This window comes from Streptomyces caeni (assembly GCF_042678285.1).
Taxonomy (GTDB): domain Bacteria; phylum Actinomycetota; class Actinomycetes; order Streptomycetales; family Streptomycetaceae; genus Streptomyces; species Streptomyces caeni.
Genome location: NZ_JBHUDX010000083.1, coordinates 7,667 through 65,032 on the forward strand (window position 1 = coordinate 7,667; position 57,366 = coordinate 65,032).

Here is a 57,366-nt window from a genome sequence, read left to right on the forward strand (position 1 = left end):
GCGCCGCCGTGCCGGTCGCCCTCCACCTCGACCACGTCCACAGCGACGACCTGCTCCGGCAGGCGCCCGACGCCGGGTTCAGCTCCGTGATGTACGACGCCGCCCGGCTGCCCTACGAGGAGAACCTCGCCGCCACCCGCGCCGCGGCCGACTGGGCCCACGCCCAAGGGCTATGGATCGAGGCCGAGTTGGGGCAGGTCGGCGGCAAGAACGGCGAACCGCCGCCCGACCCGCACGCCCCCGGCGCCCGGACCGAGCCGGGGGAGGCGGCCTCCTTCGTGGCGCATGCGGGGGTCGACGCCCTGGCCGTCGCGGTCGGCAGCACCCATGCCATGACGACTCGCACGGCCGCACTCGACCACGGTCTGCTCAAGCGGCTGAGCGCCGCGCTCGACGTACCGCTCGTGCTGCACGGCTCGTCCGGGCTGCCGGACGGCGAACTGAGGGCGGCGGTCGCCGGCGGCATCGCGAAGGTCAACATCGGGACCGCCCTGAACGTCGCGATGACAGGTGCGGTCCGGGAGTCCCTCGCCGCGCGTCCCGAGGCGGCCGACGCGCGCGGATACCTCGGGGCCGGGCGGGATGCGATGGCCCGCACCGTGGCCCGCCTCATCACCGTGCTCCGGGACCGTGACGCACACCTGGCAGCCCACGTGTCCCCATGAGCCCGTCCCGGTACCGTCCCGCCGCCGCTACGTCCTCACGGCCTTCAGGACCACGAACTTCGCGTCGCTCGCGACCAGTTCGCACCTGCCGAACAGGTGGCGCAGCTTCACGTGGTAGCCCAGGTGGCGGTTGCCGACCACCCACAGCTCGCCGCCCGGGCGCAGGACGCGTCGCGCCCCCGTGAACATGCGCCGGGCCGTGGCGTCCGTCGTCGCCTGGTGGGAGTGGAACGGCGGGTTGTTGAGCACGAGGTCGACGCTCGCATCGGGCACCCCCGTCAGGCCGTCGCCCACGAGGAACTCCGCCGCCCCCCGCGCGTTGTCCCGGTGGGTCGCCGCCGCGGAGGCCACCGCCTGGTACGACTCGTCGACGAAGAGCACCTCGGCCTGCGGATCGGCCAGCGCGGCGGCCAGCCCGACGATCCCGTTGCCGCAGCCCAGGTCGACGACCCGTCCGCCGTCCGTGCCACGCGGCAGGTGCCGCAGGAAGAACCGGGTCCCGACGTCGAGGCGGTCCGCGCAGAAGACGCCCGCGTGGTTGGTGACGGTGCGGCCGGACACCGGTCCGATGCTGTCGGGGAGCCGGTACCGGTACGGCCAGGGGTTCGTGCCCCGTTCGAGGCCCGGGTCCGGGGTGCAGAAGACGAGTCGTGCCTTCTGCTCGGCGAGCGAGGTGCGGGTGGGCCCGAGGATCCGCTCGAAGAGCCTCAGCGTCGAGGTGTGGATCTCCTTGACCATGCCCGTGCCGACGACGACCGTGCCCTCGTGCACCACGGGCGCCAGCCGGTGCAACTGGTCCTCCAGCAGCGCGAGGCTCTTCGGGATCCGCACGAGGAGGACGTCGACCCGGGACGGCGGATCGTCCCGGGTGGTCAGGAGCCGTACGGCACCCGTCTCGACGCCGGCCCGCGCGAGGTTCGCGCGGGTCGCCTCGCGGGCCAGGAACGAGTCGGTGATCTGCGTGGGACGGTGCGCCGCGAGCGCCGTGGTGAGCGCGCCCCACCGGTCGCCGACGACCACGACCTCGCCGCTGAGGGGGATCCCGCCGGCTGCGAGGTGCCGCAGCAGATACGCGTCGGAGGCGTCCCAGGCGCGCAGGCGGTCACGGGGGTCCTCCGGGAAGCGGGTCAGCGTGTACGCGCCCCAGGGCGTGGTCAGAGGGTCGTTCATCGCCGTCCAGGCTAGCCCAGCCGCAGGCCGGCCCCGTCCCCGGCCGGAGGGCGCGGTCCCGCCGGCCCGGATCCGTGATGATGGGGTCGTGGACGCCGAGCTGTTTCCGCGAGCCCGCAGACCGGTCGCACCCGGCGCGGTCCATGGGCGGGCCCGGGCACACCCCTGCCCGGACGCGGAGCCGTACGGCGGGGACCTGTTCGTCGGCGGCCCGGCCCCGGAGCCGATCATGGGAGACTCGCCCTCATGAACGGCAAGGCAGGCCCCCGGGCGGCAGGGGAAGGGAACACACGCACGCGCCTGGACCGGGGGCGCGGCGCGCTCGGTCCCGCGCTGGAACTGGTGCACACCGGCCGCGCGCCGACGCGCGCCGTGCTCACCGCCGAGCTGGGCGTCACCCGCGCGACCGCCGGAGCGGTGGCCGCCGAACTGGAGGCACTGGGCCTGATCCGCGTCGACGCGCACCCGGGGGCCGCCGCCGGTGCGCAGGGACGGCCCTCGCACCGGCTCGCGGTCGCCGAGGACGGGCCCGTCGCACTCGCGGCCCAGGTGCACGCGGACGGTTTCCGGGCCGCACTCGTGGGGCTCGGCGGCCGGATCGTGGCGACCGCGCCCCGCTGCGAGACCGTCGACGCCGACCCGGCGAAGGTGCTCGGCGCGGTGGTCGACGCGGTCGCCGAGTTGCTGCGCGAGACCGGCCGGCGCTGTGTGGGCGCGGGTCTCGCCGTGCCGTCCGCGGTCGCCGAGCCCGAGGGCCTCGCCCTGAACCCCCTCCACCTCGACTGGCCCGCGGGCGCGCCCGTCCGCGAGATATTCGCCGGGCGTGTGCGCGCCGCGGGCATCACCGGGCCCGCCTTCGCCGCCAACGACGTCAACCTGGCCGCACTCGCCGAGCACCGGCACGGCGCCGGCCGCGGGTCCCGGGATCTGCTGTGCGTGGCCACCGGACACCGGGGGGTGGGCGGCGCGCTGGTACTGGACGGGCGGCTGCACACCGGCAGTTCCGGGCTCGCGCTGGAGGTGGGGCACCTCACCGTCAACCCTGAGGGGCGCCCCTGCCACTGCGGCAGCCGCGGCTGCCTCGATGTGGAGGCGGACCCGCTGGCCCTGCTCGCGGCGGCGGGCCGCGAGGCCGGCCCCGAGGTCTCCCAGCTCCAGCAGGCCAACGACCTCATCCGTACGGGACACCGGACGGACCCGGACGTCCGTACCGCCGTCGGGACGCTGATCGACCGGCTGGGCCTCGGCCTCGCCGGGCTCGTCAACATCCTCAACCCGGACCGCATCATCCTCGGCGGACTGCACCGCACCCTGCTCGACGCCGACCCCGAGCGGCTGCGGGCCGTCGTCGCCGACCGCAGCCTGTGGGGCCGCAGCGGCGGCGTTCCGATCCTGGCGTGCACGCTCGACCACAACAGCCTGGTCGGCGCTGCCGAGTTGGCGTGGCAGCCGGTGCTGGACGATCCGCTGGCGGCACTCGCCTGAGCGGCGGGCCGTCAGGGGGGAGGTACTGTGCCATCCCGTTGCCGAGCGACCAGTCCGCCGGCGCGTTCTCCGTGACGGTGACGAACACACTGCGCGGCTCGGGCCCCGCGCAGGTGCGGGCCGGTTCGACGATCCGCCGGTGCAGCGCCTGCTTCTGCGCGGACGTGCGCCCGGAGCGCATCGTGATCGCGATGAACACGATGCCCTCGTCGCGATGCACCCCGAGACGGTCGTCGTAGCGCAGGGTGCCGTGGGTGCCGTCATGGCCGGTCAGGACCTGGAACCGGTCGTCGGGCGGGATGCCGAGCGTCCCGACCGGGGCCTCGTGCACTTCACGGCCGAGCGCGTCGAGCCGGTCGCGGTCGGCCCCAAGGCGTCGATGCGGACGAGGGGCATGCTGGGTTCTCCTTTCGGGGGAGATGCGGAGAGGGGGAGACGCGGAGAGACACGGAGAAGGGGAGACGCGGAGAGACGCGGAGAGACGCGGAGAAGGGGGAGACGCGGAGAGACGCGGAGAAGGGGAGACGCGGAGAGACGCGGAGAAGGGGAGACGCGGAGAGACGCGGAGAGAGAGGGAGACGGGGGAACAACGGGGGAACGGGAGACAGGGACGGGAGACGGCGCGCGGCCCAGGCGGGCCGCGCGCCGTCTCCCGCCGTCGGCGGTCGGGGCCAGTCGACGGCGGGGGCCCGGCCGGGTGCTCGGTGAGGACGAGGCGGACCAGCTCCGTCCCCGGGGCGGCCTTCAGCCGCGGCTGTACCCGGCGCAGCAGATACGGCATCCCAGGACCGCCGTCGACCGACCGCGCCCCGGCGGTGACGGTGTCCCCGCCGAGCAGCAGCCCGTGCCCGAACCCGCCTCCGCCAGCGCCCGCACGGCGTCGGGCCTGCGCCGGTCCGTGGCGTGACGGGCCCGGGACGGCCCGTCGAAGGCCAGATGGGCGCCCGCGTCGGCGGCCTGCCGCTGGATCACCGGGTCGGGGGAGCGGTTGAGGTGCCCGGGGATCACCCGGTGCGGTGCGACCCCCGGCTCGCCGCACAGCAGGTCGAGTACGCCGGGGGCGCCGGTGCCCAGCTCCAGGTGCACGGCGATCGGGGCGCCCGTCGCGTGGTGCGCCTCGGCCGCCGCGGCCATCGTCCAGCGGGCGTGCGCGTCGAGGGAGTGGAAGCCGCCCGCGACCTTGACGAGCCCGGATCGGACCCCCGACGTGCCGATGCCCTCGGCCGGTTCGGAAACGAAGACGTCGGCGAGCCGGCCGCGCAGCTCGTCGAGCACACCCGGGGAACAGTGCGCCGCCCGGTGCGGTCCGGCCGCGCAGACCACGTGGACCCGGTGGTCCGGGAGAGTTCCGGAAGGTCCGCGGTCCGCCGTCCCATGCCGTACGGCGTCCACCGGACGACGCTCGACCCGCCCGCCGCGCGGAACGCGGTCGGCCCGGCCCGGACGGCGCAGGCGTCGCTCAGCTCCTGGCCGGGGAACACGGGACTGCAGAGGAAGAGATGGTCGTCGGCGTCGCAGACGCCCGGTTCCGCGGGGTGCACATCGCCGAGGACGGGGCGGACACGGCTCACCACTGCCGTCCTCGCGGCAGCGCGCCCCGCCCAGGGGCCGACACGTGCAGCACCTGGAAGACCTCCCCTGCGGCCTTCGGGGTGTCGTGGTCCCAGAGCGAGAAGTGCACCAGCTCCCAGCGGCGTGGATCGGCGGCCGCCGCCGCGAGCACCGCGCCGTTCTGCGCGGCGAGCCGCCCGGTCTCGCGCACGGCGTCCTCCATGACGTCGGACAGCCGCGCCCCCTCCGGCACCTGCTGCCGCCGCCGCACGGCGACGACGGCCCTGTCCTCCCGAAGCTGCCGCGAAGTGACAAGTAGCGCTCTGTAGCAAAGCGGGGGTGTGCTTGTCCGGGTTTCTTATCTTCTGGGGTTGTTGAGGGAGCGGTTCCGCGAGGTTGGTCCGGTCACGACGACCGGAGGGAGCGCGGGGTGAGGCAGGACTGGGAGCCGGAGGACCTGATCGAGGTCTGGACGCTGCTGGAGGAGGACCAGGAGTGGCTGCGGAACAAGTCGGGGGCGAACCGGCTGGGGTTCGCGTTGTTGCTGAAGTTCTTCGAGGTGGAGGCCCGGTTCCCGGAGGATGTCGGGGAGATCCCGGTGCCCGCGGTGTCGTACGTGGCCCAGCAGGTGAAGGTGCCGGCCGAGGAGTGGGCCGCGTACGACTGGTCGGGGCGGGCGATCAAGCGGCACCGGGTGGAGATCCGGGGTGCGTTCGGGTTTAGGGAGTGCACGGAGGAGGACCAGGCGCAGCTCGCCGAGTGGCTGGCGTCGGAGCTGTGCGGGGTGGAGCTGAACCGGGACCGGCTGGCGGAGGCAGTGGTGGTGCGCTGCCGGGGGGACCGGATGGAGCCGCCGACGCCGGGACGCATCGCCCGGCTGGTCGGGTCGCCGGTGACCACCTTCGAGAAGCGGTTCTGTACGGCCACGGTGGGCCGGTTGTCGGCGGCAACCCGGTCCCGGCTGGACGACCTGGTCGCCGAGGACGCCGGCGGTGAGGAGTCGGCGGGCGGCGGGGTGTCGTTCTTCTCCGAGCTGAAGGCGGACCCGGGCGCGCTGGGTCTGGACAGTCTGCTGGCGGAGGTGAACAAGCTCCAGCGGGTGCGCGGGCTGGAGCTGGCGCCGGAGCTGTTCGGGGACGTGTCGGAGAAGCTGGTGGCGGCGTGGCGGGCGCGGGCGTCGAAGGAGTACCCCTCGGACCTGCGGGCGGCAGCCGGACCGGTGCGGTACACGCTGCTGGCCGCGCTGTGCCACGTGCGGCAGACGGAGATCACTGACTCGCTGGTGGAGCTGTTCATCCAGCTGGTGCAGCGGATCAACACGCGGGCGGAGAAGAAGGTCGAGGGCGAGTTCACCAAGGACCTCAAGCGGGTGCGCGGCAAGGAGGGCATCCTGCTCAGGCTGGCGGAGGCCGCGGTCGCGGAGCCGGGCGGCACAGTCCGCAAGGTGATCTTCCCGGTGGCCGGGGAGTCCACGCTGAAGGCCCTGGCGGCGGAGGCGGCGGCGAACGAGGCCCGCTACCGGGCCCGGGTGCGCACGGTGCTGCGGTCGTCGTACTCGGGGCACTGGCGGCGGATGCTCTCCCCGCTGCTGGGGGCGCTGGAGCTGAAGTGCAACAACACCGCCTACCGGCCGGTGATGGACGCCATCGACCTGCTGAAGCGGTACCTGGACCAGCCCATCGCCAAGGAGGGCGCGTTCTTCGACGAGTCGGAGAAGATCCCGCTGACCGGGGTGGTGCGCGAGGAGTGGCGCAAGGCCGTGGTGGACGAGCGCGGCCGTGTCGAGCGCATCCCGTACGAGCTGTGCGTGTTGGTGTCGCTGCGGGACGCGCTGCGGCGCCGGGAGATCTGGGTGCCGGGGGCGGGGCGGTGGCAGAACCCGGAGGACGACCTGCCCCCCGACTTCGAGGACAACCGCGACGTTCACTACGACGCGATCCGCCAGCCGCAAGACCCCGGGGCGTTCATCGGGGCGTTGCAGAAGCGGCTGCGGGAGGCCCTGACCCGCTTCGACACCGCGCTGGAGCTGGGCACCACGGGCGGGGTGGACATCGTCCGCAGGCACGGCGAGCCGTGGATCAAGGTCTCGCCGCTGGGCAGGCAGGCGGAGCCGGAGAACCTGGTCGCGCTGAAGGCGGAGATCGAACGGCGCTGGGGCACCATCGACCTGATCGACATCCTCAAGGAGGCCGAGTTCGCCACCGGGTTCACGTCCGAGTTCGCCTCCGTGGCTACGAGGGAGGCGGTCCCGAAGGCGGTGCTGCGGCGCCGGCTGCTGCTCGTGCTGTTCGCGCTGGGCACGAACATGGGCATCAAGCGGGTCGCGGTGACCGGCAAGCACGGCGAGAGCGAGGCCGTCCTGCGCCGGGTGCGGCACCTGTTCGTCAACCGCACCAACCTGCGCGCCGCCCTGGTCCGCCTCGTCAACGCCACCTTCGCCGCCCGCGATGCCGCGTGGTGGGGCGAGGGCACCGCCTGCGCGAGCGATTCGAAGAAGTTCGGGTCCTGGTCCAGCAACTTCATGACCGAGCGGCACCAGCGCTACCGCGGGCCCGGCGTGATGATCTACTGGCACGTCGAGCGGAAGTCGCTGTGCGTGTACTCCCAGCTCAAGTCCTGCTCCGCGAGCGAGGTCGCCGCGATGATCGAGGGCGTGCTGCGGCACTGCACGGACGTGGAGATCGACCGCCAGTACACCGACACCCACGGTGCTTCCATCGTCGGATTCGCCTTCGCCCACATGCTCGGCTTCAACCTGCTCCCCCGGCTGAAGAACGTCGGCTCCGCACGGCTGTGCCGGCCGGCGGCCGGTGAGGACGAGACCTGGCCCCGCCTGGCGCCGGTGCTGTCGACCAAGACGATCGACTGGGACCTGATCGCCCAGCAGTACGACCAGATCGTGAAGTACACCACCGCCCTGCGCCTGGGCACCGCCGAGGCCGAGCAGGTTCTGCGGCGCTTCACCCGCGGCGGCCCCAAGCACCCCACCTACCGGGCGATCGAAGAACTCGGCCGCGCGGTGCGGACGGCGTTCATCTGCGACTACCTCGCCGACGCCGAACTGCGCCGGGAGATCAACGACGGCCTCCAGGTCGTGGAGAACTGGAGCTCCGCCAACCACGACCTGTTCTACGGCAAGGACGGCGACCTGACCGGCTCCGACAAGGAGTCTCAGGAGGTCTCGATGCTCGCCCTGCACCTGCTCCAGTCCGCGCTCGTGCACGTCAACACCCTGCTCCTCCAGGAGATCCTCGCCGAGGAGAGGTGGCAGATGCGGCTCACCGACGCCGACCGGCGGGCCCTGTCCGCACTGTTCTGGACGCACGTGAACCCCTACGGCCGGTTCGAGCTGGACATGAACTCCCACCTCGACCTCGCCGCCGCCATGACGGCTTCGGTGCCCGGCCCGCGCAGCGGCGAGCCGGTCACAGCCCCGGCCTGACCCCGCTACACCGGGCCGGCCGCCGCCAGGGCGCCCCGGGCGGCCTCGGGCAGGTGGGGATGGGCGTGGAAGGGCTGGGCGGTGTTCAGCAGCGTCCGCCACAGCAGCCGGACCGCTTCGTCGTCCGGCTGCCCGCCGGCCAGCTCGCGCTCCAGGCGGTGCGCGGCGAGTTCGGCGGCCCGGGCCCAGGACTGCGGGGATGCGGAGCAGTTCGGCGGCCTCGGCCGTGCCGCGCTGCCCCGTGGGCAGGCGCTCCGCGAGTCGTTGGGCCCCTTCCTCGGTGCGGGCCTTCACGAAGGCGGCGAGGGCGCGGACGGTGTCGAGTGCCGGGGTGGGTACGTCGGTCATGCGCGCGAGCACATCCGGGCCCGCGCGGCCCATGGGCGGACTTGCGCTAAGCCTGGCAGCCGCAGCCCGGCGAGGGCGGATAGTGCTGCACGGATGACGTGGATGAGATGGAGCGGCTGGCCGCGCTTACCAACTTCTTCTCGCGTCTGGCGTTCTGCGGCAACCCGGCGCGATAGAAAGGACTGTTGGGCACGAATAAGGCTTCAGGAGGCTGCTGATGCGCGGCGATGGAGCGTCCGCTGGCGGGGGTGCGCATGTGGTGGGGAGTCCTCTGGTTCGTCGGCTTGCTCCTCTCACCGCAGGTAGGCGAATACGGCGACACCGTGTACTTCTGGGGATCGGCGGCTGTCGGTGGCATGTACCTGTGGAGCAAATACGAGACCAAGCAACAGGAGGCAGCCCAGGACGAGAAGCGCGAAAAGGAGGCGCGTAGGCGCGACGCCGACGCGCTCAAAATGGCCCAACGCGGCCAGAAGGCCCGTGCCTGGCTGGGAGAGCTGGCGAAAGAGCACCCGGAACAGGACGAGAGCCACCGTCCTCCCCCCGCCAGCGTTGTTCCTGCAGACTCGCTCCCCCGACTGCTTTATGTGAGGGACGGACGCGGGCCGTCCTCTGTCCTTCTACCCCGTCTTGACGTCGCTACCTATGCCTGTGCCGCCGCTCTGTCGGGGTTGGTCCGCTTCGTGGCCGCCGAGGCAGTGGAGCATGCTGCCGCACTCTCGCTGCCAGCTCATGGCTGCACGCAGAGCAGGTACCGGGAAGCGGATGAACCTCAGCTTGGGGAATGGAGTGACTTGCGTGAGGGTTCCCGCCCCCTTCCCGAGACCGCTGAGCGTCTGTACACCGTGCTCGCCTGGCTGACCGGACGGACCACCGTCCTGGCCCATCTATACCCGCCCGCCGAGAAGAAGCTGGCACGCCTCAACGCGTATCAACGACAGCTGCGCGAGTGGCGCAAGAGCAGCCGGTACGCCTCCAAGCCGCCGGGTCCTCCCACTCGACCGCCCGGCCAGTGGGAAAAGTACCTCAATGGACTCTGTGACGATCTTCGTGCACTCGCGGCGGAACTGACGACCCTGTCTGTCCCACCGCCTGAACGACGGCCAGCACTCAGCCACGCGATACTCCGGGAGGACTCAGCCTCAGAGGTAGTGGCCGCGGAGATTCAGGCACAGATCCACACCGTTGCCGCCTGCTTCGCCAGGCAGGCCGCTGACCCCGCTCAGACCGCACGTCCCTTTCCCGGCTTCGACCTGCATCTGCTCGACGGCTTCCGAACCGCCGAGGTCCGCAATCGCTACCTGACAGCCCTACAGGCGTGCACCGACGTCGAGGCTGTCGGTGACGCCCTTGTTCCCGAGTTGGGACACCTGCTGCACTACGCCCACGCGGCGCTGGTGCTCGACTACCTGCTGGAGGTGCACACCCGCATGCCCGACTACGCCAGGGCTTCTGGTGAAGGCGGCCCGGAGCCGCGATTCAACATCAGCGACAGCGTCGTACAAATCGCGAACACGCTGACCAACATCAACTCCACCATCGCCAAGGTGATCGAACGGAGGGAGCCCGAACAGGCCGAGGCACTCGAAGCGCTGACCGCCGCCGTGCAAGCGGAGCAGAACCTCTCCCCGGAGCAACGCGGCACCCTACTCGACCATGTCGCCGACATGGCCGAGGGCATGGCCGCACCGGGCCAAGGGCGCAACCGCAGCCGGGGGGCGGCGGCTCTCGCCGCAATCACCCAGGCTGCCGCCGCCTCCGGCCAGATCGCCACCGTGGTCAGGGAATGGGCGGACGTTTTTCACCGGGCGTTCTGACCGGGTGCCAGTACTTCCTCGCTCCCCACCGGCGAATCGGGCCCGCGCGGCCCGTGGGCCCGATTCGCGCGAAGCCCGACAGCCGCAGGCCCGGCGAGGCGTCACTCCTTCCTACGAAGCTCGAACAGGCGACCGCGCCGCCGCCTATCACGCCCCGGCGATCTTCCCCAACGTGAAGCGAGGGTCAGAGCTGAACGCATGGCTACTCTCACAAACGCTCCTTTGCCCGAGTAAGATCGGAAACGAGCCGCCATACCGCCGCCATACCGCCGCCGGACCCGCATTCGCTCTCACAACCCGTTCTCACTCGAAAGCGGCACGGACCCCCTTCTGAGACTTGCATTGTGCGAAAATCCGGGCTCATGACGGACCCTCAGCACTCCCCGCAGACCGGCCGGTCGGACGGCGACGACGTCGAAGCGCACGCCTGTCCGAAGTGCGAAGCCCAGCCCGGATCCCCCTGCCGCTCACGCGGCGGCGCCGTCGCCTCCGCCTACCACACCCGCCGCTTCACCCTGGTGCCCCGGCTGAAGAAGGCACTGCGCGTGCCCACCCCCGCCGACCGCGGGCCCGGCCGGCCCTGGCGGCCGGGCACCCCGCCCCCGGCCCCGGCCGACCCGGACCTGCCGGGAGCGGACATCCGCATCGGCTACGCCCGCTGCTCCACCCTCGGCCAGGAACTCGACTCCCAGCTCGACGCGCTCGCCGGACACGGCATCCCCCGGGACAAGATCTTCAGCGAGAAGATCAGCACCCGCGTACGGGTCCGGCCCCGGTTCGAGGAGGCGCTGCGGACCGCGCGGGAGGTCAAGGCGCACGCCCCGCACTGCCGGGTCATCTTCACCGTCTACGAGATGAAGCGGCTCGGCCGCGACGCCGCCGAACTCACCGCGCTCGCCGACCACCTCACCGCCCACGGCCTCATCCTGGAGATGCTCGCCGGACCCCTGCCCGGCCTCTACGACCCCACCGGGCCGGGCAAGCTGCTGTTCGCGTTCTTCGCCGCGATGGCGGAGACCGAGCGGGAGAACATCCGCGAGTCCACCCTGGAAGGGCTCGACGCCGCCGCCCGCAAGGGCAAGCACGGCGGCCGGCCCCCGGTCATCACCGACGACATGCTCCACACCGTCCTGCGGCGTCGTGCGGGCGGCGAGTCCGTCGAGCAGATCCAGCCCGACCTGTTCATCCCCACCGGCAAGCGCAAAGGCCACAACCCCTCGGTGGCCAGCGTCTACCGGGCGCTGGCCGAGCACGCCAAGCGCGAGGCGTACCCCGAAGCCGTCGAGCAGGCGCACGTCGACTTCGCCGCCCTCCGGGCGGACGACGTCCCCGGACCCCGCCACGCACCCTCTGACCGGGCGCCACTCTGATCACAGAGCGCTACTTGTCACTTCGCGGCAGCTTCGGGAGGACAGGGCCACGACGGCGGGCGAGCCGGGGGCGGCTCCCTCCTCGTACGCCAGCCCCGTCCACTGCTGGACCTCCGGACGCCCGAAGTCGCTCACGAACCCCTGGAAGGCGCCGCCCCACAGGAAGGAGTTCATGCCCTCCACCGTGTTCCACAGGTAGAACGGGGCGTACTGGTTGACCGGCGAGCCGTGCACACCCCGCTCGCGCATCAGGTAGACCTTGACGCCGAGGCCGCCCCAGTCGTCGAGGAGATGCCCGACACGGGAGACGCGGCCGCGGATGACGCCCATGTCGTAGTCGGCGGGCAGGGCCAGCTCGTACTGCATGGCATGCAACGGATGCCTCCTCAGGCGGTGGTGTCGTCGGGGTCGGCGAGCGGGCTCCACCCGGTGCTCGTGCGGTCCCCGGTCGCCTCGCAGACCGCGAGGTGTGTCATGAAGGCGCGGGGGCCGGCTCCGTGCCGGTGCCGTGCGCCGGGCTCGCGCTGTCTCGCGATGCGCACGCGGTACTCCTCAGGAAGCCGGTCGGAGAAGGGAGAGCAGGCCCCGCACCCCGGCGTCGAAGGCCGCCGGCGAACCCGAGGCGCGGGCCAGCACATAGCCGCCCTGGACGGTCGAGAGGACCGTCGCCGCGATCTCCCGGGCATCCAGGGAGGGCGCGAACTGGCCCTGTTCCTTGCCTTCTTCGACGATTTCGGCGAGCCGCTCGCGCAGCCAGTCGATCGTCTCGTCGACGGGGCCGCGCAGATCGTCGCTTCCGACCACGTCCGGGTCCATCGTCAGCCGGCCGATGGGGCAGCCGCGCAGCACGTCACGCTCACGCCGCAGATACGCCTCGATCCGCTCGTACGGCGTTCCGGGCCCGCCGAGCACGCCCCGCGCGGTGGCGCACATCTCCTTGGCGGTGCGGCGGATCGCGGCGAGCGCCAGGTCCGGCTTGCCCTTGAAGTGGTGGTACATGCTGCCCTGGCCGGCGCCCGCGCGCTCAAGGATCGCCTTGGGGCTCGTGCCCACGTAGCCGCGCTCCCACAGCAGCTCGCGGGTGGATTCGATCAGTCGCTCCGGGGTGCTCATGCCGACACTGTACATACTAGTAGTTACAGATTTCAGCCTCGTCAGGTCCCGGAGTCGCGGGTGGACGCCCGCTTGCTCCCGCTACTCCCGGCGGGGTGTCCGCACTGCCGCCGACGGTACGACGACCCGCACCCCCTTTCGCCGCGAGTCTCGAGGTATCACCGCAGAACCGACCGAGGAGATGACCCGCGATGCAGACCCTGGTCCGCTGGGGCGGCGGCCCCGGCCCCTGGATCCTGTTCTTCCCGCTGATCTGGGCGGCCGTCGTACTCGGCGCCGTGGTCGTCCTGCGCCGCACCGTCCGGCGGGGCCGTGGCGCACCGTGGCGCGCGGTGGACGGCCGTCCGGCGGGCGAGGCCGGTCGCCGTCCTCGGCCGCCGCTTCGCCTCCGGCGAGATCGACGAGGACGAGTACTGGCGCCGGCCCTCCGTCCTGGACGAGCAGTTCGGCCGTACGGGCAGGCGCGATGCCGCATGACCTTCCGTCCCTCACCCTCCGCCCCGGGCGCTCGCGTCGGCGATCCCCGAGCGCACCCGCGGATTCGGTCCGTCGGGGGAGCGCCGCCCCGTCGGCCGGAACCCCCGTCCCAGCTGCGGACCGTGCTCCGCCCGGAGCCGGCGCTCCTCGGGCGGCACCGCGAAGGCGCTGCCAAAGCCGTGCCGGACGCCTCCGCCGCCCCCTCGGGGCGGCGGAGCACGGCGGGCCTCACGGCCGGTGCCCTCGCCGGGCTGCCTCCGGCCGGGTGAGGGTCCGTCTCGGTCCGTCTCGGTGTGCGGCCCGCCGATGCCGCGGAACGACCGGGTGGAGCCCGCGCCGGCCGTCTGCCGGCCGAGGGTCACCGCCCGGTCAGCCGGCAACGGCGGACCGGGCGGGAGTGTGTTCCGTCGTGCGGTCGCCGACCGCGAGGGCGCGGGCCGGCGCTTCGAGGGGCTTCTCGTGCGGCGTGAGAGCCGGCACCGGACGGGTGGGCGCCGACGCCGATGCGGGGAGCGTGAACCAGACGACCTTGCCCGAGTCACCGTCCGGGTGTGCCCCCCAGCTGTCGGCCACCGCCGCGACCATCGCCAGACCGCGTCCGCTGGTGGCGGCGCCGTCCGCCTCGCGCAGTTCGGGCAGGCGCGGGTCGTGATCGTGCACCGAGACGGTGAGCCGGTCGAGCAGCAGCTCCATCTCCACGGTGCACGTCTTGTCGGGCCGGGCGTGCAGGTGGACGTTCGTCAACAGTTCCGTCACACCGAGCGCGGCCCGGTCGATCAGGGGATCGAGGTGCCAGTAGCGCAACTGCGCCGATACGATTCTGCGGACCTGGCCGATCCGCGACGGCAGGGCTTGGAGCTCCACCGTGCAGTGCCTGCTTGGCTGGCTGATCACGGCTGCGACTCCCCGAATTGAGTCCGGAAGACGACGGGATCGGATCCAGCAGGAGGGCTGGCCTGCGTGCCGCCTGCTGTGCGGCGGAGTACTCCGGCCGCTGGGTGCGGAACGGCTTCGTACGGGGGCCGCCCGCGGTCGTGACCGGCGGGCTGGTTCTTCAGCGTAATCGCCGGTAAACCGAGAGTGATGTGAGACCAGCGTGACGCACCGGGTGACGTCCTGCAACTCGCGCCACGCTCAGTCGTCGCGCCCGCCCGCCTTGCGGATCGCCTCGATGAACCGTCGCGCCGACGAGGGCCGCGGCCGTCCCGGAGCGGGGTCCCGGTCGCCGAGGGTCAGCGAGTAGCGGGTGCCGTTGACATCGGCCAACGCCCGGCCCTCCGGCGCGAACCAGGGTTTCGACGCGCGCACGGCCCGCACCGGGGCACTGTCGATCTCACTGCCGTAACTCGTGAGTAGCCGCAGTCTGCCGTCCCTGATGCGGACCTCTCCGGCCCGGGTGAGGGACCGCAGCCCCTTCCCGATCCGCACGCCCGTGGCCGTGAACTCCGGCTCCGCCATCCTGCCCCGCCCCCTTGCGCATGAGGCCGTGCCCGTCCGGGATCCCGCGCGGGACGAGATCCGGAGTGACATCGGCCGAGCCTGGTCGTGATCCAGTGTCCATCCCCGTACGGGCCGGTGGCGCACGGTGCCCCGAGGCGCCGGCCGGCGGCCCATGCCGTGCAGTCTGCCCGCAGCCGACCGCTCGCACCAGTGCGCACGGCGGGCTCACGCGGGGCATCCGGCGCACTCGCGCGGATGCGCCCCCGCCGTTTCCCACCCTGTGCCACAGGGTGCCTTTGAGTCGCCCAAAGATGCGTTTATGCAGGTGAGGAGCATTTTGGAGGTGTCTATCATCGAGGCGTCCGACCGCGTGAACCGGCGTCGGCACCCCTCGGTAAGGAGCCCCCGCCGTGAGCACCCCCCGTATCACCCGCCCCAGCGAGACCCTCGACGTCGACCGCAGCGACGCCGAGTACCGCGGCTGGCTCAAGGACGCCGTCCGCAAGCTCCAGGGCGACGCCAACCGCTCGGCCGATACGCACCTGCTGCGCTTCCCGCTGCCTGAGCACTGGGGTGTCGACCTGTACCTGAAGGACGAGTCCACCCACCCCACCGGCAGCCTCAAGCACCGCCTCGCCCGGTCCCTGTTCCTGTACGGCCTGTGCAACGGCTGGATCCGTCCGGGACGCCCGGTGATCGAGGCGTCCAGTGGTTCCACGGCCGTCTCCGAGGCGTACTTCGCCAAGCTCGTCGGCGTGCCCTTCATCGCGGTGATGCCGCGTACGACGAGTGCCGAGAAGTGCCGCCTCATCGAGTTCCACGGCGGGCGGTGCCACTTCGTCGACGACCCGCGCAGGATGTACGAGGAGTCGGCCGCCCTCGCGGCGGAGACCGGCGGCCACTACATGGACCAGTTCACCTACGCCGAACGGGCCACGGACTGGCGCGGCAACAACAACATCGCCGAGTCCGTCTTCCGCCAACTGGAGTTGGAGCGGTTCCCGCAGCCCGAGTGGATCGTCGCCACGGCCGGCACCGGCGGCACGTCGGCGACCATCGCCCGGTACGTCCGCTACATGCAGTACGACACCCGGGTCTGCGTGGCCGATCCGGAGAACTCGTGCTTCTTCGACGGGTGGACGGCCGGCGATCCGGACGTCACCTGCGACGGCGGCTCGCGCATCGAGGGCATCGGCCGGCCGCGGATGGAACCCAGTTTCCTGCCGGGCGCCGTCGACCGGATGATGAAGGTCCCGGACGCGGCGGCCGTCGCCGCGGTGCGGGCCCTGGAGGGGGCCATGGGCCGCAAGGCGGGCGGCTCGACCGGCACGGGACTGTGGAGCGCACTGAAGATCGTCGCGGAGATGGTGGCCGGAGGGCGGACAGGCAGTGTGGTGACCCTGCTGTGCGATCCGGGCGACCGCTACCTGGACAAGTACTACTCCGACGCGTGGCTCGCCGGGCAGGGGCTGGACATCGCGCCGTACACCGCGGCGATCGAGTCCCTGCTGGCGACCGGAGTGTGGTCGGACTGAAGCCCGTCAGGCGTTCTGCGCGGCCAGCCGGCGGTCCAGCGCCGTCACCGCGCCGCGGAAGGCGCGCCCCAGACCCGTCCGCGCCGCCTTCAGCGCGAAGCGGAACACCGCGGTCCCATCGCCCGCGAAGGTCCACTGCACCCGGGTGCCCGTGCCGGCGGGCGTGAGCCGCCACTCCTCCAGGAGAGCGTGTACGCCGGGCGCGTTCGTCTCGTCGACCCGGTACGCGTACACCTCGTTCGGCGTGGCCGCCACCACCGTCTCCCGGAAGCGGGTGCCGCCCGTCAGGCGCACCTCGCGCCCGGCGCCCTCGTCGAGGGGCCGGGCGGAGGCCACCGCGGCGAACCACTCGCTCCAGCCGGGAACGTCCTCGGCGAGGGCCCGGAAGACCACTTCGGGGGATGCCGCGACCTTGCGCGCGAACACCAGCCGCACGGGAGCGGACTGCGCGAAGTCGAGTCCCACCGGACGCAGACGGTGTGCCATGGACGAACAACCTCCTCGCGGGAAACGAACGTCCCCGGACGGAAGCGGTGCCGCCGGGCGGCGCCACCATAGCTGGCGAACCGTCAGATGTCTGCAGCGTCCCCGGGTTCCTCCCCGGCCACCACCAGCTGCCTGAGGTGCTCGCTGATCTCCTCCCGCGCCTCGGCCGGCAGCCCGGCATCGGTGACCAGCGTGTCCACCTGTTCCAGCGCGGCGAACGAACTCAGGCCCACCGTACCCCACTTGGTGTGGTCCGCGACCACCACCACACGCCGTGCGGACTGCACCAGCCTCCGGTTGGTCTCGGCCTCCGCCAGGTTCGGCGTCGACAGGCCGGCCTCCGGCGATATCCCGTGCACACCGAGGAAGAGCACATCGAAGTGGAGGGACGCGATCGCCTGGTCGGCCACTGGCCCCACCAGCGAGTCGGAGGGCGTGCGCACCCCGCCGGTCAGCACCACCGTCGCCGCGCCCTGCCGCTGGCCCGAGGTGCGCTGCGCCGAGTGGAAGACATCGGCCACCCGCACCGAGTTGGTGACGACGGTCAGATCCGGCACGTCGAGAAGGTGGTGGGCCAGTGCGTACGTCGTCGTGCCGCCGGACAGGGCGATCGCCGTGCCCGGCGCGACCAGCTCGGCCGCGGCCCGCGCGATGTCCTCCTTGGCCGTCAGCTCCATGCCCGACTTGGCCTCGAACCCCGGCTCGTGCGTGCTCGCCTCCACCACCGGCACCGCGCCGCCGTGCACCTTCTCCAGCACGCCCTGCCGGGCGAGCGCGTCGAGGTCGCGGCGGACCGTCATGTCGGAGACGCCGAGCTTGCGCGTCAGCTCGTTCACGCGGACGCCGCCGCGCCGTCGCACCTCGTCCAGGATCAGGGCGCGTCGCTGCTCCGCGAGGAGGTTCTGATTCTCACTCACGTCCGCTCCGCTCCCTTTCGCCCGACCACGTCCGACACGCCACTCGCACCGGCTCCGACGAGGTCATTCTCCCGTCACCGGTGGCAGGACGTCTCATCCTCGCACGGGTCGCCGCCTCGGGCGCCACCCCCGTGCCCCAGGGCCGCCCTCCGCCGCCGGGCGCGCTCACCCGTATCGGGGAGATTCCGTGACAGCAGGTGTGCGCGCGTGTGTCAGCGGAGAACCTGTGCCTGCACACGACACACGGTACGCAGCGCGGGGGAAGAGCAGAACAGTGGAGCGTGCACGGGAAGCACAGGAACACGAGGGGGAGCGGGACGGCGCCGGCCGGCGGTCCGCGACGGCCGCTTTCGCCCTGGAACTTCTGGTCCACGGAGTGGGCGGCACCACGCCCGAGGAGATGCTGGGCGATCCGCGGACGGTCCGGATCACCGGCGACTGGACGGCCGCCGTGTACCGGCGGGCCGACGACGCCGACGCGGAGCGGCGGCCCGAGGACTACCGCGGCCGTCCCGTGCCCGAGGCGTACGTGTGGTGCAACCTCACGTCCGGAAACTCCGCGCGCGCCCTGTGGCTGTTGCTGCTGCCGTTCATGGTGGCCAACCTCGCGCACTGGATGCGCCCCACGACGACCGGCCGGCCGCGGACCGTCCGGCTCTACGGGCTGATCGTCCGGCTCCTCGGACTCACCCTGACCGTGCTGCTGGTGGCGGCGGCCTGCGAGGTGGCCCTGGACCTGGGCGCCTGGCAGTGCGCGGGCACACGTGCGTGCGCCGCACGCCACCCGTGGCTCGGCTTCCTCTCACCCGCCGGCGCCGACGCCGGCTGGTGGAGTCTGCCGGGCCGGCGCCTCGCCCTGGCGGCGCTGGTGCCCATGGCGCTCACCCTCCTGCTCTGGTACCTCTCGCACCGCACCTGGAGCGCCTACGAGTCCCAGCAGCCGGTCTCCCGCACGGCAGAACCCGGCGAGGAGGAACACCGCACCGCGCTCGGCCGGCCCGGGTTCTGGTACGGGCGCCGGCTGGTGGCCCGGCTGCGCGCCGCGCACACCGCCGCGGGCCTCCTGACCGTCGCGGCCGCGCTCGGCAGCGCCGCCGCCCGCCACGACCGCCGCCATGGAGCGGTGGCGCTGCAGTCCCTGGGGTGGCTGGTGGCGTCGGCTCTCCTCGCCGGTGCGGTGGCTGTGGTCTGGGTGGTGTGCAGCCGGGGCCGCACCGAGCAGCGGCTCGACCAGGACCTCGACCGGAGGCTGGTGCGGTGGCTGCCCTGGGGGGCACTCGCCGTGCTCCTCCTGACCATGGTGTACGCCGGCTGGTCGCGCCCCGGCTGGCGGTCGGCGGGCCGGCTGCCGGGCGACACGACGTTCGGCGCGCTCGCCCTGGTGCAGGGAGCCCTGGTCGTCGCGCTCGGCATCGTCGCCCATGTCCTCCACCGTGCCCGTCCCGACACGCGCACCGCGATGCGCGGCCAGGCCGGACCCGCCGTCGCCATGCTGGCCTGTGCGCTCGGCGGCGTGATGTCCGGCGGCGTGGCCCAGCGGGTCGCCGACTGGCTGGACGGCACCGGGCAGGCCATGGCCGGCCCGCCCGTCGTGCTCACCTGGCAGGCGTCCACCATCCCGCCCCTGCTCCTCGTCCTGCTCGTCCTGTCCGGCTGGCTGGCCTGGCGCACCCGGCTGCTGCGGCGCGCCGAGACCGGAGCGGTCGAACGCGATCACCCGGGGGAGCCCGGCGACCCGGCCCGCACCCTGCGGATCGCGAGCACGCGTGCGCTGGCCGCCCTCACCGACCGGGCGCCGCTCGTCATCGGCCTCATGTCCGCGGTGACGCTGGTGCTGGGCGCGGTGGCCCTGGTGGGGGCCTTCGCCGCCAACGACACGCCGGAAGGCGCGGCGCGCGGCACGGGGCCCCTCGTCCGGGGCGCCGCCGAGACGGCGCAGGGGCTCGGCTCCTGGCTGATCGGCGTGGGCTTCCTGCTCTTCGTCACCTGGGGCCGGCGCGCCTACAAGGACGCGTCCGCGCGCCGCACCATCGGCATCCTGTGGGACGTCGGCACGTTCTGGCCGCGCGCCGCACACCCCTTCGCCCCGCCCTGCTACGCCGAGCGTGCCGTGCCGGACCTGACCTGGCGCATGGCGGCCTGGACGGGCACCACCGGGGGGCGGCTGGTCCTGTCGGGCCACTCCCAGGGCAGCGTGCTGGCGGCGGCCGCGGCCTGGCAGCTGGGGCCCTCCGCCCGCAAGAGAGTGGCACTGCTGACCTACGGCTCGCCGCTGGAACGGTTGTACGGGCGCTGGTTCCCGGCGTACTTCGGTCCGGCCTCGCTCAGCTCCCTGCACCGTGAGGTCGACTGCTGGCGCAATCTGTTCCGCCGCACCGATCCGATCGGCGGCCCCATCGGGCTGCCCGGCGACTGCGGCCCACAGGTGGACCGCCCACCGCTCAGGGACCCCCTCGCCTACGGCCGCACGAAAGAGCACCCGCTGCCGGCCCCGATCCTCGGGCACAGCGATTACCAGGCGGACCCGGCGTTCGACGAGGAGCGCAGACGGCTGCTGGCACGGCTGCGGTCGGGGCTGCCGGGACCACGGCCCGCGGACGCCCCCGCCGGACCCGAGCCCGCGGAGCCGGACAGCGGGCCCGGAAAGGCGCGTCCAGGGCCGGGCACGTAGCCCGGGTGTGCCTCCGGCGCCGGGCGCCGGGCCGCGGGGCCCGAACGAACGGGCGGCTCAGGGCAGCTCCGGCAGATCCTCCGGGTAGAGCAGCGTCAGGTCGTCCGTGCTGGTCTCGGCCAACTGGGCGACTCGGCCCGCGTGCCGCTCCACCATCGCCTCGAACGTCTGGCGCGCCGTACGGCCGTTGCCGAACGCCGGCCCCTTCGGGATCGCGGTGAAGTACTTCAGCAGCGCCTCACCGGTTCCCGGTCCCAGCTGGTACTCGTGCTCCTCGGCCTGCTGCTCCACGATCCGCAGCAGTTCCTCGGCGCCGTAGTCACCGAAGGTGATGGTCCGTGAGAAGCGGGATGCCACCCCCGGGTTGACGGACAGGAACCGTTCCATCTCGGCCGTGTACCCTGCGACGATCACCACGACGGCTTCGCGGTGGTCCTCCATCAGCTTCACCAGCGTGTCGATCGCCTCACGCCCGAAGTCGCGCCCGGAGTCCTCCGGCGACAGCGCGTACGCCTCGTCGATGAACAGCACTCCGCCGCGCGCCCGGTCGAAGGCCTCCTGGGTGCGGATCGCGGTGGAGCCGATGTGCTCGCCCACCAGGTCGACCCGGGACACCTCGACGAGATGACCCTTCTCCAGGACACCGAGGGAGGCCAGGATCTCGCCGTAGAGACGGGCGACTGTCGTCTTGCCGGTGCCGGGGGAGCCCGTGAACACAAGATGCCGTCGCACGGACGCCGCCTTCAGCCCAGCCTGCTGCCGGCGGCGCCCGACCTCGATCATGTCGGTGAGGGCGCGCACCTCGCGCTTGACACTCTCCAGGCCCACCAGGGTGTCGAGTTCCCCGAGCACATCCTCGGAGGTGCGTGCGGGCTCCCCGGGCTCCTGGGCGGCCGTGACGTAGGACTCCTGTTCGGTGCTGCGCTGACCGGGGATGGCGCCCAGCAGGCCGAAGGACACGCTCGCCGTCTGGACGGCGGCCTCCTGGGCCACCACGGGCCGCAGCCCGGCGCTCTCGTCGCTGGTGCAGTCCTCGACGACGGCGCCGCCGCCACCGGGCGCGTCCGGTCCGCCGTCCGCGAACTCGTAGCCCCCGCGTGCGCACCGCTCCGTACGGCACTTCCTGAGCGTGGCCCGGCAGCCGTCGATCACATGGAAGCCGTAGCCGCCGCTGCCCGTGACCCGGCAGTTGAGGAAGCTGCCCCGGGCACCCGCCGAGACGTAGAAGCCCGCCTCCGCCGGTGACGTCACCGTGCAGCGCTCGATGGTGGGGTCGGCGCCCTTGGTGACGATCACCCCCGTCTGGGCGCCGTCGACGGTGCATTCGGACAGTGTGCCGCCGCTGCCGTGGTCCCGGAACCAGGCGCCCGTCGCCGCGTCCCGGATCCGGCAGTCGTCGAGCTGTGCGGTGGCGCCGTCGCTCACCGACACCGCCGTGTTGCGCACCTGTGTGAGGTCGCTGTCCACGACGTCCGCGCGCGAACCGCGGTCGAGGACGAACAGCGCGTCCGGCACGTCGTGCACCCGGCAGGACTCGAGCACGGCGGTCGCGCCGTCGCTGACCCACACCGCCGGGTAGTCACCGGTGCTGTCGGAGATCTCGCACTGGTTGGCGTCCACGCGGGTGCCCGGGTCCCACACCGACAGCCCGTTGCGCCCGAACTGCCGCACCGTTGTGCGGGTCAGCGTGAGCACCGAGCGGGACCGCAGGTCGACCGCGTTCTCCGGGACATCGTGGATGCGGCAGTCGGCGAGGGTCAGCACCGCGTCGGTGTCGAGCGTGACGCCGTCGGCGGTGGTGCGGTGGACATCGCAGTCCGTCAGGTGCGCCGTGGCTCGCCCGGTGACATGCACACCGGAGCCCCGGATCTCGTACACCTCGCAACCGACCGCCTCCAGCGCGGAGTTCTCGCCGGTCGCCGACAGGCCCGCACCGGAGGTGTGGTGCACACGGCAGCGTTCCAGCCGCGGGTGCGCGCCACCGCGGACCGCGATGCCCGACTGGGCGGCGGCCACGACCTCGCACTCCTCGAACACCCCGCCGCCTCCGTCCACGACGGCGATGCCGATGCCGGCCGGGTTGTCGACCGTGCAGCGCCGGACCGTGGGGCGGGCGCCACCGCGGACCTCTATGCCGGCCGCGGACCGCGTCATGATGCGCAGATCCGCCAGCTCCGGCGCGCCCTCCTCCACGAGCAGGGCGGGCGCAGCCGCGTCCTGGCCCTCGATGTGCAGGTCCTGGACCACGGCGGAGGCCCGCACCGTCAGCGGCACCCCGTCGATGGGCGCGATGCGCACGGAGCCGGCGGAGCCCTCGGGTCCGCGCAGGGTCACCGCCCGCTGGACGACGAGGTTCTCCCGGTAGGTGCCGGGAGCCACGGTGAGGACGTCCCCGTCCCCCGCGGCCTCCAGGGCGGCGGCGAGCGACGCGTACTCACCCGTGCGGCGCCGCCACCGCGATGTGCCGGTGTGCGTCACCTGGACCGTGCCCTGTGCCATGGCGCTGCTGTGCCCCCACCTCGGTGCTCACGCGGGTTCTCGTGAAGAAGCCGGACAGCCGATCGGTCCGGCCGCTCCACCGTAGCGTGCGCGGACGTGCCCGGTTGACCGGAGTCGGAAGGCCGTCAACTGCCCGTGCCGGTCCGGCCCCAGTCGGGGCCGGACCTGTCCCATGCCTGGTCCCACCGCGCGTACCGGCGACGTACCATGCGCCAGACGATCAGCCGGCGGCCGCCTTCGACGAGTCCCGCGGTCATCGCGGCCACACCGAAACCGGCCAGCACGGCAAGGGTCGTCGCGGTGGCGCCGTCCAGCGGGCGGGCCGCTATTCGGCCGTGGTCGTCGGTCCAGAGCCTGAAGTGGTCGCCCGGGTGGGGGGATCTGAGGTCGGCCAGGACCGGGCCGTGCCGCGCGGTGCCGTCCGGCGCGGTCCAGTCGGCGAGCACACGGCTGTGGGCGTCCCGCGCCGAGGAGGACTCGGGATCCGGGTCCAGCGGGCCACCCTCCAGCTTCTTGACGACGGTGGCCGCCACCAGGTGGCGGGTGCGCCACTGGTCCCGGACCGACCGCTGCAGGGAGTCGTCGGCGGCCGACCCGACCACGCACCCGGCGACGGGTGCGGCGACGAGGATCAGCAGCAGCGCGACGAGCGCCACCCACGACTCGACCAGATCGGTCGTACGGCGCAGCGGATTGTGCCGCCAGCGCCACAGACCGCCGATCGCGCGCACCGTCCCGCACCCCCTTCCGCGTCCGTGGCAACCCCCGCACCCGGCCGTTCACGCCCCAGGACGGCGAAGAGAGCGCGACATCACCCTTCCTCCGCCCCACGGGCCTCTCATGAACTTCTCACCTCCCCACAACGACCGTGCACGGCCCGCGGGTTCCCATGGGGGTGCCGCATCACGGAACTTTCTCGGCCGGACTCGGGAAGGGGCTCCGGTCCGGAACACGGCGGGGAGCCGGGGAAAGGGACGTGGCGCGACACGGTCACCGGACCGGCCGGAGGACCGGAGCGGGTCCGCTGTCGCTGTGGTCGAGGACCGTGACCCGATCGCCGACGCGGACCGTGCCGGGTGTCTCCGGCACCAGGTTCTGCCCGAAGACCAGCCGTCCGCCGAAGCGGCGGTGGCGGCCCAGGGAGCGCAGCGGCTCCTTGCCGCGCGCGCCGGTGGCCTGGTCCGTGGTGGTCACGACGCAGCGTCCGCACATCGTGGCGACCCGCAGGACGACCTCGCCGACGGCGATCCGCTTCCAGCCGTCCTCCGCCCAGGACACGGTGCCGTCCACCACGAGATTGGGCCGGAACCGGTTCATGGGCAGCGGCCCCTCATGGGGGCGGTCGCCCCGCGCGATCAGGGAGTTGAGCGCGTCCAGGGACGCCACCGCGGTGAGCAGCAGCGGGTAGCCGTCGGCCAGGCTCACGGTTTCGCCGGGGCGTCCGTAGGCCGGGTCGATGGGGCGGCGGACGGCGGGATCGTCGAGGTGGACGAGAGTCACGTCCTCGCCGAGGTAGGTGCTGAACCAGGCACTCGCCCCGGAGCCGGCGGGGACCGTCTCGATCTCCTCCCCCGCCCACGTGGCGGTGGTCGTACCGGCCGGCCCGGGCACGGTGATGGTCAGCGGCTCCAGGCCGGGCGCGGACACACGGACCCCGCCGCCGGGCAGAAGCTCGGCGGCGGCCAACGCCAGGCGTGGGCGCTCGCGTTGGGTGACGATCCTGCCGGCCGCGTCGATCAGTGCCCAGCGCCGGTCCCCGGCCAGCCCCCATGGCTCCACCACGGCCTCGCGGGGGGACTGGCCCCGCAGCGCTTTGACCGGGTGGACGTGGATCGAGCGCAGCACTGGAGTCGGCATGAGGCCATCGTGTCATCCGGCACCGACGGCCCCATGCCGTGCGGCGGATCAGTATCCGCGGTACTGCTGCCCGTTGTTGTACGGGTCCTGGTACGGCGCCGGAGCCGGGCGCGGCGCCGCTGGGCGCATCGCCTCGTACCCCGTGCCCGTGGCCATCGGGCGTGGCGGCTGCATCTGCTGGGGACCCGGGTAGCCGCGCGGGCCCGCCTGCTGCGGGATGTACGCGGTCGGGGCCTGCTGCAGCGGCGCGGGCTGGGGAGCCTGCGGGTAGCCGTAGGAGGGGGCCTGGTGGGAGGGGCCGGCGGGCAGCGCGGGCAGCGCCGACGGCAGTGCGGGCAGATTGCTGCCCGGCGTCTCATAGGCGGAGGGAACCCGGATGGGAGCGATCTGCGGAGTGCCCCGCTCGGCGACGAGCGAGTCGTAGATCGGAGTGTCCGGGAAGGGCGACGCGGAGTAGTAGCCGCCACCATAAGTGGAGCGGGGGGAGGTCATGCCACATAAGTTAAGCCCACGATGTGCTGGTTGGGGAGACCGATAAGAGGGTTGTTTTCCGTGTCCTGGGTGACGTGGGATCCCCAATGCGAGCGAACTCGGCAAAAAAGGGCAGCAAACGGGGTTTGGATCGTGTAAAGGCCGAGTTCCGGGAGGGTTACCGGGGGTTGAGCGGAGGGTTGAGCGGCGGACTTCCGGTATCGGTCATGGGAGTTCGGCGCCCGGGGGAATAGGTTGGCCGGAACGGATGCAACGGACCGCCGGGCCTTCGGCCCCGGCACGGCGACACCTGATGGGGGCGGACATGTCAATGTCGAAAGGGTCGAATCTTCAGGTGCCGACGACGGCACTGCGCGTCGAATTGGGCTGGCGTTCCGGGCCGGGTGTGCCCGACGCGGACGCCTCGGCGCTGTTGCTGGTCGCCGGGAGGGTCCGCGACGACGGCGACTTCGTCTTCTACAACCAGGCCGCGCACCCCTCGGGTGCCGTCCGCCACGAGGGCAAGCGGGACGTGGGCGGCCAGGTGACGGACTCACTCCTCGTGGACCTCGCGCGTCTGGAGCCCGCGATCGAGACCGTGGTGCTCGCGGCCTCCGCCGACGGCGGGACCTTCGGGCAGGTGCCCGGTCTGTCCATCCGTGTGCTCGACGCGCAGCGGGGCACCGAGGTCGCGCGCTTCGACCCCGCCGCGACCGTCGAGACCGCGTTCGTGCTCGGCGAGTTCTACCGCCGCCAGGGGACCTGGAAGTTCCGCGCCGTGGGACAGGGTTACAGCAGCGGGCTGGAGGGCCTGGCCACGGACTACGGGATCACGGTGGACGAGCCGCAGCACGCGGCGCCCCCGTCCGCGCCCGTCACCCGTGTGGACTGGCCGACGCCGCCGGTCACCGTGTCCCCGCCGTCCCCGCCGCCCGCGCCGCCCGTCCCCGCGCCCGCACCGCCGGTGACCGCGCCGCCGCCCGTCGGCCCTTACGGGGCCACGCCGCCCGTCGGCCCTCACGGTGCACCGCACCCCGCCGGCCCGTACGCCGCCACGCCGCCGCCCACCGTCAGCCTCAGCAAGGTCACGCTCACCAAACAGGCCCCCTCGGTCTCACTGGCCAAGCAGGGCGGGACATCCGGTGCCCTGCGCGTGAACCTCAACTGGTCGACGCGCAAACAGTTCTCGGGATGGGGCAGGAAGCGCGGCCGGGCGGTGGCCATGCACGCGGACCTCGACCTGGACCTGTGCGCCCTGTACGAGCTCTCCGACGGCAGGAAGGGCGTCGTCCAGGCGCTCGGCGACGCCTTCGGCGCACTGCACCAGCCCCCGTACATCCACCTCGACGGCGACGACCGGACCGGCGCCGTCGAGACCGGCGAGAACCTCACCGTCAACCTCGACCACAAGCAGAGCTTCCGGCGCATCCTCATCTTCGTGACGATCTACGAAGGCGCCCGGTCCTTCGCCGACCTGCACGCCACAGTCACGCTCCAGCCGCAGCACGGCGCGCCCATCGAGTTCTTCCTCGACGAGTGCACGGTGCCCTCGACCGTGTGCGCGCTCGCCCTCATCACCAACACCGGCGGCGACCTGGTCGTCCAGCGCGAGGCCCGCTACCTGGTCCCGGAGCGCGGCGTCAGCCCGCAGCGCACCATCGACCACGCCTACGGGTGGGGCATGAACTGGACCCCCGGCAGGAAGTGACCCCGGCCGCTCACCGTTCGTCGAGGGCGGCGTCCGGACGAGCGTAGGTGCGGCCCTTCCAGGCCGCACCGCGCCCCCTGTAGTGCTGTACCGCCGAATCGACCGTCATGAGGAGGTACAGGGCCGCGGTCACCGGCAGCAACGGCGCCAGCCACAGCGGCTGGCGGTAGTAGCGCAGCATGGGGACGTACGTCGCCGTCATCACCAGTTTCGCGAGCCCGCCGAGCACCATCGCCGTGATGTCGCCCGTGGCGAGCCCGGCGACCAACGCCAGGGACGGCACCAGGTAGACGAGGACGAGCCCGAGCACCGTACCGGCGAGAAGCAGCGGACTGTGCCGGAGCTGGGCATAGGCACTGCGCGAGACCATCTGCCACAGGTCCTGCAGCCGTGGATACGGGCGCACGCTGTCGACCCGGTCGGCCAGCCCCAGCCAGATGCGGCCGCCGCTGTCCTTGACCGCCCGCGCGAGCGCCACGTCGTCGATGACGGCCTGCCGGACGGCGTCGGGGACCCGCGCCCGCTCGGCCGCGTCGGCGCGCAGCAGCACGCAGCCGCCCGCCGCGGCCGCCGTCCGCGACCCTTCCCGCGCGATACGGCGGAATGGATACAGCTGGGAGAAGAAGTACACGAAGGCGGGTACAACGAGCCGCTCCCAGAAGCTCTCCACCCGCAGCCGGGCCATCTGCGAGACGAGATCGAACCCGCCGGTGCGCGCCGCCGCCACCAAGGAACGCAAGGTGTCGGGCGCGTGCGCGATGTCGGCGTCCGTCAGGAGCAGATACTCGGGCGCACGCGCGCGTGCCAGTCCGATTCCGTGGCGCACGGCCCACAGCTTGCCGGTCCACCCCGCGGGGGGCTCGCCCGGAGAGCCGACCGTCAGCGGCAGTCCGCCGTGCCGGCCGGCCAGTTCACGGGCCAGCTTCCCGGTGCCGTCCGAACTGCCGTCGTCGATGAGGAAGACCTCGGCGTGCCCCGGATACTCCTGGGCCAGCAGCGTGGGGAGACTTCGCGGCAGGACGGCGGCCTCGTCCCGCGCCGGTACGACGACGCAGACGGACGGCCACGCCTGCGGGTCCCGGCGGGGCGGCAGCCGCAGATCCGTACGCCAGAAGAACCCCTGGCCCAGCAGCAGCCACAACCAGGCGGCCAGTGACACGGCGGTGATCCACACAAGGGCACTCACCCGTCGAAGTCTGCCCCATCACGGCGGCCCGCCGGGGCTCATCGTCTATCGTTGCCGGGTGAAGATCGCGCTGATGGACTCCGGAATCGGACTGCTGCCGGCCGCCGCGGCGGTGCGGCGTCTGCGGCCTGACGCAGATCTCGTGCTCTCCCTGGACCCCGACGGCATGCCCTGGGGACCGCGGACTCCCGAGGACCTCACACGGCGCGCCCTGGCCGTCGCCGAGGCCGCCGCGGCACACGAGCCCGACGCGCTGATCGTGGGCTGCAACACGGCGTCCGTGCACGCCCTGCCCGCCCTGCGCACCCTCCTGGAGCCGACCGTGCCCGTGATCGGCACCGTCCCGGCGATCAAGCCGGCCGCGGCGGGCGGCGGTCCGGTCGCGATCTGGGCGACACCGGCCACCACCGGCAGTCCCTACCAGCGCGGTCTGATCCGGGACTTCGCGGACGGAGTCGAGGTCACCGAGGTCCCGTGCCCCGGACTCGCCGACGCGGTGGAGCAGGCGGACGAGGCGGCCATCGACGCGGCCGTCGCGGCGGCCGCGGAACGCACTCCGGCCGAGGTCACGACCCTCGTCCTGGGCTGTACCCACTACGAACTGGTCGCCGAGCGCATCCGCGCCGCCGTCCAGCAGCCGGGCCGCCCCCCGCTCGTCCTGCACGGCTCCGCCGGTGCCGTGGCAGCGCAGGCGCTGCGCCGGATCGGGGCGGGCCCCGCGCCGGAGGCCCCCCGGGGCGCGGGGGTGACGGTGCTGCTCAGCGGGCGCGGAGGTCCGCTGCCCGGCGCGGCGCTGGCGTACGGCGAGGGCAGGCTTCTGCGGACGGCACTCGACGTGAGGTGAGTCATCGGTCTGGCCGGGGTGGCCGCCGCGCAACCGGGTGCCCGCGCTCCGGAACCTGGGTACGCTCAAGACATGAGGGACCACCCCCACGGTGACACGGCCATGCCCCCCGACATCTGGACGGGGAGGGCGACCAACCGCCTCCAGTGGCTTCTGTCCCTCGCCGGTGCGGCCTTCATGGCTCTCGGCATCGAACTGGCCGTCGACTCCGCCTGGACCTCCGGCATCGCGCCGCTCGTCATGTCCGTGGTGGGCTGCATCGTGGCCGGGCTGCTGGTCCTCTTCGGCACGCTCGCGTTCGTGCACGTCGCGGTGAAGGTCGACCACGAGTGCCTTGAGGTGCGCTGCGGCCACATCGGTGTGCCGCGCCGCCGCATTCCCCTCACGCATGTGGCCCGCGCGGAATTCGTCCCGCGGGTCACCCCGCGCCAGTGGGGCGGCTGGGGCTACCGCTGGCGGCCGGAGAAGGGCACCGCCGTCGTCGTGCGGCGGGGTGAGGGCATCGCCCTGCGCCTCTGGGACGGCCACACCTTCACGATCACCGTGGACAACGCCGAGACGGCGGTACGCGTCATCCGCGCCCGGCTGCGGTCGAGCCTGCCCGGCGCCACACACTGAGACGCCCGGGAGGACGACGCGCCATCTCGGCGCGACCCCGGGCGGCGGCTCACGGCTGCGACGGCCCGCTCCGCTTCCGCTGCCCCTCGTCCCTGAGCGGGCGTGCCGTCGCGATCCCGGCCAGCGTCCCGGCCCCCACCGTCACCGTCGTGAAACTCAGCGCGTTGCCGACCGACGCGATCACCGCCAGCGCGGTCAGGGCGGCGCCCGCCGTGAGGGCGATCGGCGTGGGTCGCGACGTGCGCCACAGCACGTACAGGACCCAGCAGAAGACCGCCACGAGCAGTGCCACCCCGATCAGCCCCTGTTCGGCGGCCTGCTGCAGGGGCGCGGAGTGGGGCTTGCTGTCGGGCGGGAGCGACTGGGCGGCCGTGGGGCTCAGTTCGCCGAAGCGCCCGGGCCCCGCGCCGAGCGCCGGATCCCGGCCGGTGAGGGTGAGCGCGTCGTGCCAGAGCCGTACCCGGTGCCGGCTGAACTGGTCCTCCAGCATGGTCCTCAGGCCCTGCGGCAGGGCGCCTTCGGCAACCGCCCAGGTCGTCCCCGTCGTCAGGGCCGCCACCAGGGCGAGCGCGGTCAGAGCCGGACCGCGGCGACGCGTCCGCCCGGCGGCGAGCGAGCACAGCAGCACGCCGGCGCACGCGGCGAGGCCCGTGGTGGAGCCGAGCGCCGCCGCGATCACCGCGAAGGCCGCGGCCGACAGCCCTGGCGCCAGGCGGTATCCCGGGGCTCCGGCTGCCCACGCGGCGCAGCATGCCGCTCCTGACGAGAGCGTCAGCAGGGCGGCGGTCGCACCAGTGTGCCCGAGCGGGGCGGCGAACTGCGGGCCCGCCGTGATGTGCGGCGCGGCGAGCGCGAGTCCGAGGCCGGTGAAGGCGCCGACGGCGGGGGCGGCGACGGGCAGCAGCGCGCCCAGGATCCGCCCCGACGCGTAGCCGGCGGCGACCGCGAGCACCGCGAGCAGCATGCCCTCGGGCCGGCCGCCGTGTGCGGCGGCCGTGATCAGCGCCCAGGCCGCGCACGCGCCGAGCAGCAGGACGCCCGTCGTGTCCGAAACGCTCCGTCTGTCGTCTTCCGTGTCCCCGGCCCCCGCCGTGGATGCCGTCCGCGTGCTTTCCACCCCGCCGCCCCCCTGTGACGGGCCCCGACGCTCGTGCCGTATCCGGCCGCACGTCAGAGGCTCGGGCACACGGTAACGGGTGATGCGCCGGTTTGTGGACGAGTTGCGCGGGAGCCTTTCCTGGCCGCCGCGGCCGTCACGCGGCGATGCAGCCGGCGCGGGCTCCTCGCACGGCGGCCGCGTTCATCGCCGCGCCTCGGTGCCAGGCGGGGGAGTGTGCGCTCGCAGATGGTCGAGCAGCAGGCGGTTCAGCGTCTCGGGCGCCTCCTCGGGTACCCAGTGGCTGACGCCCTGGAGGGTCTCGAAGCGGTACGGTCCGTCGACCCACTGCCCTGTCTGCTGCGCGGCCGCCGGCCCGAACGCGCTGTCCTCCGTGCTCCAGACGTACAGCGTGGGCACCTCGATGGGGCCGATCGCGCGGTCGGGGCGCCCGGCCCGGTACCAGTTCAGCGCCGCGGTGAGGGCGCCCGGCCGGGACAGGTGCCGTATGTACGCCTCGACGGCGGCCTGCGGGACCTTTCCGGAGTAGCAGGCGCGAAGCTCCTCGGCGCCGTCGGCGAGCATGTGCTCCTCGGTCGCGGGCGTCTCGCGCCAGTCGATCATGTAGCGCGATCGACCGCGCTGGTCCCGGTCGGTGCGCAGGGCGGTGGCCAGCGCGCCGGGGTGCGGGGTCGAGACCACCGTCAGGGTCCGTACGCGGCCCGGGTGGGCGTCGGCGGTCCACCACGCCACCGCGCCTCCCCAGTCATGGCCGACCAGGTCGAACGACGCCCAGCCCAGTTCCTCCGCGATGGCGGCCACGTCGTCGACCAGGACGTCGACGCGGTAGTCCTCGGGCTGTTCGGGGCGGACCCCGGGGGAGTAGCCGCGCTGGTCGGGTGCCACCACCCGGTGGCCGTGCGCGGCCAGCGCCGCGATCTGGCGTTCCCACGCCCGCCCCGTCTGCGGGAAGCCGTGCAGCAACAGCACCGGACGGCCGTCGACCGGGCCTGCCGCGATCGCGTCGAACACGCCCGCGGCGGTGGAGATGCTCAGCTCGTTCACGCTCCGCCCTTCAATACCAACTGGTCGGTCAGCCTTCAGTCGCCGGCGTGGATTGTCAAGGCCGAGGCGCGACGGCCGTCCGGGGCGGGTCGCCGTCCGGGGCCGGAAAGCGGCGTCGGCGAGGTCGTCACCGCGGAGGCCGCACGGCTGCCCGTGGGCGACCTCGCCTCCTCCAAGGCCATCTTCACGCTGACCCAGCAGACCCCCTACGACTTCGGCGTCGTCCCCCAACTGCTCGGCGAGACCGACAAGGGCTTCAACACCGGCTCCATGCGCAACATCCACTTGCCCAACGTGCGGTGCGCGCAGGAGCTGGTGGTGGACGAGCCGGCGGGCTCGGTGTGTGCCAGGCCTGCCCCCGTCACATCAACGGCAAGGCGTTCTACCCCTGTTCGGCGCCGGTGAAGGACATCGGGCCGGACGACGAGATCACCACCATCGAGGGTCTGCCCGCAACCGTCGGCAGGCCGCCGCACCCGATGCGGGAGGCGTGGCTGGAGTACGACGTCGCCCAGTGCGGCTACTGCCGGCCGGGCCGGATCATGACCGCCGTCGCGAAGGTCCGCCAGGCCCGGGAGGAAGGGCGCGAGGTCGGCGAGGCCGTCCTGGACGAGACCCGCGACGTCTGCCGCTGCGGAACGTACCACCGCATACGAGAGACGATCGCGGCCGCGGCGAAGAGGCGGTGAGGCGGGGGGCCGGAACGGGACGCGGTGAGACGGCGTGCCGGCTTCCGCCGGCGGCTGCCGCATGCCGTTCCCGCACCGACTCCCGGCTCCGCGGCGTGCCCGTCCGGGGATTCCCTGTGCATCAATTGACCATGGATTGCGAATTCTTGACCGGGCGTTTCCTTCATTTTTCCAACGGCCTTGGAATCGTGACGTTTATGGGGCCGAGAGGGCGATATGCGGCCTGCCGCCGCTGGTCTGCCGACCAGCCCGGGGCATCCGGTCACCTCCATCGATCTGACGCCTGACCAGTGATGACGGTCCTTCGGCGGGGGTGGTCGGCGTCGCGGACAGGGGAGGCGCGGCCACTTTTCTGTAAGAAGACTATGAGTCCCATTGACGTGAACCCGTCACTGCTGATTTGCTTCTCCGCGTCTGACAGCACATCACACGAACCATCAGCGATAACGCAGCGGAAATTCCCTCGCTGCTTTTCGCTTCCGTCCCGTCCAGTACGAGAGTTCCACGCGGAATGCAACACCGTGGGTGGGTTCCCCAGTTGCCGGGCGTACCGCCCGTGCAGCCACTCCGGTACCGATGCGGCCTCTCGTTCTGTCCTGCGGCGGAACCGGCTCCGGCGCAGACGGCCGGAGCCGGTATGCCTGCCGTGATGTGCCTCGTAGACGCCCCACGCAGTCGACCTCCGCCGGACCATGGCGGGGTCTGTACGCAGAAAGGATCCCATCACCCATGGGAGATCCCCACATCCGCGGCGCGGTCCGAGCGACCTTGACCGGTCTCGCGTCGCTGTCCCTTCTCACCGGTGTGGCACTGGCCTCCATACCCCAGGCGGAAGCCGCCACCCAGGCCGCAGGCCAGACCGCGAGATCCAACCCCTACAGCCCGTCCTACCAGCACCCGTACCGGCACGGCGCGATACCGACCATCCAGCGGCACGCCAAGATGAAGTCCTGGGCGGCCCAGCACTCCGCCGCCGCAGCGGCGACCGGGTCGAAGACGCTCTCCTACGGCGGCGGCGTCGACGGCATCGGCGTCCAGAGCGGTCACTCCAAGGTCTACCTGGTCTTCTACGGCTCCCAGTGGGGCACGCGGGGCACCGACGGCAATGGCGACGCCACGTTCTCCGGTGACCCGGACGGCGCGGCTCCGGTCGCCCAGGAGATGTTCAAGGACATCGGTACCGGCAATGAGCGGTGGTCCGCCGACCTCACCCAGTGGTGCGACGGGCCCAACGTGTCGGCGGGCGCCACCAGCTGCCCGTCCAACGCGAACTTCATCCCGTACCAGAGCGGCGGCGTACTGTCCGGCGTGTGGTACGACAATTCGGCCGCGTCCCCGAGTGCCGCGACCGGGCACCAGCTGGGCGCCGAGGCCGTCAAGGCGGCCGGTCACTTCGGCAACACCACCGCCGCGTCGAACCGCGACGCCTACTACGTCATCCTGTCGCCCCACAACACCAACCCGGACAGCTACCAGGGCAACTACTGCGCCTGGCACGACTGGAACGGCGACACCACGCTGACCGGCGGTGCGGTGTCCTCCTCCTACGGCGACATCGCGTTCAGCAACCAGCCGTACAACATGGACTCCGGTGCCGGCTGCGGCGTGGGCTTCGTCAACTCGCCCGGAACACTGGACGGGTGGACCATGACGCTCGGCCACGAGTGGCAGGAGATGATGTCGGACCAGAACCCGGCCGGCGGCTGGACCAACCACACCGGCAGCTCGTACAACGGCCAGGAGAACTCCGACGAATGCGCCTGGCTCTCGCCCGGCACAACCGGCGGGGCGGCCAACGTCACCATGGGCACCGGCACCTTCGCCGAGCAGGCGAGCTGGTCGAACGACACCAACTCCTGCGCCATCTCGCACGCGATTGTCGGGGGCGGCAGCAGCAGCGGCGGCACCCTCACCAACGGCACCTTCGAGACCGGCAGCCTGTCGAGCTGGACCACCAGCGGCACCACCTCCGCCAGCACCTCGGCGGCGCACAGCGGCAGCTACGGCGCGCGGGTCGGCTCGAGCAGCCCGACCAACACCTCCTCGATCTCCCAGAGCTTCACGGCGCCGTCCGGCACCAGCAAGGTCTCCTTCTGGTACAACGTCACCTGCCCGGACACGTTGACCTACGACTGGGCGACGGCCACGCTCCAGGACACCACGGCCGGCACCACCACGACACTGCTCGCCAAGACCTGCACCCAGGGCGCAGGCTGGAAGCAGGTCTCCGGCACGGTGACCGCGGGCCACAACTACACCCTCACCCTCACCAACAAGGACGACAACTACGTGGGTGACGCGACGTACACCTACTACGACGACGTGACCGTCTCCTGACCCCTTGCACGTCGTACGGTGGGGGCGGGTCACCGGCCCGCCCCCACCACCGTCCTTCCGGCCCGTCCGGGTGGCATCAACAGGAGGGCCCATGCCCCGTTCACCGGTCCGCCACCGCCCCGCCCGGTGCGCGCTGCGCGCCGGGCTCGCCGCCGTGGCCGCAGCCGCCGCGACGGGTGCCCTGGGCGGCTGCTCGTCCGGTCCCGCCGGACCGCCGGCCTCCCCGCCGTCGTCGAGCCGTCCCGCCCCGGCGGCCTCGGCCACACCCCCCTCCGGGCCGGTCGTCCTCGACGAACGGGCACGGGGAACCACGGTCCGCGTGCCCACCGGCACACGCGTCGTGGTGCGCCTGCACAGCACCTACTGGTCGACCCCCGCCGGCTCGGACCCGCGGGTCCTGGCCCCCGCCGGGGCCGGAACCACCCCGGCCGGCACCTGCCGGCCCGGCGGTGGCTGCGGCGTCTCCTCCGCGGAGTTCACCGCCCGCCGGTCCGGCACCGCGCTCGTCACCGCCCGACGCGACTCGTGCGGAGAGGCGATGCGCTGTTCGCCGGGCCAGGGACGCTACGAGGTCACCGTGACCGTCACCCCGTAGCCCGGTGATCGCGCAGGGGGAGCGGGGCGCGCGGCGGTGGGGCCGACGCCGGGATCCGCTCCAGGACACCGCCCGCGAACACGTCGTACAGCGGCAGCGTCTCCAGATGGACGTAGCCGATGTGGCAGTCGCACACGGAGCGGGGACAGGGACGCGGGCCCAGCGCCGGGCGGTATGTGCCATCGTAGAGATTGCCCAGTTCGGCGCGGACGAAGTGGCAACGGCGGACCGTGCCGTCACCGTCGACGGAGATCACGGACTCACCGGTGCGGCAGGGCAGGCCCGCGCTCGTGTGCGGGTACCGGCTGTAGGGGAAGAGCGGGTCCAGCGCGGTCCACCGGTCGGCCTGCGCGTCGTCGTAGGTGTGGCCCTCGGCGGCGTTGACCCACAGATACACATGCTCCGGCAGGTCGGCGCGCAGCCGTCGGGCCGCTTCGAGGTGTTCCGGCAGGCCGACGATGCCCACGCTGAAGCGGACCTGGCGGTCGGCCAGCTCCCGGCACTTGGCCAGGAAGCGGTCGTACGGGGTCTGACCCGGGTGGTACGTGCACCACAGGGCCAGGGTGCCGAGGTCGGCGTCGGCGAGCCAGTCGGTGCGGCAGCCGAGGTTGGTCTGTATGGCGACGCGACGGACATGGGGGTGGTGGGACAGCTCGGCCAGGGCGCGCCGGTACCAGGAGCGCACCAGGCCCTCTCCCCAGGGGGTGAAGAGGACCGAGAGGCGGTCGGTGGTCCGGGCCGCGGCCCAGTCCGTGAACCTTTCCAGGCAGGCACGGTCGGTGCGGAGCTGCTCCCGGCTGTCGCGGCGCTTGGCGAAGGGGCAGTACGGGCAGTCGTAGTCGCACGAGGCCAGCGGGCCCCGGTAGAGGAGGGTCAGGTCCATGTGACGTGGCCTCACTTCCTCTCGTAGGCGGCCATGGCGTCCCGCACGGCCGGTGAGAACAGCTCAGGACCGATCGCGTCGGAATGGGCCAGGCCCTCGGGGGTCAGCCGCAGGGTGGAGGTGTGCGGGCCCGCGTCCTTCAGCCAGCCCCTCTCGGCGAATCGGGTCAGTTCGCGTCCGAAGTCGTCGGCCGGTGCACGGCCGCCGAAACGGGCGCGGTAGCCGGCGACGTCGAGGCCCTCGGCCTGCAGGAGCGACTGCAGCAGATGGCGGCGTCTGGCCTCGTCCGCGTCGATGCGCCGTCCGTACTCGGCGTGGGCGAAGTCGCTGCCCGGGCGGGAGACGTAGTCGTCGATGATGGAGCGGATCTCGTGCATGCCGACCGCGTAGTCGAAGGAGTAGTGCAGCCCCGCGGTGTACGAACGGGCGCCGCAGCCCAGGCCGATCATGCCGTCGGTCTGGCACGCGTAGTCGTCCGCCCCCTGCGGCGGTGCGTCCACGCGGCGGAACATCCGCATGGACTGCTGGCCGTAGCCATGGGCGACGAGATGGTCGCGGCCCAGGCGGTACAGGCGCAGGCGCTGCTCGTCCCAGGCCGGGTCGGCGTCCCCGGCGCGGCGGCCGAGGCCGGTCAGGGGCCGGATGTAGAGGGGGTAGAGGTACACCTCCTCGGGGCGCCAGGCCAGGGCGGCGTCCAGCGACCGCAGCCAGGTCTCCGCGGTCTGTCCGTCGATGCCGTAGATCAGGTCGATGTTGAGCACCGGGATCCGGGCGTCACGGATACGGCCGAGGGCGGCCTCGACGTCGGCGCGGCGCTGCGGCCGTACGGCCGCACGGGCCTCGGCGTCGTCGAAGCTCTGCACCCCGAGGCTCACCCGGGTGGCCCCGCGTGCGGCCAGCACCTGAAGCCGGTCGGCGGTGGCCGTGGCGGGCGAGGCCTCCACCGACAGCGGGACGGCCCGCAGGTCGGCGCCCATGCGGTGTTCCGCGATGTCGCACAGCCGCTCGAGTTCGGCGGGGGTGAGGAAGGTGGGCGTGCCGCCGCCGAAGGCCGCCGTGGCGAACCGCACCGGTTCCCGTGCGCCCAGCGCCTCCCGCACGGCCGCCGCCTGCCGGTCCAGGGCGTCCAGGTAGGCGCCGGTCAGCCCGTCGGCGGCGCCGATGCGGGTGAACAGATTGCAGAATCCGCAGCGGACCTCGCAGAACGGGATGTGCAGGTAGAGGGAGAGGGCGTCCTTGGGCTCCCCGGCCCACAGCGTGCTCAGGAGCGGGCGGTCCGGGAGCCTGCGGTAGGCGGTCTTGTGCGGGTAGGCGTACACATAGCTCTGGTAGGGGCGCACCGGCGGCAGGCGGTCGCCGTGCGGGTGCGGGCCGGTCGTGGTGGCGGTGGTCATCGGGCGGCCTCGGCGGGAACGGGCGAACGCTCCAGGAAGAAGTGGGCGTAGGGCACGGTCCACACGGATGCGTGACCGATGCGGTGACCGGTGTAGCCGTCGTCGCCGTACGCGGTGCCGTGGTCGGAGCAGACGATGGCGAAGCAGCGGCGCCTGCGGCTCATGGCGGCGAACAGCCGGCCGATGTGCCGGTCGACGTACTCCAGGGCGGCGGCATGCGTCGTGCGTGAGTCGCCGTCCTCGCGTGTCGCGCCGGGCAGGTGGAACCAGTTGGGCTGGTGCAGGGCGGCGACGTTGACGAAGAGGAACAGGCGCCGATCGTGCGGCAGTCGGCGCACCACCCGCTCCGCGCAGGCGACCTGCGACTCGAACGACGTGGGCGAGGCGACCCCGAACTCCGGCTCCCAGTGGGACTCCTGGAACAGTCCGGGGAGCACCGAGCCGAGGGGGCCCTGCTTGTTGAAGAAGCCGACCCCGCCGATGCACACGGTGTGGTAGCCCGCCTCGGCCAGGCCGGAGACCAGGTCCGGGGTGTCATAGACATATGTGCGCTCGGCCGTGGTCTCGCTGCCCGCGAAGGCCGCCGCGAACAGGCGCGGGTGCGGGCCCGGCGCGGCGGGCGTGGGCAGGAACCCGGCGAAGATCGCCTGATGGGAGGCGTAGGTGAAACTGCCGGGAGCGTGCCGCTCCTCCCAGCGTCCGCCCGGCAGACGGCGGGTCAGATGCGGTGTGCGTCCGGCCTCGGCCAGGTCGGCGGCGACGTCGTGGCGCAGGGTGTCGAGGGTGACCAGGAGGATGTCGTGGCTGCCGACGATCTCGTTCATGTCCGGCTCGCCCGCCGCAGGGAGAGACCCGGGCACACCGGGACCACCGCGCGGGTCGTGTGGCAAGGGCGTCGGCTCAGGCGCTGACATGGATGTTTCCCGTTCTGTGCTGGTGGTGCGGATCGCTCCGGCGGGCGTACGGGACGGTGCCGGGCGCAGCGGCGGTGGTGCCGCGCAGGACGGCGGCCACCTGGGCCGCGTAGGTGTCGAGCCCTTCCGCCCCGCTGCCCGGCAGTCCCGTCAGCCGGGGCAGCAGGTCGCCGAAGGCGTTGACCTCACCGACCGCGACCCGGCGCCAGCCGACGGCGGGCAGCAGGTCGACACCGACGCACAGGGTGCGCGGGAAGCAGGCCGCGGCCCGCTCGCAGACGGCGAGGACTTCGGCCCAGCGGCCGCCCGCACTCTCGACGGCCTCCCGTGCGGCGTCGAGGTCGCCGCGGCTGCCGCCGAGGTGGAGGTTGGTCAGGGGCGAGGCGCTGGTGCGTACCACCGCGTGGGTGGCGCGGCCGTCCACGACGACGATCCGCAGATCCGCGGCACGGCCCCGCTGGGACGCCTTGGGCAGCCAGCGCTCCAGGTGCAGGCCGTCGGGGGCCAGCGCGTCCACGATCGCCGCGATGTGCTCCTCCCGTTCGTACCGGCGTACCACGAGGGAGTTGAACAGGCGGCTGTCCGGGGCGAGTTCGACGGAGGTGGTGGCCCGGACCCGGCCGCCGCCGGACGACTCGACGGCCAGGACGCCGGACGCCGAGGAGCCGTGCGCGGGCTTGACGAACAACCGCGGCATCCGATGGCCGCGCATCAGGGCGCGTACGTCGTCCCAGCCGCGCACCGCCGCGCCCTCGGGCCCCGACGTGGGCGACTCGGGTACCGGCACCCCGGCCGCGGCGAGGACGGCATGGCAGCGCCGTTTGTCGAACAGCACCGCCAGGTCGTCCACGTCGTCGAGGCGGACGCCTCCCCGCAGGCCGCGCAGCGCCGTCATGAAGCGGGCGTACCAGCGCGCCGAGCCCTCGACCCTGGTGGGGTCGGGTACGCCGCGCAGCAACAGGTCGACGACGGGGTTCTCGCCGGGCGAGTCGACCCGGACGACCTCAGCGTCGTCGAAGCGGGCTCCACCCGAACGCAGCGCCCACTCCCACGCAACGACGCGGGGCGCGGGCAGGCCGGCCGCGCGCACGGCCTCACCGAACAGGGCCACCCTGCGGTTCTCCGGATTGCCGACGACCGCGAAACGCACGCGCGCGCCGCCGTGATCCTTGTCGCCGTCCCTGTCCCTGTCTCTGTCCCTGTCTCTGTCCCTGTCCGTCTTCCTGCCCGTGTTCCCGTCCGTTCGCTTGCCCGTTTCCTTGTCCCGCGGCGCCGTGGCACCGGGGCCCGTGTCACTCCCCGACGGCGACATAGCGGTGCACCGTGCCGTCGTCGTCCTGGTTCTCGTCGGCGTCGTCCGGATCGAGGTCCACATCGACGCCCGCGGGTTCGAGCGTCTCCCGTATGCGCCGCCGGAGGGGCTCGCTGATGTAGTGGTGGTGCAGGTCGAGCGACGTCAGATGCGTCAGCGGCTGGCCCGCGAGCAGCGCGGCGGCGCCCTCGTCGCTCAGGGTGCCCATGGACAGGTCCAGCACGTCCAGTCGGGCGACCACCGGGGCGGCCGCGACCGCCGCGGCGACCTCGTCCTGGATCTCGCTGTTGCGCAGGGCCAGGTGGCGCAGGCGCGGAAGCCGCGCACCGGACAGGATCGGTTCCAGGTCGGACGCCTCGCTGTCGGCGCCGTACCAGGAGGTGCCCAGCCACAGGTCGAGGTGTTCCAGCGCGGGCAGTTCGCTGCCGCCGATGCCGCGCACGACGCCAACGGGCAGACCGCCGGTCTCCACGGTCAGTTTGCGCAGCCCGTCGTGGCGCAGCGCGGAGAAACCCAGTCCCGTTCCCCCGCGCACGCTGAACTCCTCCAACTCCGGGAAGCCGGCGAGGAGTCCGGAGACATCCGTCTGATGAATCCAGGAGATCTCACACTCCTCGAAGACGATGTCGCCGAGGAACAGCGCGCGGAGCGCGGGCAACCGGTCACGTGCCGCCAGCAGGGACTCCACCACGGCGGTCGGCGCCGTGTCGTACGCCTCCTTCCAGGCGCCGACGATGAGGGCACGGACCCGCGTCGTGTCGACCGCGGAGCAGAAACGGGCGAACGCGTCCTCCCACTCCTCGTCGGCGTCGTACACGTCGCTGGTGACGCGCCAGGCCACGGTGCCGGCTTCGGGTAGCTCCGCCGGCACGTCGGGGCCGGGGAAAGTGAAGGCGGGGAGGCCGTACAGCTCCTCCAGGTGGCTGCCGATGGTCATGCGGACTGCTCCTGACGTGCGGTGGGTTCGGTTCGGGGTGGTGCCGGGCGCGGTGATCCCGGACGCCGCGTGCGGCGCCGTCCGCGACGCGTGCAGCAGTTCTAGCAACAGCCACTGACAGTGCGCGGGGCGGGGCATCGTCCCGGCCCGCTGTCAGTGGCGGCTCGTACTGTCTCGGTGTGGCTGTGGTGCACGGTGCGCCGAGCCGGAGGGGAGAACCATGTACCGGCAGGGAGACGTGCTGATCGTGCCCGTCGCGGACGAGGCGGTGCCGCCCCATGTCCCGCACGCGCAGAAGGAGCCGCGTGACCCGCGGGGCCGACTCGTGCTGGCCCTGGGAGAGGTCACCGGCCATGCCCACGCGGTCGTCGGACCGGGTGAACTCGTGCGTGAGCCGGGGCCGTTCGGGCCGCTGCTGCTGCACCTGCCCGAGGGCGGACGGGTCGTCCACGAGGAGCACGCGGCGATCCCCCTGCCTCAAGGGTGGTACCGGGTGATCCGGCAGCGGGAGTACGTCCCCGGGTCCGTGCGGATCGTGGCCGACTGACGGCGCGGTGATCGGTGTGGGTGGCGCAACAGAGGAGACGAAGGGGGAGTTGACGATGTCCACGGTTCTGCAGGCGACCGGGGTGGCGACGGCCGGCGGATTCGGCGGCGACGGGGACGGGGCCCGCCCGGACACGGTGCGGCAGTGGCGGGAGTGCGCGGCGGCCGTCCGGCCCGCTGACCGGGCCACGGCGGAGGCCGGTATACGGCTGGCGTACCGGCGTGCCGGGCTGGCGGGGCCGGACCGCGTGGTCTGGGCGGGGTCGCCGAGGGAAGGTGTGACGCTGGTGCGGGGCCTGGCCGACCCGGGACCGAGTGTGCGTGAGGCGGTGCGGACGGCACCGTGGGCGGCTGAACGGCGCCGTGTGCACGAAAAGTTGGGTGCGGCGGGCTGGTCGGAGCACTGGTCGGCGACCGGTGGCCGGCTGTGGGACGCCACGCAGGCGCTGATCGACCGGGTCCGCGGGGGCGTGCTCGACGACCTCGCCGCCGACGACCCGGGCACCGTGACCGAGCTCCGGCTGATCCTGCTGGACGCGGTACTCGGACAGCACGACGCGCCCTGGCTGGCCGCCCTCGCCGCCGACGGGCCGCCGCTCGACGGTCTGGCGCAGGTGTGCCGCAGCGCCGGCTGGTGGTGGCCGTTCGAGAAGGTGGCGGTGGTGTGTGAACGTCCCGTGGCCCTGCACCGCGACGAGGCCGGCCGGCTCGACCGCGGCGACGGTCCCGCTCTGGCCTTCCCCGACGGCTTCGCCCTGTACGCCTGGCGTGGCATGCCGGTGCCGCCCGCCTTCCTGGCGGCGCTCCCCTCGCTGACACCGGAGCGGATACGGGCCGAGGAGAACGCCGAGTTGCGGCGCGTCATGCTCGAGTACTACGGCTACGACCGCTACTTGAGCGACTCCGGCGCCCGGCCCGTCCACCGGGACGAGACCGGCACCCTCTGGCGCATCGAACTGCCGGGGGACGAGCCGGCGGTGATGGTGGAGGTCCTCAACTCGACCCCGGAACCCGACGGCACCCACCGCACCTACTGGCTCCGCGTACCCCCCACGACACGGGAGGCCAGAGAGGGGGTCGCCTGGACGTTCGGGCTGCACCCCGAGGCGTACGCACCCGTACGGGAGACATGACCGGAAGGTACGGCACCCGGCCCGCCCCGCCGGCGGTCACCGGCCCCGGTTCGCTTCGTCCGGGATGAGCTGCTCGGTCCAGATGCACTTGCCCGATTCGGTGTAGCGGGTGCCCCAGCGCTGGGAGAGGGCGGCGACGAGCTGGAGACCGCGGCCTCCCTCGTCGGTGGCGCCGGCTCGGCGGACATGGGGGGTGGTCAGGCTGGAGTCGGAGACCTCGCAGATGAGGGTGCGGCTGCGGAGCAGCCGTAGCCGGATGGGGCCCTTGGCGTGGCGGATGACGTTGCCGATGAGTTCGCTGGCGAGCAGTTCGGTGGTCATGGTGAGCTCGTCCAGACCCCACCCGGCCAGCCGCTCGCGGATGAGCCGGCGGGCCTGGCCGGCGGCGACGGGGTCGTCGGGAAGGGCCCAGACGGCGATGTCGTCGGGCCTGAGGCGGTGCACACGGGTCATCAGCAGGACCGCGTCGTCGGCCGAGCTGCCCTCGGGGAGCAGCACGGCGGTGACCAGGTCGCTGAGGGCGTCGAGGTCTTCCCGCTCGCCGGAACCGGTGGTGGACAGGGCGTGGGCGAGGCGGCCCATGCCGAGATCGAGGTCCCGGTCGACCCCTCCGACCAGGCCGTCGGTGTACAGGACCAGCACGCCGCCGTCGGCCAGGCGGCAGCTGGCGGTGATGAACGGCGGGACCGCGGACCCGAGGGGCGGGTTGGGGGCTGCGGGGAAGAAGGAGACGGTGCCGTCGGGAAGGACGGCGGCGGGCGGCGGATGGCCCGCGTTGGCGTAGCAGAACTCCCCGGTGACGGGGTCGTAGATGCCGTACAGGCAGGTGGCGAAGCGGTCGTTGCCCAGGTCGCCGACGATGTCGTTGAGGCGGGCCAGCAGGTCCTCGGGGGGCAGTTCGAGGTGGGCGAGGGTGCGCACCGCCGTACGCAGGCGTCCCATGGCGGCGGCTTCGGGCAGCCCGTGGCCCATGACGTCGCCGACGACCAGGGCGACCCGGTCCGCGGACAGCGGGATGACGTCGTACCAGTCGCCGCCGATCTCGGCGCCCTGTCCGGCGGGCAGATAGCGGGCGGCGGCGGTGACCGCGGGCAGCGAGGGCAGTTCCCGGGGAAGCAGGCCGCGCTGGAGCTCGCGGGCGCGGGTGGTGGCCGAGTCGTACAGCCGGGCCCGCCCCAGGGCCTGGGCTACCAGGCCGCTCACGGCGTTCAGCAGCGTGTGATCGTCCTCGTCGAAGCTGCGTGATCCGGTCCAGGAGATGGTGAGGCCGCCGATGGGGTGGCCCGAGACGATCAGCGGCAGGAAGGCCAGGGTCTCCTGCGGCATACCGGCCGCGAAGTCGGCCAGTTTCGGGTAGCGGGTGGCGAAGTCCTTCTGCGTCGTGGTGAACACCGGGGCGCGGGTCTGGATCGCCTCGCCCACGGGAGTGGCGGCGCTCGGCGTGGTGGGCGGCGGGCCGTGGAGGCGTTCCAGGGGGCCGGGCGGAAAGCGGTTCAGGAAATCGGGTGGAAGTCCGACGGAGCCGACGACGCCGAGGTGGCCGTCCTCCACTGCCGTGATCAGCATTCCGGTGGCGTCGAAGAACGGCAGTGCGGTCTCGGCGACGGCGTTCACCACGTCCTGGGCGGTGACCGTCTCGGTGAGGGTCCGGGTGATCGCGGAGACGAAGGAGGCACGCTCGGCGGCGGCCCGGTCGGCTTCCTCGCGCCGGTGTTTCTCCGTGACGTCGGTGATGTAGAGGGCGAGTCCGTCGGGGCTGGGGATGAGCCGCAGATGGCTCCAGCGACCGTCGGTCGGCAGCGGCGCGTCGTGTTCGGCGGGCACGCCCGCGGCGGCGGCCTCGCGGCACCAGCCCGCAAGGCGCGGCACCCCGCACACGGCCGGTACCTCCCACAGGAACCGGCCCATCAGGCACCGGGCGGGGCCGAGCACGCGCTCGGCCGCGGCGTTGACGAACCTGATCCGCCCGTCACTCGTGGCGGAGAGGAACCCGTCGCTCATGTGCAGCAGGGCACGGCCCACCGACTCCAGCGAGGCGTGGGCCTCGGTGACGTTCCAGGCGACCCCGGTCATGCCGGCCGGTTCCCCGCCCTCCCCGGAGACGGTATGGCCGCGGCTGCGTATCCAGGAGTAGCCGCCGTCCGTGCCGCGCACTCGGTACTCGATGTCGAACAGACCGCGGGCGCGGATGGTCCGGTCGGTCTCCGCCACCACCCAGGACAGGTCGTCGGGGTGAATGTGGGTGGCCAGGGACTCGATCGTGTCGGCGAAGTCTCCGCGGTCGATGCCCATCGCGTCGAGCAGGCCCGCGTCCACTTTCATGTCCCCGCTGCGCAGATCCCACTCCCAGTTCCCTCCGGCCGCGGACTCGGGCACTCTGTCCCGGCCCGGTCCCGACTCCTGCAGCAGCGCGGGCAACACGCCTTCCGGGCCGGGCGGGGCCAGCCGCAGCCGGCTCCCCGCCCACCGGGCCACCTCCAGGAGGAACGTCTGCTGGGCGGGTACGGGTCCGTGGTGGCCGGACACGAGGACGGACAGGGTGCCGAGGGTGCCTTCCGGGCCGGGAATCGGCACCGCTACGACCCCGGCGTCCGGTGGGACTCCGGTGGCACGGGGGACGGCGGGCGTGCGGCGACCGAACGCCTGTTCGGGCACGGCGGCCGCGGGCGAGAAGGCGGCCATGTTCCGCTGTGTGGCCCGGGCGGGGGCCGCCGGGCCGTCCTCGGAGATGTTCTCCCAGAGCCGGGCGTACGCCGGGGGCAGGCTGCTGCTCGCCACCAGCCGCAGCCCCCGGGTGATGTCCCGCACGCGTATGTGGGCCATGCCGCCCAGCGCTCCGAGCTCGGCCATCGCCTGCTGCAGGGCGCACTGCAGCATCTGGGCGTCCCCCAGACGGTCGTCCACGGCATCGAGGAGCCTCAGCCGGTCGGCCCGAACGCGATCAGGCCCTTCCCGGAGGTCTTCGCGATGCGCGGCTTGCGCGGCCATGCTGGACTCCCGATCGGTCCTCTCCCGAAACGCCAGTCACGCCCACCGGCGACCAAGGATTCCGGCCGGTCGGCGATCACCAGGCATGCCTGGGACATACTTCACAATAACGTCGCATCCAGGGCGGGTGCGAACAGCGTGGGGCCTCCCCCCGGGGGGCTTTCACCGACGAGGACGTGCTGCTGGACCTGCGCCGTACAAGGCCGGGCACCCTCATCGCGCCGCGGTGCCCTCGTCGGCTGGGAGGCGACCGGGTCCCGGCCAGGCCACCAGGCCCAGGCGGAAGAGGCTCTCGGCGGTGTCGACGATGGTCGTCGCCGTGTCGCGCGGCGCCCAGCCCAGCACGGAGCGGGCCTTGCCGGTGTCCAGACGGGGAACCTCGCCCAGCCGGCCGGCCGTCTCCCGCAGCGCGGGGTCGGTGCGGGCCGCCTCACGGACCTGCTCGGCGCTCAGTTCCATGGTCGGCACACGTGCGGCCCGTTCACCGAGGCCGTCGGCCAGCATGCGGGCCATCTGCAGGAAACTGATCGCCTCGCCGCTGCCGGCCAGGAAACGCTCGCCGGCCGCGGCGGGGTGAGTCATGGCGCGCAGGTGCAGTTCGGCGACGTCGCGGACGTCCACCACACCGAAGTACACGGGCGGCACGGCCGGTACCGCCCCCTCCAGCATCGCCTTGAGGAGGCCGATCGAGGCGGAGAGCCGGGGGCCGAGCACGGGCCCGAAGATCCCGCTCGGATTGACGACCGCCAGTTCCAGGCCGTTCCCTTCGGCGGCGACGAAGTCCCAGGCCGCTCGTTCGGCGATGGTCTTGGACCTGACGTAGGCGCTGTTGTCGTCGGCCGGGTCGGTCCAGTCGGTCTCGTCGTACCTGCCGCTCGCCTTGCGGCTGTAACCCACCGCGGCGAACGACGAGGTCAGCACCACGCGCCGCACACCGCCCTGCCGCGCGGACCGCAGTACCCGCAGTGCGCCGTCCCGCGCCGGGACGATCACGTCGTCGTCATGGGCGGGCCGGCCGCCGGGGAACGGCGACGCCACATGCAGGACGTGGGCGCAGCCCGCGACCGCGTCGTCCCACCCGTCGTCCGCCGTCAGGTCGGCGTGGACGATCTCCAGCCTCCCGTCCGGGTCGGCACCGTCGGCCTCCAGCGCGGCCCGCACGTCCGCCGCGCGGTCGGGCGACCGCACCGTGGTGCGCACTCGGTGGCCCTCCCGCAGCAGGAGGGCCACCGAGTGCGATCCCAGGTACCCATTGCCGCCGGTCACCAGAACAAGATCATTGTCAGCTCGCTGTTTCACGTCGTTCCCGCGTATGTCGATGAGTCTTCAGCGGAGCTCGCGCACGACCGGCACGATCTCCTCCACCGCACGGCGTTCGGCCGCCGTGTCGCCGCGCTCACGCGTGTCCCAGAGATCGGCCTTGAGCTGCAGATAGCGCAGTTGGACCCGCATGCGCTCCATCTCCTGGGCGACCCGGTCGGCGTTGCGCCGGAACAGCTCCCGCAGTTGTCCGGCCGACCCGTCCTCCTCGGCCAGATGCCGGAGGTAGGCCCGCATGTCCTGCACGCTCACCCCGGTCGCCCGCAGACAGCCGAGTGCCTCGATGGTCTCCACCGCGGTGGCGCTGTAGCGGCGGTGACCACTGCTCTCGTCCCGGTCCACCGGGTCGATGAGGCCGATCTTCTCGTAGTAGCGCAGTGTCGGCTCCGACAGACCGCTGAGCCTGGACACCTCCCGGATCGTCATCGGGGAGGCGTCCGCCCCCTTCTGTGTCGCTGCCATGTATCGAGTCTCGGGCACTTCAAGCGCTTGAAGTCAAGCCGGCCGGGGCGCCGGACCGGCGGCGCTGTCGGCGTCATGGTCACGCGCCGTACACTCCCCGGGTGACTGTCAGCACAACTTCCGTGGGCGAGCCGAAACTGCTCGAACCCGGCGTCGCACCCGCGCCTCGTGGTGCCCGCCGCATACGACGCCTCGTTCCGGCCGTCGCCGCATCGCTCTCCGGAGTGCTGCTCTACGTCAGTTTTCCGCCCCGGACCGTGTGGTGGCTCGCCCTCCCGGCCTTCGCCGTCTTCGGCTGGACGCTGCGCGACCGCACCTGGAAGGCGGCCCTCGGCCTCGGTTACCTCTTCGGCCTCGGCTTCCTGCTGCCGCTGCTGGTGTGGACCGGCGTCGAGGTCGGCTCCGGCCCGTGGCTCGCGCTCGTCGCGGTGGAGGCGATCTTCGTCGCGCTCGTCGGCGCGGGCGTCGCGCTGGTGTCCCGGCTGCCCGCCTGGCCGGTGTGGGCAGCGGCGGTGTGGATCGCGGGAGAGGCGGCACGCGCGCGTGTGCCGTTCGGCGGCTTCCCGTGGGGGAAGATCGCCTTCGGGCAGGCGGACGGCGTGTTCCTGCCGCTCGCGGCGGTGGGCGGAACCCCCGTGCTCGGTTTCGCGGTCGTGCTGTGCGGGTTCGGGCTGTACGAGATCGTGCGCCTGGTCGTGGACGGCCGGCGCACCGGGGGCATGCCACGGCGCGGGGCGGCCGTCGCCGCGCTGCTGAGCGTCGCCGTTCCCGTGGCGGGCGCGGTCGCCGCGCGCACTCTGGTCAGCGACGAGGCAGAGAACGGCACCGCGACCGTCGCGGTCGTCCAGGGCAACGTGCCGCGCTCCGGACTCGAGTTCAACGCCCAGCGGCGCGCGGTTCTCGACCACCACGTGCGCGAGACCGAGCGCCTGGCCGCGGAGGTCAGGGCGGGCACGGTCCCGCGGCCCGACCTCGTACTGTGGCCCGAGAACTCCTCCGACATCGACCCGTTCGCCAACCCGGACGCCGCCGCCGTGATCAGCCGGGCCGCGAGGGCGATCGGCGTGCCCGTGTCGGTCGGCGGTGTCGTCGAGCGCGACGGCAGGCTCTACAACGAGCAGATCCTGTGGGACCCGCGGAAGGGACCCGTCGACACCTACGACAAGCGGCAGGTGCAGCCGTTCGGCGAGTACCTCCCACTGCGCCCGCTGCTCGGTGTCATCAACAAGAACTGGACGTCGATGGTCCGCCAGGACTTCAGCCGCGGGCACAAGCCGGGCGTGTTCACCATGGCGGACGCCAAGGTGGGGCTCGTCACCTGCTACGAGGCCGCCTTCGACTGGACGGTGCGCACGACCGTGACGGACGGCGCGCAGCTGATCTCGGTGCCCAGCAACAACGCGACCTTCGACCGCAGCGAGATGACCTACCAGCAGCTCGCCATGTCCCGCGTCCGGGCGGTGGAGCACAGCCGTACCGTCACCGTGCCGGTGACCAGCGGCGTCAGCGCCGTCATCATGCCGGATGGGAGGATCACCCAGCACACGGCGATGTTCGTGGCCGACTCGCTCGTCCAGAAGGTCCCGCTGCGCTCCTCCGAGACGCCCGCCACGCGGCTCGGAGCCCTGCCCGAGGCAGTCCTGGTGCTGGTCGCGGCGGGCGGCCTCGGCTGGGCGGTGGCAGCGTCAGCCCGCCGCCGTCGTGGGCGCGGTGACGGGGACGTCCGTCTCGATGACGAAGGGGCCGTGGAGCCCGCCCGCTAGGGTCGCGCCATGGCTACTCCCGAATTCATCCGAGCGGTCCGGGCCTTCGCCGGTCATCAGCTGCTGCTGCTCCCGGGTGTCACCGCCGTCGTCTTCGACGACGAGGGCCGAGTACTGCTGGGGCGCCGCTCCGACACCGGCAGATGGTCGCTGATCGGCGGCATCCCGGAGCCGGGGGAGCAGCCGGCGGCCTGTGTCGTGCGAGAGGTGTACGAGGAGACGGCCGTACGGTGCGTCGCCGACCGGGTCGTCCTCGTCCAGGCGCTGGACCCGGTGACGTACCCGAACCGGGATCAGTGCCAGTACATGGACATCACCTTCCGCTGCCGGGCCGTCGGCGGCGAGGCGCGCGTCAACGACGACGAGTCGCTGGAGGTCGGCTGGTTCGCGGTGGACGCGCTGCCGGAGCTGCACCGGTTCGGACGGTTCCGGATCAAGCAGGCGCTCTTGGAAGCACCCACATGGTTCGACCCCACGAATCCACTATGAAGTATGGGTGGTGACCATATGTGGTGGGGCACGAGCGCTGCCCAGGGGCATCGCATGACCGTGCCCCCTCCCGCCCGAGCCCCCTCGCCGCCCCGCTCGACCTGGGCGGTCGCACCGCGCTCGTCACCGGCGCCGCCGGTGGCATCGGCCGCGCCTGCGCGCTGCGGCTGGCCGCCGCAGGCGCCGAGGTGAGAGGGGTCGACCGGGACGCCGCCGGGCTCGCCGCCCTCGCCGGCGCGGCCCACGGCCTTCCGGGCACCGTCGAGCCGCACGTTCTGGACCTCACCGACCTGGACGCGGCCGAGTACGCCGCCGCCGGCACCGACGTCCTGGTCGACAACGCCGGGCTCCAACGGGTGCGGCCGATCGAGGAGTACCCGCCCGATGTCTTCCACACCGTCCTGACCGTGATGCTGGAAGCCCCGTTCCGGCTCATGCGCGGAGCGCTGCCCCATATGTACGGGCAGGGCTGGGCCGCATCGTCAACGTGTCGTCGGTCCACGGGCTGCGCGCCTCCGCCTTCAAGTCGGCGTACGTCGCCGCCAAGCACGGGCTCGAAGGGCTGTCGAAGACCGCCGCCCTGGATGGAGCCACCCATGGCGTCACATCGAACTGTGTGAGCCCGGCCTATGTGCGCACCCCCTGGTCGGGAAGCAGCTGGCCGACCGGGCGCGGGCGCACGGGATTCCCGGGGAGCGCGTGCTGTCCGGGGTGCTGCTCCAGGACAGCGCCGTGAAACGGCTGATCGAGCCGGAGGAGGTCGCCGAGGCGGTGGCCTGCCTGTGCAGTCCGCAGGCGTCCTTCGTCACCGGCGCCTCGCTGGTCCTCGACGGCGGCTGGACCGCGCACTGAGCGGCGACGTCTCACGAGTTGTCCACAGGTCTGGCGGGCCCGGCCCCGCCGTGGGTCATCCTGGGGGCATGTCTCGCGATCACGTACAGTCCGCGGAGCGCCCCGGCACCGGTGCCGAGGCGCCGTTCCTGGAGCTCCTGGCCCGGGGCGCGTCGGCCGACGCATACGAGCAGCCGGTGCTGCTCGCCCGCGCCGAGGGCCTGCCCGCCGAGCGCATCGTCGCCCTGGAGAAGGCCAAACGGCTGGCGCTGCGGGTGCGCGCGGAGATGGAAGGCCGACGCCGCCGCGAGGCGGAGCTGTCCGCCCTTTTCGAAACCGCCCACGACCTGGCGGGGCTGCGTGACCTCGACGCCGTCCTGCCCGCGATCGTGCAGCGCGCCCGGTCGCTGCTGAGCACCGACGTGGCGTATCTGACCCTGCACGACGAGGCCGCGGGCGACACCTACATGAGGGTCACCGAGGGCTCGGTCGCCGCACGCTTCCAGCAGCTCAGGCTCGGTATGGGGGAGGGGCTCGGCGGCCTCGTCGCCCAGACCGCCCGCCCCTACGTGACACCCGACTACTTCGAGGACGACCGCTTCCAGCACACCCGGACGATCGACACGGGTGTGCGCGACGAGGGGCTGGTGGCGATCCTCGGCGTGCCCCTGATGATCGGCCCGCAGGTCATCGGGGTCCTGTTCGCCGCCGACCGGCGGGCCCGGGTCTTCGAGCGGGAGGAGATCGCGCTCCTCGGCTCGTTCGCCGCCCTGGCCGCCGCGGCCATCGACACCGCGAACCTGCTCACCGAGACGCGTTCGGCCCTGGACCGGCTCGCCCGCGCCAACGAGATCATCCGCGACCGCAGCGCGGTGATCGAGCGTGCCTCGGAGGTCCACGACCGTCTCGCCGAACTGGTCCTGCGCGGCGGCGGCGTCCACGACGTGGCCGCCGCCGTCTCCCAGGTCCTCGACGGCACCGTCGAGTTCGCCGAGGCGGACTCCGCCCCGCCCTCGGCCCTGGAGGCGTCCCGCGCCGGGGGCCACGCCGTGCGGCACGGCCGCGACTGGGTCGCCGCCGTGGCAGGCGGCGGCGAACTGCTCGGCGCGCTGGTACTGCGCGGACATCCCGGGCTCGACCCCGTGGACCAGCGGACGCTGGAGCGTGCGGCGACGGTCACCTCCCTGCTGCTGCTCGCCCGCCGTTCGGCGGCCGAAGCCGAGCAGCGCGTCCGCGGTGAGCTGCTGGACGACCTCCTCGACGTCCGCGACCGGGACCCGAGGCTGCTGCGCGAGCGGGCCGCCCGGCTTCGTGCCGATCTCGACGCCACCCATGTGGTGCTGGCCGCCCGCCTCGACACGGCGACCGGAGACGCCGACCAGGAGGCGGCCGCACGCCGGCGGCTGTGGTCCGCCGCCTCCCACCTCGCGGCCACCCGGCAGGGGCTCGCCGCCGCCCGCGACGGAGGCACGGTTCTGCTGCTGCCCCTCGACCCGGGCGACACGGCGACGGAGCTGGCCCGCCGCACCGCCCGCCAGCTCGGCACGGTCGTGCACGAGGAGGTCACCGTCGGCGCCTCCGCACCCGTGCGGGACCTCGCCGCCCGCCCGGACGCCGTCGCCGCGGCCTACGCCGAAGGGCAGCGGTGCCTTGAGGCCCTGCGCCTGCTGGGCCGCGCCGGGGACGGGGCCGCTGCCGAGGACTTCGGTTTCCTCGGGCTGCTGCTTGCCGGGGACCGCGACATCGCCGGCTATGTACGGCGCACGATCGGCCAGGTCATCGCCTATGACGAACGGCGTGGCACCGATCTGGTCCGCACCCTCGACGCCTACTTCTCCTGCGGGATGAGCCCGGCGCGCACCAAGGACGAGCTGCACGTCCATGTGAACACCGTGGCGCAGCGCCTGGAGCGGGTGGGCCGGCTGCTCGGCGACGACTGGCAGAGCCCGGCCCGCGCCCTGGAGATACAACTGGCGTTGCGCCTGCACCGGCTGTCGGCGACGACCCGGCACTGACCGGGACGCCGCACCGGGCCGGACGCCTGGCAGCGAGGACGGGGCATCGTGCTGCCCGCCGGCCGGGGACACGCGTCGCGACACGCGTGAGCGGCCCCGTGCACGCGCGCGCACGGGGCCGCTCACGGACCGGGACTCAGACGGTGCGCGCATCCGCCGCGTGCGCCCCGGCCGGTTCCGCGTCCGGCTCGGACTCCACCTGGGCCAGGTCGCGGTGCCGGGTCTCCTCGGCGACGCCCACCGCGACCAGGGTCAGCACGGCCGCCGCGATCACGTACAGGGCGATCGGTGTCGAGCTGCCGTAGTCGGACAGCAGCGCGGTCGCGATCAGCGGGGCGGGCGCGCCGGCCGCCACCGAGGCGAACTGGGCGCCGATGGACGCACCCGAGTAGCGCATGCGGGTCGCGAACATCTCGGAGAAGAAGGCCGCCTGGGGCGCGTACATCGCCCCGTGCAGCACCAGACCGACCGTCACGGCGAGGACGAGGCTGCCGAAGCCGCCCGTGTCGATCAGCGAGAAGAAGGGGAACATCCACAGGCCGATCCCGGCCGCGCCCAGCAGATAGACGGGCCGGCGCCCGATCCGGTCGGAGAGCGCGCCCCACGCCGGGATCACGGCGAAGTGCACGGCGGAGGCGATCAGCACGGCGTTGAGGGCGGTCTGCTTGGAGACGTCGGCCTGCGTGGTGGCGTAGACGAGGATGAAGGCGGTGATCACGTAGTAGCTGATGTTCTCCGCCATGCGCGCGCCCATGGCCACCAGAACGTCCCGCCAGTGGTGGCGCAGCACGGAGACCAGCGGCAGCTTCTCCGCGGCGGCGTCCCTGGCCGCCTTGCGGGCCTCAGCCTGCTCCAGGGCCTGCTGGAACACGGGCGACTCGTCGACGGACAGACGAATCCACAGACCTACGACCACCAGCACGCCGGACAGCAGGAACGGAATGCGCCAGCCCCACGAGCCGAACGCGCTGTCCGAGAGCACCGCGGTCAGCAGCGACAGCACACCCGTGGCCAGGAGCTGCCCGGCGGGTGCGCCGGTCTGCGGCCAGGAGGCCCAGAAGCCGCGCCGCCGCGCGTCGCCGTGCTCCGACACGAGCAGGACGGCGCCGCCCCACTCGCCACCGAGCGCGAAGCCCTGCACCAGGCGCAGTGTCGTGAGCAGGACGGGCGCGGCGGTGCCGACCGTCGCGTGGGTGGGCAGCAGGCCGATCGCGAAGGTCGCCCCGCCCATCAGCAGCAGGCTCAGTACGAGCAGCTTCTTGCGCCCCAGCCGGTCGCCGTAGTGCCCGAAGACCAGCGCGCCGATCGGACGGGCCGCGAACCCGACGGCGTAGGTGAGGAACGACAGGAGTGTGCCGACCAGCGGGTCGGAGCCCGGGAAGAACAGCTTGTTGAAGACGAGCGCGGCGGCGGATCCGTAGAGGAAGAAGTCGTACCACTCGATGGTGGTGCCGATGAGGCTGGCGGCGACGATTCTGGGAAGGCTGGCGGGGGGTGGGGGAGCGGTGGTTCCGGAGGCCATGTGCGCCACTTCCTCGTGTGCGGTGGAGACAGGTAGGTGTCGGCACACGGTAGGAAGATGCAGGTCAGGGGCACATGTGGTGGGGCAATATAGTTCGAGGGTTGGCTATGCGTGCGGCCGCCATGCAGGCTCACGGAGGGGCGCTTCAGAGGCTCGAAGACAGTCGACACGAGTGCTGTTCGTGACGCGTAGTTCGGAGTGATTTGACGGTGCGGTGCTGACTCCCGTGCTGGTTTGCTGCTGACTAAAAGCCCACGTCATCACCCGTCCTCACCTCTCCCGTGCTGACTTGGTGCTGACTACGCTCCGTTGAACTCGGACATCTGGGGTTGATCGACTCAGAGTCGTTGCGTAAGAGGTGACCGGCCTCAGAGACCGAGCCCGACCTCACTGCTCAGCCTCTGCGGGCATGGGCAAGGCACTGCTGGTGGTACACGGCTCAGATGCAGTTTGACCATCGAAAACAGCTCCGATCGCCACAAGCTGCGGACGGCTGGTCCGGGTATGGTCCGGATCTTGGTTCGAAGGTTCGTGGTGATGAGCGCTGCTCGCATGTTGCGCTGTACGACGATGACGGCCTCGGCACTGCTTCGAGAGGCGACGGCGGGCCGCAGAAGACTGTCCTGACCGGGCTGCACCAAGGCTGTATTCGGCGCTCGTAGCGTGCCGTAGGACGCCGGGCCGGGTGACTCGTGAACCGTCTGCCGCTCTTCGGGGCTGGCTCTCCCGGGGTATGCCGCCGGTCCAGCGTCCGTCCGCGGTCTGACTCAACAGAGGCGTGTCCCGGCCAGGTTGGTTCCGGAAGTCGGCGTGTCGACCGTGGCTGCCCCCGTCGTCCGACCGTGAGGAATCAAGTCCCGTGATACTGCTCGGTGTCGACCCCCACAAGTCCACCCATACCGCCACCGCCGTCGAGCCGGCCTCGAACCAGCAGGTCGGGTCGATGCGGATCGAGGCCAGTCTGGCGGACTACCGGCGGCTGCTGGCCTGGGCCAAGCGGTGGCCGCAGCGGAAATGGGCTGTGGAGAACGCCAACGGCCTGGGCCGGCATCTCGCCCAGTGGCTCATCGCCCGCGGTGCCGCAGCGACCAGCCGGGTGCGCGAACTTTCCCGCGGTGGACGGCGTAAGAACGACCAGATCGACGCTGCGGCCGCAGCCACCCTTGCTTGCCTGCAGGGAGAAGGGCGGGATCTCACGCCCGAGGATCACACCACGGCGCCGGCCCTCCTGGACGAACGGCGTGTGAACCCGGCCCAGGCCCGGGTGCGCACGGTCAACCAACTCCACGCGCTGCCGCGCGATCTGCTGCCCGGAGGCGCCCCGACCCAGCTGTCCGCGGACCTGGCCGCCAAGCTGCTGCGATCCGTCCGCACACCGGCGACGTCGAGACCGTCCGGAAGGACATTGCCTGGGACCTGGTCGCCGAGATCCCGAAACTGGACAAGCAGCTCATGGACAACGCTGCCCGGATGCAGAGCCTGGGTGGTACAGCCGCTCGCGGCGCAGGATCGCACCCTTCTCGTTCTTCGGTGCGGCGTCGTACTCGGCCACGATCCTCAGCTTGTACTCGGGGCTGAAAGTGCGGCGTTTCGGCCGGGGAGCCGGGTCGGATCCGGCGGGCTTGGTACTGGTCATGAGGGGGTGGTTCTCCTGTCGTGCCCTCTCAGGCCAACCCGCCGAAGCGGGGCGCCTCACCCAAGGCTGACAGAGAGGGGCTGGAGGCGAATTGCGCACCTGAACTGGGGTGATGTCCCACGGCTTGCGAGGGTTCGCGGCCTTCGCTGCGGGCGGGCCCGCCGTACGGATCGTGCGCGCACGAATGTCTTCGTGTCAGTCGGCCGTTTGCAGGGCGGTGGCGGGCCAGTCGAGCAGGCGGGCACCGAGGACGGCCGTTTGCAGGGTGTAGCGGTGAGCCGGGTCGCAGGGGTTGTAGCCGGTCAGTTCCCGGACCCGTGCCAGGCGGTATGTCACGGTGCGGACGCTCAGGCGCAAACGGCGTGCCGTGAGGGTGTTCACGCAGCCGCTGGCGAAATAGGACGTGAGGGTGTCGATCAGGGGCTGGGGGCCGCCTCGGGCGTCTTCCAGACCGCCGAGAACGGTGGCGACGAGGTCGGTGATGGCGGCCCGGTCCCGGCCCAGAACCTGGAATACCAGCAGGTCCGAGGCGTCGACCAGGGGAGTCGGCAGCGCCAGCCGGCCGGCGACGTCGAGGATGCCGCGGACTTCCTGGTAGGAGTGGACGATGCCACTGGGGCCTGGCCGGGGTCGGCTGACGGCCACCCGGTATGGCGCGCCGACGGCGCTGGCGACCTGTTCGGCGAACCAGCCCGGGGCCTCGGCCCGGCTGGCTGGGGCGACGCAGACCAGCAGCCCCTCCTTGGTCGTGATCAGGACGTCGCGAGCACGGAACCGAGCGGTCATCGCCTCCTCGACGTAGCGGACCGCTGGACCGCCAGCGCCGAAGGTGTGACCGGTGGCCCGCGCTACGGCGACGGTGTGTGGGCCGACCAGATGCAGTCCGAAGTGCTCCGCGCGTTCGGCGAGCCGGCCCAGGTCGGAGTCGCCTTCGAGGAGGGCATCGACGAATTCGCGCCTGGCGGCTTCCTCTCGGCGGATTGCCGCCCGCTGCGCGGTCTCGTACCCCTCGGTGAGTGCTACGGCCGCCTCGCCCACGGCCTGCATCACCGCCGCCGCCACGCTCTCCAGTTCGGCGCGGTCACGGGCCTGTCGCGCACCGGGCATTTCGGGCCAGGCGCCGCATACGGCTCCGAGACACTCGGCGACCAGCACCCGCAGTGCGAGCCCCCTCTCGGCCGCAGCCGAGGCACAGGCCCGCAGTCGGCCGGCTTCCTCCTCGCGGAGCCGCCGCTTGTCCCGAGAGATCGCAGCGAACTGGTCCACCAGCGTCTGGCGCACGTCCCGCAGGTGCTGTTCGCCGCCAGGTCGGGGAGGCGGCCGGTCAGCCACCCGGCCGTCATCGGACACGGCAGCCCGGGGACGTGCAGCGGGAGGACCGTTCGCTGTCCGCATGCTTCCACTGTGCCGGAAGGGCACGACATGCGCCCGTCCGGCCGGAGCTCGTTGCCCGTTTGCCGGATTCCGGCAAACGAGGCGCCGTGAAGCCTCCACCCCTGCGCGGACCTCCGGCAGGAGCCAGAGGGCACGGCGGGTAAGGCGCTGGTAACGGATATCCGGCCGGGGAAGGGGGCGAGAACGGTGCCGCGGTGTGGTCGGCTTCCGGGGGTGCGGATACTGGTCCTTGCGTTCGCGGCCGCGCTGGCGTGTCTGCTCGTACTGCCCGCCGCCGGTTCGGCGCAGGGCGGAAGCGTGCTGGTGACGCGGGTTGACACCACCATCACCCCGGTTGTCGCCGACCATCTGCGCGAGGGTGTCCGGATCGCCGG

General features: G+C 72.5%; 45 protein-coding genes and 7 pseudogenes (1 of these 52 running past the window's edge). 23 read left to right on the forward strand and 29 right to left on the reverse strand.

Translation table 11 applies throughout. From position 1 onward, the window contains the following. A partial coding sequence (locus tag ACFSL4_RS26570; RefSeq protein WP_381087933.1) for a class II fructose-bisphosphate aldolase occupies positions 1–665 on the forward strand: 665 nt, incomplete at its 5' end. Positions 666–692: 27 nt separating this feature from the next. Here the strand turns inward: ACFSL4_RS26570 and ACFSL4_RS26575 are convergent. After that, positions 693–1,835: a methyltransferase gene (locus ACFSL4_RS26575; protein WP_381087936.1), complete on the reverse strand. Its 1,143-nt coding sequence runs from the start codon at positions 1,833–1,835 to the stop codon at positions 693–695. 246 nt (positions 1,836–2,081) lie between these two features. Between ACFSL4_RS26575 and ACFSL4_RS26580 the strand changes: the two genes are divergently transcribed. After that, a complete protein-coding gene (locus ACFSL4_RS26580; protein WP_381087938.1) occupies positions 2,082–3,320 on the forward strand; it encodes an ROK family protein in 1,239 nt (412 codons plus the stop codon). Positions 3,321–3,339: 19 nt separating this feature from the next. Here ACFSL4_RS26580 and ACFSL4_RS26585 read toward each other — a convergent pair. From ACFSL4_RS26585 to ACFSL4_RS26595, 3 pseudogenes are all read right to left on the reverse strand, one after another. Beyond that, a pseudogene (locus tag ACFSL4_RS26585) lies at positions 3,340–3,716 on the reverse strand (tautomerase family protein); the annotation flags it as partial. Positions 3,717–3,991: 275 nt separating this feature from the next. Further along, a pseudogene (locus ACFSL4_RS26590) lies at positions 3,992–4,891 on the reverse strand (phosphotriesterase family protein); the annotation flags it as partial. Continuing rightward, positions 4,888–5,154: pseudogene (locus ACFSL4_RS26595) on the reverse strand (DUF4865 family protein); the annotation flags it as partial. The pseudogenes ACFSL4_RS26590 and ACFSL4_RS26595, both read right to left, overlap by 4 nt. Before the next feature lie 147 nt (positions 5,155–5,301). Between ACFSL4_RS26595 and ACFSL4_RS26600 the strand changes: the two are divergent. The 3 genes from ACFSL4_RS26600 to ACFSL4_RS26610 all read left to right on the forward strand — a co-directional run bounded on the left by ACFSL4_RS26600 (position 5,302) and on the right by ACFSL4_RS26610 (position 11,848). Beyond that, positions 5,302–8,313: a Tn3 family transposase gene (locus ACFSL4_RS26600; protein WP_381087941.1), complete on the forward strand. Its 3,012-nt coding sequence runs from the start codon at positions 5,302–5,304 to the stop codon at positions 8,311–8,313. A 575-nt stretch (positions 8,314–8,888) separates the two neighbouring features. Further along, positions 8,889–10,478: a hypothetical protein gene (locus tag ACFSL4_RS26605; RefSeq protein WP_381087944.1), complete on the forward strand. Its 1,590-nt coding sequence runs from the start codon at positions 8,889–8,891 to the stop codon at positions 10,476–10,478. 362 nt (positions 10,479–10,840) lie between these two features. Then, positions 10,841–11,848: a recombinase family protein gene (locus tag ACFSL4_RS26610; protein ID WP_381087947.1), complete on the forward strand. Its 1,008-nt coding sequence runs from the start codon at positions 10,841–10,843 to the stop codon at positions 11,846–11,848. A gap of 33 nt (positions 11,849–11,881) precedes the next feature. Here the strand turns inward: ACFSL4_RS26610 and ACFSL4_RS26615 are convergent. From ACFSL4_RS26615 to ACFSL4_RS26625, 3 genes and pseudogenes are all read right to left on the reverse strand, one after another. Continuing rightward, positions 11,882–12,223 (reverse strand): annotated as a pseudogene (locus tag ACFSL4_RS26615) (DUF4865 family protein); the annotation flags it as partial. Between the two features lie 11 nt (positions 12,224–12,234). After that, entirely contained in the window at positions 12,235–12,390 is a 156-nt protein-coding gene (locus ACFSL4_RS26620; protein WP_381087949.1) for a cupin domain-containing protein, read from the reverse strand. Positions 12,391–12,400: 10 nt separating this feature from the next. After that, positions 12,401–12,961, reverse strand: a complete 561-nt coding sequence (locus ACFSL4_RS26625) for a TetR/AcrR family transcriptional regulator (RefSeq protein WP_381087951.1) — start codon at positions 12,959–12,961, stop codon at positions 12,401–12,403. Positions 12,962–13,152: 191 nt separating this feature from the next. On the opposite strand from ACFSL4_RS26625, the pseudogene ACFSL4_RS26630 reads away from it, so the two are divergent. Further along, positions 13,153–13,438, forward strand: a pseudogene (locus ACFSL4_RS26630) (SHOCT domain-containing protein). A 369-nt stretch (positions 13,439–13,807) separates the two neighbouring features. Here the strand turns inward: ACFSL4_RS26630 and ACFSL4_RS26635 are convergent. Together ACFSL4_RS26635 and ACFSL4_RS26640 are read right to left on the reverse strand one after the other, a co-directional pair. Further along, positions 13,808–14,332, reverse strand: a complete 525-nt coding sequence (locus ACFSL4_RS26635) for an ATP-binding protein (protein WP_381087954.1) — start codon at positions 14,330–14,332, stop codon at positions 13,808–13,810. A 240-nt stretch (positions 14,333–14,572) separates the two neighbouring features. Then, positions 14,573–14,896 (reverse strand): hypothetical protein, encoded by a 324-nt coding sequence (locus tag ACFSL4_RS26640; protein WP_381087957.1) that lies wholly within the window; start codon positions 14,894–14,896, stop codon positions 14,573–14,575. 392 nt (positions 14,897–15,288) lie between these two features. On the opposite strand from ACFSL4_RS26640, the gene ACFSL4_RS26645 reads away from it, so the two are divergent. Then, complete coding sequence (locus ACFSL4_RS26645) at positions 15,289–16,413, forward strand: PLP-dependent cysteine synthase family protein (RefSeq protein ID WP_381087959.1); 1,125 nt, start codon at positions 15,289–15,291, stop codon at positions 16,411–16,413. Positions 16,414–16,419: 6 nt separating this feature from the next. On the opposite strand, the gene ACFSL4_RS26650 is transcribed toward ACFSL4_RS26645, so the two are convergent. Both ACFSL4_RS26650 and ACFSL4_RS26655 read right to left on the reverse strand, forming a co-directional pair. Next, the gene (locus ACFSL4_RS26650; protein ID WP_381087962.1) at positions 16,420–16,899 is read right to left on the reverse strand and encodes an SRPBCC family protein; all 480 of its coding nucleotides are present in this window, start codon (positions 16,897–16,899) and stop codon (positions 16,420–16,422) included. An 83-nt stretch (positions 16,900–16,982) separates the two neighbouring features. Further along, a complete protein-coding gene (locus ACFSL4_RS26655) occupies positions 16,983–17,816 on the reverse strand; it encodes a DeoR/GlpR family DNA-binding transcription regulator (RefSeq protein ID WP_381087965.1) in 834 nt (277 codons plus the stop codon). A 274-nt stretch (positions 17,817–18,090) separates the two neighbouring features. Between ACFSL4_RS26655 and ACFSL4_RS26660 the strand changes: the two genes are divergently transcribed. Continuing rightward, on the forward strand, positions 18,091–20,487 hold the full coding sequence (locus ACFSL4_RS26660) for a hypothetical protein (protein WP_381087968.1): 2,397 nt from the start codon (positions 18,091–18,093) through the stop codon (positions 20,485–20,487). A gap of 57 nt (positions 20,488–20,544) precedes the next feature. Here ACFSL4_RS26660 and ACFSL4_RS26665 read toward each other — a convergent pair whose 3' ends face one another. From ACFSL4_RS26665 to ACFSL4_RS26680, 4 genes are all read right to left on the reverse strand, one after another. Next, positions 20,545–22,986 (reverse strand): right-handed parallel beta-helix repeat-containing protein, encoded by a 2,442-nt coding sequence (locus ACFSL4_RS26665; protein ID WP_381087971.1) that lies wholly within the window; start codon positions 22,984–22,986, stop codon positions 20,545–20,547. A gap of 125 nt (positions 22,987–23,111) precedes the next feature. Then, on the reverse strand, positions 23,112–23,717 hold the full coding sequence (locus ACFSL4_RS26670; protein ID WP_381087974.1) for an Rv1733c family protein: 606 nt from the start codon (positions 23,715–23,717) through the stop codon (positions 23,112–23,114). Between the two features lie 259 nt (positions 23,718–23,976). Continuing rightward, positions 23,977–24,843, reverse strand: coding sequence for an MOSC domain-containing protein (locus tag ACFSL4_RS26675; RefSeq protein ID WP_381087977.1), 867 nt, complete (start codon positions 24,841–24,843; stop codon positions 23,977–23,979). Positions 24,844–24,891: 48 nt separating this feature from the next. Beyond that, a complete protein-coding gene (locus tag ACFSL4_RS26680; RefSeq protein ID WP_381087980.1) occupies positions 24,892–25,335 on the reverse strand; it encodes a DUF6643 family protein in 444 nt (147 codons plus the stop codon). A gap of 304 nt (positions 25,336–25,639) precedes the next feature. Here ACFSL4_RS26680 and ACFSL4_RS26685 point away from each other — a divergent pair, with 304 nt between their 5' ends. After that, complete coding sequence (locus ACFSL4_RS26685; RefSeq protein WP_381087984.1) at positions 25,640–27,022, forward strand: TerD family protein; 1,383 nt, start codon at positions 25,640–25,642, stop codon at positions 27,020–27,022. 10 nt (positions 27,023–27,032) lie between these two features. On the opposite strand, the gene ACFSL4_RS26690 is transcribed toward ACFSL4_RS26685, so the two are convergent. After that, complete coding sequence (locus ACFSL4_RS26690; protein WP_381087987.1) at positions 27,033–28,208, reverse strand: glycosyltransferase; 1,176 nt, start codon at positions 28,206–28,208, stop codon at positions 27,033–27,035. Positions 28,209–28,266: 58 nt separating this feature from the next. Between ACFSL4_RS26690 and ACFSL4_RS26695 the strand changes: the two genes are divergently transcribed. Then, on the forward strand, positions 28,267–29,052 hold the full coding sequence (locus tag ACFSL4_RS26695) for a glutamate racemase (RefSeq protein ID WP_381087990.1): 786 nt from the start codon (positions 28,267–28,269) through the stop codon (positions 29,050–29,052). A gap of 72 nt (positions 29,053–29,124) precedes the next feature. Continuing rightward, complete coding sequence (locus tag ACFSL4_RS26700) at positions 29,125–29,670, forward strand: hypothetical protein (protein WP_381087993.1); 546 nt, start codon at positions 29,125–29,127, stop codon at positions 29,668–29,670. Between the two features lie 49 nt (positions 29,671–29,719). On the opposite strand, the gene ACFSL4_RS26705 is transcribed toward ACFSL4_RS26700, so the two are convergent. Both ACFSL4_RS26705 and ACFSL4_RS26710 read right to left on the reverse strand, forming a co-directional pair. Further along, on the reverse strand, positions 29,720–30,787 hold the full coding sequence (locus ACFSL4_RS26705) for an O-antigen ligase family protein (RefSeq protein ID WP_381087996.1): 1,068 nt from the start codon (positions 30,785–30,787) through the stop codon (positions 29,720–29,722). Positions 30,788–30,970: 183 nt separating this feature from the next. Further along, positions 30,971–31,822 carry an alpha/beta fold hydrolase gene (locus ACFSL4_RS26710; RefSeq protein WP_381088406.1) on the reverse strand — a complete coding sequence of 284 codons (852 nt, stop codon included), beginning with the start codon at positions 31,820–31,822 and terminating at the stop codon, positions 30,971–30,973. Between the two features lie 162 nt (positions 31,823–31,984). Between ACFSL4_RS26710 and ACFSL4_RS26715 the strand changes: the two genes are divergently transcribed. The 4 genes from ACFSL4_RS26715 to ACFSL4_RS26730 all read left to right on the forward strand — a co-directional run bounded on the left by ACFSL4_RS26715 (position 31,985) and on the right by ACFSL4_RS26730 (position 35,452). Beyond that, positions 31,985–32,236: a hypothetical protein gene (locus ACFSL4_RS26715; protein WP_381088435.1), complete on the forward strand. Its 252-nt coding sequence runs from the start codon at positions 31,985–31,987 to the stop codon at positions 32,234–32,236. Beyond that, positions 32,233–32,520 carry a 2Fe-2S iron-sulfur cluster-binding protein gene (locus tag ACFSL4_RS26720; protein WP_465269766.1) on the forward strand — a complete coding sequence of 96 codons (288 nt, stop codon included), beginning with the start codon at positions 32,233–32,235 and terminating at the stop codon, positions 32,518–32,520. The genes ACFSL4_RS26715 and ACFSL4_RS26720 overlap by 4 nt, the downstream gene beginning before the upstream one ends. A 729-nt stretch (positions 32,521–33,249) precedes the next feature. Further along, the gene (locus tag ACFSL4_RS26725; RefSeq protein WP_381087999.1) at positions 33,250–34,857 is read left to right on the forward strand and encodes a hypothetical protein; all 1,608 of its coding nucleotides are present in this window, start codon (positions 33,250–33,252) and stop codon (positions 34,855–34,857) included. Positions 34,858–34,948: 91 nt separating this feature from the next. Continuing rightward, positions 34,949–35,452 (forward strand): hypothetical protein, encoded by a 504-nt coding sequence (locus tag ACFSL4_RS26730; protein ID WP_381088002.1) that lies wholly within the window; start codon positions 34,949–34,951, stop codon positions 35,450–35,452. Here ACFSL4_RS26730 and ACFSL4_RS26735 read toward each other — a convergent pair. The 5 genes from ACFSL4_RS26735 to ACFSL4_RS26755 form a co-directional block, all read right to left on the reverse strand. Next, complete coding sequence (locus tag ACFSL4_RS26735) at positions 35,442–36,335, reverse strand: STM4011 family radical SAM protein (protein ID WP_381088005.1); 894 nt, start codon at positions 36,333–36,335, stop codon at positions 35,442–35,444. The genes ACFSL4_RS26730 and ACFSL4_RS26735 overlap by 11 nt on opposite strands. A gap of 11 nt (positions 36,336–36,346) precedes the next feature. Beyond that, positions 36,347–37,729, reverse strand: a complete 1,383-nt coding sequence (locus ACFSL4_RS26740) for an STM4012 family radical SAM protein (RefSeq protein ID WP_381088008.1) — start codon at positions 37,727–37,729, stop codon at positions 36,347–36,349. Further along, positions 37,726–38,553 carry an STM4013/SEN3800 family hydrolase gene (locus ACFSL4_RS26745; RefSeq protein ID WP_381088011.1) on the reverse strand — a complete coding sequence of 276 codons (828 nt, stop codon included), beginning with the start codon at positions 38,551–38,553 and terminating at the stop codon, positions 37,726–37,728. Before ACFSL4_RS26745 ends, ACFSL4_RS26740 begins: the two co-directional genes overlap by 4 nt. A 76-nt stretch (positions 38,554–38,629) precedes the next feature. Then, the gene (locus tag ACFSL4_RS26750) at positions 38,630–39,793 is read right to left on the reverse strand and encodes an STM4014 family protein (RefSeq protein ID WP_381088014.1); all 1,164 of its coding nucleotides are present in this window, start codon (positions 39,791–39,793) and stop codon (positions 38,630–38,632) included. A gap of 142 nt (positions 39,794–39,935) precedes the next feature. Next, positions 39,936–40,892 carry an STM4015 family protein gene (locus ACFSL4_RS26755; RefSeq protein WP_381088017.1) on the reverse strand — a complete coding sequence of 319 codons (957 nt, stop codon included), beginning with the start codon at positions 40,890–40,892 and terminating at the stop codon, positions 39,936–39,938. A gap of 220 nt (positions 40,893–41,112) precedes the next feature. On the opposite strand from ACFSL4_RS26755, the gene ACFSL4_RS26760 reads away from it, so the two are divergent. Together ACFSL4_RS26760 and ACFSL4_RS26765 are read left to right on the forward strand one after the other, a co-directional pair. Continuing rightward, the gene (locus tag ACFSL4_RS26760; RefSeq protein WP_381088018.1) at positions 41,113–41,439 is read left to right on the forward strand and encodes a hypothetical protein; all 327 of its coding nucleotides are present in this window, start codon (positions 41,113–41,115) and stop codon (positions 41,437–41,439) included. 55 nt (positions 41,440–41,494) lie between these two features. After that, the gene (locus ACFSL4_RS26765) at positions 41,495–42,571 is read left to right on the forward strand and encodes a DUF6745 domain-containing protein (protein WP_381088021.1); all 1,077 of its coding nucleotides are present in this window, start codon (positions 41,495–41,497) and stop codon (positions 42,569–42,571) included. 36 nt (positions 42,572–42,607) lie between these two features. On the opposite strand, the gene ACFSL4_RS26770 is transcribed toward ACFSL4_RS26765, so the two are convergent. The 3 genes from ACFSL4_RS26770 to ACFSL4_RS26780 all read right to left on the reverse strand — a co-directional run bounded on the left by ACFSL4_RS26770 (position 42,608) and on the right by ACFSL4_RS26780 (position 47,341). After that, positions 42,608–45,475: a SpoIIE family protein phosphatase gene (locus ACFSL4_RS26770; RefSeq protein ID WP_381088024.1), complete on the reverse strand. Its 2,868-nt coding sequence runs from the start codon at positions 45,473–45,475 to the stop codon at positions 42,608–42,610. Positions 45,476–45,772: 297 nt separating this feature from the next. Beyond that, positions 45,773–46,825: an SDR family oxidoreductase gene (locus tag ACFSL4_RS26775; RefSeq protein WP_381088027.1), complete on the reverse strand. Its 1,053-nt coding sequence runs from the start codon at positions 46,823–46,825 to the stop codon at positions 45,773–45,775. A 60-nt stretch (positions 46,826–46,885) separates the two neighbouring features. Then, positions 46,886–47,341 (reverse strand): MerR family transcriptional regulator, encoded by a 456-nt coding sequence (locus ACFSL4_RS26780; RefSeq protein WP_381088029.1) that lies wholly within the window; start codon positions 47,339–47,341, stop codon positions 46,886–46,888. A 101-nt stretch (positions 47,342–47,442) separates the two neighbouring features. Between ACFSL4_RS26780 and lnt the strand changes: the two genes are divergently transcribed. The 4 genes and pseudogenes from lnt (at position 47,443) to ACFSL4_RS26800 (ending at position 52,439) form a co-directional block, all read left to right on the forward strand. Further along, on the forward strand, positions 47,443–49,104 hold the full coding sequence (gene lnt / locus ACFSL4_RS26785) for an apolipoprotein N-acyltransferase (RefSeq protein ID WP_381088032.1): 1,662 nt from the start codon (positions 47,443–47,445) through the stop codon (positions 49,102–49,104). Between the two features lie 9 nt (positions 49,105–49,113). After that, positions 49,114–49,593, forward strand: a complete 480-nt coding sequence (locus ACFSL4_RS26790; RefSeq protein WP_381088034.1) for an NUDIX hydrolase — start codon at positions 49,114–49,116, stop codon at positions 49,591–49,593. Between the two features lie 101 nt (positions 49,594–49,694). Beyond that, positions 49,695–50,445, forward strand: a pseudogene (locus ACFSL4_RS26795) (3-hydroxybutyrate dehydrogenase). A 68-nt stretch (positions 50,446–50,513) separates the two neighbouring features. Further along, positions 50,514–52,439 (forward strand): helix-turn-helix domain-containing protein, encoded by a 1,926-nt coding sequence (locus ACFSL4_RS26800; RefSeq protein ID WP_381088037.1) that lies wholly within the window; start codon positions 50,514–50,516, stop codon positions 52,437–52,439. 136 nt (positions 52,440–52,575) lie between these two features. Here ACFSL4_RS26800 and ACFSL4_RS26805 read toward each other — a convergent pair whose 3' ends face one another. Further along, positions 52,576–53,961: an MFS transporter gene (locus tag ACFSL4_RS26805; protein WP_381088040.1), complete on the reverse strand. Its 1,386-nt coding sequence runs from the start codon at positions 53,959–53,961 to the stop codon at positions 52,576–52,578. An 859-nt stretch (positions 53,962–54,820) separates the two neighbouring features. On the opposite strand from ACFSL4_RS26805, the pseudogene ACFSL4_RS26810 reads away from it, so the two are divergent. Continuing rightward, positions 54,821–55,195: pseudogene (locus tag ACFSL4_RS26810) on the forward strand (IS110 family transposase); the annotation flags it as partial. 216 nt (positions 55,196–55,411) lie between these two features. On the opposite strand, the gene ACFSL4_RS26815 reads toward ACFSL4_RS26810, so the two are convergent. Continuing rightward, entirely contained in the window at positions 55,412–55,597 is a 186-nt protein-coding gene (locus ACFSL4_RS26815; protein WP_381088043.1) for a hypothetical protein, read from the reverse strand. Positions 55,598–55,792: 195 nt separating this feature from the next. Next, a complete protein-coding gene (locus tag ACFSL4_RS26820; RefSeq protein WP_381088045.1) occupies positions 55,793–56,878 on the reverse strand; it encodes a PucR family transcriptional regulator in 1,086 nt (361 codons plus the stop codon). A gap of 327 nt (positions 56,879–57,205) precedes the next feature. Between ACFSL4_RS26820 and ACFSL4_RS26825 the strand changes: the two genes are divergently transcribed. Next, positions 57,206–57,366, forward strand: partial view of an NfeD family protein gene (locus tag ACFSL4_RS26825; RefSeq protein ID WP_381088048.1) — the 5' portion only. It continues 1,225 nt past the right edge of the window; the window shows 161 of its 1,386 coding nt (coding positions 1–161); its start codon is at positions 57,206–57,208; its stop codon lies off the right edge, out of view.

Bases quoted from the DNA above. Each gene is read 5' to 3' on its own strand.
- ACFSL4_RS26740 (WP_381088008.1), bottom strand. From the start codon at position 37,729: ATGACCACCGCCACCACGACCGGCCCGCACCCGCACGGCGACCGCCTG.
- ACFSL4_RS26605 (WP_381087944.1), top strand. From the start codon at position 8,889: ATGGAGCGTCCGCTGGCGGGGGTGCGCATGTGGTGGGGAGTCCTCTGG.
- ACFSL4_RS26675 (WP_381087977.1), bottom strand. From the start codon at position 24,843: ATGCCGACTCCAGTGCTGCGCTCGATCCACGTCCACCCGGTCAAAGCG.
- ACFSL4_RS26665 (WP_381087971.1), bottom strand. From the start codon at position 22,986: ATGGCACAGGGCACGGTCCAGGTGACGCACACCGGCACATCGCGGTGG.
- ACFSL4_RS26790 (WP_381088034.1), top strand. From the start codon at position 49,114: ATGGCTACTCCCGAATTCATCCGAGCGGTCCGGGCCTTCGCCGGTCAT.
- ACFSL4_RS26640 (WP_381087957.1), bottom strand. From the start codon at position 14,896: ATGGCGGAGCCGGAGTTCACGGCCACGGGCGTGCGGATCGGGAAGGGG.
- ACFSL4_RS26575 (WP_381087936.1), bottom strand. From the start codon at position 1,835: ATGAACGACCCTCTGACCACGCCCTGGGGCGCGTACACGCTGACCCGC.
- ACFSL4_RS26765 (WP_381088021.1), top strand. From the start codon at position 41,495: ATGTCCACGGTTCTGCAGGCGACCGGGGTGGCGACGGCCGGCGGATTC.
- ACFSL4_RS26755 (WP_381088017.1), bottom strand. From the start codon at position 40,892: ATGACCATCGGCAGCCACCTGGAGGAGCTGTACGGCCTCCCCGCCTTC.
- ACFSL4_RS26745 (WP_381088011.1), bottom strand. From the start codon at position 38,553: ATGAACGAGATCGTCGGCAGCCACGACATCCTCCTGGTCACCCTCGAC.
- ACFSL4_RS26580 (WP_381087938.1), top strand. From the start codon at position 2,082: ATGAACGGCAAGGCAGGCCCCCGGGCGGCAGGGGAAGGGAACACACGC.
- ACFSL4_RS26800 (WP_381088037.1), top strand. From the start codon at position 50,514: ATGTCTCGCGATCACGTACAGTCCGCGGAGCGCCCCGGCACCGGTGCC.
- ACFSL4_RS26780 (WP_381088029.1), bottom strand. From the start codon at position 47,341: ATGGCAGCGACACAGAAGGGGGCGGACGCCTCCCCGATGACGATCCGG.
- ACFSL4_RS26700 (WP_381087993.1), top strand. From the start codon at position 29,125: ATGAGGGACCACCCCCACGGTGACACGGCCATGCCCCCCGACATCTGG.
- ACFSL4_RS26730 (WP_381088002.1), top strand. From the start codon at position 34,949: ATGCCCCGTTCACCGGTCCGCCACCGCCCCGCCCGGTGCGCGCTGCGC.
- ACFSL4_RS26805 (WP_381088040.1), bottom strand. From the start codon at position 53,961: ATGGCCTCCGGAACCACCGCTCCCCCACCCCCCGCCAGCCTTCCCAGA.
- ACFSL4_RS26735 (WP_381088005.1), bottom strand. From the start codon at position 36,335: ATGGACCTGACCCTCCTCTACCGGGGCCCGCTGGCCTCGTGCGACTAC.
- ACFSL4_RS26625 (WP_381087951.1), bottom strand. From the start codon at position 12,961: ATGAGCACCCCGGAGCGACTGATCGAATCCACCCGCGAGCTGCTGTGG.
- ACFSL4_RS26610 (WP_381087947.1), top strand. From the start codon at position 10,841: ATGACGGACCCTCAGCACTCCCCGCAGACCGGCCGGTCGGACGGCGAC.
- ACFSL4_RS26685 (WP_381087984.1), top strand. From the start codon at position 25,640: ATGTCAATGTCGAAAGGGTCGAATCTTCAGGTGCCGACGACGGCACTG.
- ACFSL4_RS26680 (WP_381087980.1), bottom strand. From the start codon at position 25,335: ATGACCTCCCCCCGCTCCACTTATGGTGGCGGCTACTACTCCGCGTCG.
- ACFSL4_RS26650 (WP_381087962.1), bottom strand. From the start codon at position 16,899: ATGGCACACCGTCTGCGTCCGGTGGGACTCGACTTCGCGCAGTCCGCT.
- ACFSL4_RS26815 (WP_381088043.1), bottom strand. From the start codon at position 55,597: ATGACCAGTACCAAGCCCGCCGGATCCGACCCGGCTCCCCGGCCGAAA.
- ACFSL4_RS26760 (WP_381088018.1), top strand. From the start codon at position 41,113: ATGTACCGGCAGGGAGACGTGCTGATCGTGCCCGTCGCGGACGAGGCG.
- ACFSL4_RS26725 (WP_381087999.1), top strand. From the start codon at position 33,250: ATGGGAGATCCCCACATCCGCGGCGCGGTCCGAGCGACCTTGACCGGT.